This window comes from Nocardioides jensenii JCM 1364 = NBRC 14755, assembly GCF_001552535.1.
In the GTDB taxonomy this organism is placed as follows: Bacteria; Actinomycetota; Actinomycetes; order Propionibacteriales; family Nocardioidaceae; genus Nocardioides; species Nocardioides jensenii.
Window position 1 is genome coordinate 1 of sequence record NZ_BCRJ01000108.1, and the last position, 41,340, is coordinate 41,340.

At 68.7% G+C, this 41,340-nt stretch carries 41 protein-coding genes, 1 tRNA gene and 1 pseudogene; 9 read left to right on the plus strand and 34 right to left on the minus strand.

The window, feature by feature from the left end; translation table 11 throughout:
* The first annotated feature begins 138 nt into the window (after positions 1–138).
* Both NJ4_RS21040 and NJ4_RS21045 read left to right on the plus strand, forming a co-directional pair.
* Positions 139–693 carry an LLM class flavin-dependent oxidoreductase gene (locus NJ4_RS21040; protein ID WP_082748981.1) on the plus strand — a complete coding sequence of 185 codons (555 nt, stop codon included), beginning with the start codon at positions 139–141 and terminating at the stop codon, positions 691–693.
* A complete protein-coding gene (locus tag NJ4_RS21045) occupies positions 659–1,030 on the plus strand; it encodes a hypothetical protein (RefSeq protein ID WP_067440022.1) in 372 nt (123 codons plus the stop codon). Before NJ4_RS21040 ends, NJ4_RS21045 begins: the two co-directional genes overlap by 35 nt.
* A 19-nt stretch (positions 1,031–1,049) precedes the next feature.
* On the opposite strand, the gene NJ4_RS21050 is transcribed toward NJ4_RS21045, so the two are convergent.
* On the minus strand, positions 1,050–1,586 hold the full coding sequence (locus NJ4_RS21050) for a TetR/AcrR family transcriptional regulator (protein ID WP_067440025.1): 537 nt from the start codon (positions 1,584–1,586) through the stop codon (positions 1,050–1,052).
* Between the two features lie 255 nt (positions 1,587–1,841).
* On the opposite strand from NJ4_RS21050, the gene NJ4_RS21055 reads away from it, so the two are divergent.
* Genes NJ4_RS21055 through NJ4_RS21070 form a run of 4 tightly spaced genes read left to right on the plus strand, consistent with a single transcriptional unit; the run spans position 1,842 to position 4,549 of the window.
* Entirely contained in the window at positions 1,842–2,297 is a 456-nt protein-coding gene (locus NJ4_RS21055; protein WP_067440027.1) for a MaoC family dehydratase, read from the plus strand.
* Between the two features lie 43 nt (positions 2,298–2,340).
* A complete protein-coding gene (locus NJ4_RS21060; protein WP_067440031.1) occupies positions 2,341–2,877 on the plus strand; it encodes a MaoC family dehydratase in 537 nt (178 codons plus the stop codon).
* A 14-nt stretch (positions 2,878–2,891) separates the two neighbouring features.
* Positions 2,892–3,347 (plus strand): Zn-ribbon domain-containing OB-fold protein, encoded by a 456-nt coding sequence (locus NJ4_RS21065; RefSeq protein WP_067440034.1) that lies wholly within the window; start codon positions 2,892–2,894, stop codon positions 3,345–3,347.
* Positions 3,344–4,549 carry a lipid-transfer protein gene (locus NJ4_RS21070; protein ID WP_067440038.1) on the plus strand — a complete coding sequence of 402 codons (1,206 nt, stop codon included), beginning with the start codon at positions 3,344–3,346 and terminating at the stop codon, positions 4,547–4,549. Before NJ4_RS21065 ends, NJ4_RS21070 begins: the two co-directional genes overlap by 4 nt.
* An 86-nt stretch (positions 4,550–4,635) precedes the next feature.
* On the opposite strand, the gene NJ4_RS21075 is transcribed toward NJ4_RS21070, so the two are convergent.
* The 8 genes and pseudogenes from NJ4_RS21075 to NJ4_RS21110 all read right to left on the minus strand — a co-directional run bounded on the left by NJ4_RS21075 (position 4,636) and on the right by NJ4_RS21110 (position 15,148).
* Positions 4,636–6,333 carry a class I adenylate-forming enzyme family protein gene (locus NJ4_RS21075; RefSeq protein ID WP_067440124.1) on the minus strand — a complete coding sequence of 566 codons (1,698 nt, stop codon included), beginning with the start codon at positions 6,331–6,333 and terminating at the stop codon, positions 4,636–4,638.
* Between the two features lie 59 nt (positions 6,334–6,392).
* A complete protein-coding gene (locus NJ4_RS21080) occupies positions 6,393–7,592 on the minus strand; it encodes an ABC transporter substrate-binding protein (protein ID WP_067440041.1) in 1,200 nt (399 codons plus the stop codon).
* 47 nt (positions 7,593–7,639) lie between these two features.
* Entirely contained in the window at positions 7,640–9,262 is a 1,623-nt protein-coding gene (locus NJ4_RS21085) for a flavin-containing monooxygenase (RefSeq protein ID WP_067440044.1), read from the minus strand.
* 117 nt (positions 9,263–9,379) lie between these two features.
* Complete coding sequence (locus NJ4_RS21090; protein WP_067440046.1) at positions 9,380–10,111, minus strand: ABC transporter ATP-binding protein; 732 nt, start codon at positions 10,109–10,111, stop codon at positions 9,380–9,382.
* Positions 10,111–12,771 carry an ABC transporter permease subunit gene (locus NJ4_RS21095; RefSeq protein WP_082748985.1) on the minus strand — a complete coding sequence of 887 codons (2,661 nt, stop codon included), beginning with the start codon at positions 12,769–12,771 and terminating at the stop codon, positions 10,111–10,113. Before NJ4_RS21095 ends, NJ4_RS21090 begins: the two co-directional genes overlap by 1 nt.
* Before the next feature lie 306 nt (positions 12,772–13,077).
* Positions 13,078–13,335: pseudogene (locus NJ4_RS26785) on the minus strand (transposase); the annotation flags it as partial.
* Positions 13,336–13,971: 636 nt separating this feature from the next.
* A complete protein-coding gene (locus NJ4_RS21105; protein WP_067440055.1) occupies positions 13,972–14,880 on the minus strand; it encodes an alpha/beta hydrolase in 909 nt (302 codons plus the stop codon).
* Positions 14,881–14,914: 34 nt separating this feature from the next.
* Positions 14,915–15,148: a zinc-binding dehydrogenase gene (locus tag NJ4_RS21110; RefSeq protein ID WP_067440058.1), complete on the minus strand. Its 234-nt coding sequence runs from the start codon at positions 15,146–15,148 to the stop codon at positions 14,915–14,917.
* A gap of 119 nt (positions 15,149–15,267) precedes the next feature.
* Here NJ4_RS21110 and NJ4_RS26440 point away from each other — a divergent pair, with 119 nt between their 5' ends.
* The gene (locus NJ4_RS26440; protein ID WP_217996944.1) at positions 15,268–15,621 is read left to right on the plus strand and encodes a hypothetical protein; all 354 of its coding nucleotides are present in this window, start codon (positions 15,268–15,270) and stop codon (positions 15,619–15,621) included.
* 34 nt (positions 15,622–15,655) lie between these two features.
* Here NJ4_RS26440 and NJ4_RS21120 read toward each other — a convergent pair.
* Positions 15,656–15,729, minus strand: a tRNA-Pro gene (locus NJ4_RS21120).
* A gap of 222 nt (positions 15,730–15,951) precedes the next feature.
* Between NJ4_RS21120 and NJ4_RS21125 the strand changes: the two genes are divergently transcribed.
* Positions 15,952–16,824: a hypothetical protein gene (locus NJ4_RS21125; RefSeq protein WP_067440064.1), complete on the plus strand. Its 873-nt coding sequence runs from the start codon at positions 15,952–15,954 to the stop codon at positions 16,822–16,824.
* A gap of 13 nt (positions 16,825–16,837) precedes the next feature.
* On the opposite strand, the gene der is transcribed toward NJ4_RS21125, so the two are convergent.
* From der to NJ4_RS21240, 23 genes are all read right to left on the minus strand, one after another.
* Positions 16,838–18,211, minus strand: coding sequence for a ribosome biogenesis GTPase Der (gene der, locus NJ4_RS21130; RefSeq protein WP_067440067.1), 1,374 nt, complete (start codon positions 18,209–18,211; stop codon positions 16,838–16,840).
* A complete protein-coding gene (locus NJ4_RS21135; protein ID WP_067440070.1) occupies positions 18,211–18,960 on the minus strand; it encodes a lysophospholipid acyltransferase family protein in 750 nt (249 codons plus the stop codon). The genes der and NJ4_RS21135 overlap by 1 nt, the downstream gene beginning before the upstream one ends.
* Positions 18,960–19,628 carry a (d)CMP kinase gene (gene cmk, locus NJ4_RS21140; RefSeq protein ID WP_067440072.1) on the minus strand — a complete coding sequence of 223 codons (669 nt, stop codon included), beginning with the start codon at positions 19,626–19,628 and terminating at the stop codon, positions 18,960–18,962. The genes NJ4_RS21135 and cmk overlap by 1 nt, the downstream gene beginning before the upstream one ends.
* A 68-nt stretch (positions 19,629–19,696) precedes the next feature.
* The gene (locus tag NJ4_RS21145; protein WP_067440127.1) at positions 19,697–20,761 is read right to left on the minus strand and encodes a prephenate dehydrogenase; all 1,065 of its coding nucleotides are present in this window, start codon (positions 20,759–20,761) and stop codon (positions 19,697–19,699) included.
* On the minus strand, positions 20,754–21,155 hold the full coding sequence (gene aroH, locus NJ4_RS21150; protein ID WP_067440075.1) for a chorismate mutase: 402 nt from the start codon (positions 21,153–21,155) through the stop codon (positions 20,754–20,756). Before aroH ends, NJ4_RS21145 begins: the two co-directional genes overlap by 8 nt.
* A gap of 74 nt (positions 21,156–21,229) precedes the next feature.
* Positions 21,230–21,625 carry a VOC family protein gene (locus NJ4_RS21155; RefSeq protein ID WP_067440078.1) on the minus strand — a complete coding sequence of 132 codons (396 nt, stop codon included), beginning with the start codon at positions 21,623–21,625 and terminating at the stop codon, positions 21,230–21,232.
* 27 nt (positions 21,626–21,652) lie between these two features.
* Positions 21,653–22,474, minus strand: a complete 822-nt coding sequence (locus NJ4_RS21160; protein WP_245644654.1) for a helix-turn-helix domain-containing protein — start codon at positions 22,472–22,474, stop codon at positions 21,653–21,655.
* Between the two features lie 35 nt (positions 22,475–22,509).
* Positions 22,510–23,277: a pseudouridine synthase gene (locus NJ4_RS21165; protein ID WP_067440081.1), complete on the minus strand. Its 768-nt coding sequence runs from the start codon at positions 23,275–23,277 to the stop codon at positions 22,510–22,512.
* Positions 23,274–24,128, minus strand: coding sequence for an SMC-Scp complex subunit ScpB (scpB, locus tag NJ4_RS25315; protein WP_082748987.1), 855 nt, complete (start codon positions 24,126–24,128; stop codon positions 23,274–23,276). Before scpB ends, NJ4_RS21165 begins: the two co-directional genes overlap by 4 nt.
* Entirely contained in the window at positions 24,125–25,003 is an 879-nt protein-coding gene (locus tag NJ4_RS21175) for a segregation and condensation protein A (protein WP_082748988.1), read from the minus strand. The genes scpB and NJ4_RS21175 overlap by 4 nt, the downstream gene beginning before the upstream one ends.
* Positions 25,000–25,365, minus strand: coding sequence for a hypothetical protein (locus NJ4_RS21180; RefSeq protein ID WP_067440084.1), 366 nt, complete (start codon positions 25,363–25,365; stop codon positions 25,000–25,002). The genes NJ4_RS21175 and NJ4_RS21180 overlap by 4 nt, the downstream gene beginning before the upstream one ends.
* Positions 25,334–26,338: a ParA family protein gene (locus tag NJ4_RS21185; RefSeq protein WP_067440136.1), complete on the minus strand. Its 1,005-nt coding sequence runs from the start codon at positions 26,336–26,338 to the stop codon at positions 25,334–25,336. Before NJ4_RS21185 ends, NJ4_RS21180 begins: the two co-directional genes overlap by 32 nt.
* 284 nt (positions 26,339–26,622) lie before the next feature.
* A complete protein-coding gene (locus NJ4_RS21190) occupies positions 26,623–29,205 on the minus strand; it encodes a DEAD/DEAH box helicase (RefSeq protein WP_067440087.1) in 2,583 nt (860 codons plus the stop codon).
* 28 nt (positions 29,206–29,233) lie between these two features.
* A complete protein-coding gene (xerD, locus tag NJ4_RS21195; RefSeq protein WP_082748990.1) occupies positions 29,234–30,178 on the minus strand; it encodes a site-specific tyrosine recombinase XerD in 945 nt (314 codons plus the stop codon).
* On the minus strand, positions 30,175–30,756 hold the full coding sequence (locus NJ4_RS21200; RefSeq protein ID WP_067440092.1) for an NUDIX domain-containing protein: 582 nt from the start codon (positions 30,754–30,756) through the stop codon (positions 30,175–30,177). Before NJ4_RS21200 ends, xerD begins: the two co-directional genes overlap by 4 nt.
* 23 nt (positions 30,757–30,779) lie before the next feature.
* Positions 30,780–32,462: a CTP synthase gene (locus NJ4_RS21205; RefSeq protein ID WP_067440097.1), complete on the minus strand. Its 1,683-nt coding sequence runs from the start codon at positions 32,460–32,462 to the stop codon at positions 30,780–30,782.
* An 86-nt stretch (positions 32,463–32,548) separates the two neighbouring features.
* Positions 32,549–33,454 (minus strand): copper transporter, encoded by a 906-nt coding sequence (locus NJ4_RS21210; protein ID WP_067440099.1) that lies wholly within the window; start codon positions 33,452–33,454, stop codon positions 32,549–32,551.
* Positions 33,451–34,653, minus strand: coding sequence for a putative cytokinetic ring protein SteA (steA, locus tag NJ4_RS21215; RefSeq protein ID WP_067440102.1), 1,203 nt, complete (start codon positions 34,651–34,653; stop codon positions 33,451–33,453). The genes NJ4_RS21210 and steA overlap by 4 nt, the downstream gene beginning before the upstream one ends.
* Positions 34,654–34,765: 112 nt before the next feature.
* Positions 34,766–36,517, minus strand: a complete 1,752-nt coding sequence (gene recN / locus NJ4_RS21220) for a DNA repair protein RecN (protein WP_067440105.1) — start codon at positions 36,515–36,517, stop codon at positions 34,766–34,768.
* The gene (locus tag NJ4_RS21225; protein ID WP_217996946.1) at positions 36,514–37,458 is read right to left on the minus strand and encodes an NAD kinase; all 945 of its coding nucleotides are present in this window, start codon (positions 37,456–37,458) and stop codon (positions 36,514–36,516) included. The genes recN and NJ4_RS21225 overlap by 4 nt, the downstream gene beginning before the upstream one ends.
* Before the next feature lie 2 nt (positions 37,459–37,460).
* Positions 37,461–38,300, minus strand: a complete 840-nt coding sequence (locus NJ4_RS21230) for a TlyA family RNA methyltransferase (RefSeq protein WP_067440111.1) — start codon at positions 38,298–38,300, stop codon at positions 37,461–37,463.
* Between the two features lie 4 nt (positions 38,301–38,304).
* A complete protein-coding gene (locus NJ4_RS21235) occupies positions 38,305–38,745 on the minus strand; it encodes a hypothetical protein (protein WP_157551271.1) in 441 nt (146 codons plus the stop codon).
* A 4-nt stretch (positions 38,746–38,749) separates the two neighbouring features.
* Complete coding sequence (locus tag NJ4_RS21240; protein ID WP_245644655.1) at positions 38,750–39,769, minus strand: HAD-IIA family hydrolase; 1,020 nt, start codon at positions 39,767–39,769, stop codon at positions 38,750–38,752.
* A 65-nt stretch (positions 39,770–39,834) separates the two neighbouring features.
* Between NJ4_RS21240 and NJ4_RS21245 the strand changes: the two genes are divergently transcribed.
* Positions 39,835–40,920, plus strand: a complete 1,086-nt coding sequence (locus tag NJ4_RS21245) for a DUF1015 family protein (protein WP_067440117.1) — start codon at positions 39,835–39,837, stop codon at positions 40,918–40,920.
* On the opposite strand, the gene NJ4_RS21250 is transcribed toward NJ4_RS21245, so the two are convergent.
* Positions 40,895–41,212, minus strand: a complete 318-nt coding sequence (locus tag NJ4_RS21250; protein WP_245644656.1) for a single-stranded DNA-binding protein — start codon at positions 41,210–41,212, stop codon at positions 40,895–40,897. The genes NJ4_RS21245 and NJ4_RS21250 overlap by 26 nt on opposite strands.
* Positions 41,213–41,340: the final 128 nt, after the last annotated feature.

Sequence of the window (41,340 nt, forward strand, 5' to 3'; positions counted from 1 at the left end):
CAGTGCCTCGTCACTACCGAGGTGCTCGACGAGCTCGGTTTCGACGAGGCCTGGTACGGCGAGCACTTGACCGACCCCTGGGAACCCTGGCCGGCTCACGACATCGTTGTGGCGCAGGCCCTGTAACGCACGTCGCAGATCACGCTGTGCTCTGGCGGATACGTCATTCCCTACTACCACCCTGCCGCTCTCGCGTTCCGCGTCATGCAACTGGACCACATGGCACAGGGCCGATACATCTGCGGACTGGCCGCTGGGATCTCGCCCGTCGACCTCGGTCTCCTCAACCTCGACGCATCCTCAGGTGTTCATCGGGAGATGTTTGCCGAGGCAGTCGAGATCCTGATCAAGCTGTGGACCGAGCACGTCGGTCACGAGTGGGAGTACGACGGCCAGTGCTGGACCGTCAAGAACGGCGGACCCATGCCGCCGCTCGGCTCCCCGCACATTGAGCCGTACACGCGGCCCCACCCCAAGGTGGCGATCTCCGCTGTCTCGCCTGGCAGCAGCACAGCTCGCCTGGCAGGCAATCACGGCTTCCGACTCAACAGCATTCTGCTGGGGAACAGCCACCTGCACACGCACAGGGATGCCTACACCGACGTTGCAGAAGGCCGGCAACTCCACCGACAGGGACGACTGGAACATCGTTCGGGACGTGTTCGTCGCCGAGACCGATGCCGCAGCACGTGAGTGGGCCCTACGAAGCACAGCAGCCACGTTCTGGGGAAAGACCCTGAAACTCGCCGAGACGGCTGGCTGGACGAGCTACCTGAAGGCTGACCCGAATGACGATTCCGTCGTCGACCACGAATGGCTGGTGGGCAACCATTTCCTCGTCGGATCCCCGAGCACCGTCATCGAGAAGCTACATGCCATGCATGACACTGTCGGTGGCTTCGGAGGGATCCTCATGTCGAAGTACGACTCCCAACTTACCGAGGACGTCCGGGCTGAACGTCGCTCGCTCGAGCTGTTCCAGTCTGAGGTCATGCCAGGCTTCTCCGAGCTGGTCCCGGACGGCTCGTGACCGGCTGCCTCGGAGGTGGTTAGGGTGTGAGAGCCAGGCTCCAGAGTCGGGCCATCACAGCGGCCAGTTCTTCGTCCTGGTCGTAGAGCGAGCTCTCGGGGACCGCCACCGTCAGATACATGCAGCGCTCGAACATGGCGACCAGGGCAGCTGCAGTCCCCTCAGGGTTGGGCACCTCGATGCCGCTGCGGGAGAGCCGGTCGAGCAGGCCGCTGTTGAACCGCAGCAGCACCGGGTTCCACGCATCGTGGATCTCGGGACTGGTGTGCCAGCCCTCGGTGGTGGCGATGCACAGCGCGGCGCGTTCCCGCCAGGCTGCGATCGTCGCCCGGGCGCACTCGAGGATCACGTCCGGCTCGATCAGCCCGGAACTCTCGAAGAGCGGCGCCCACAACGCGTAGACCCCGGCGCCCATCTCGGCGACTTCCGAGGCGACCACGGAGTATTTCGTGTCGAAGTGCGCATAGAAGGTGGGCCTGGAGATCCTCGCGGCGGCGACGATGTCGTTGACCTGGAGCTCGTCGAGCCGTTTGTGAGCCAACTGCTGCTCGACCACCGCCTGGATGCGACGACGCGTTCCAGTGGACCGCCCCTGTCCACCCCGGGCTGGGAATCTAGCTGCAGTCTGTCGTTGGTCCACTCGTCGAATCATACTGATCGACTCTTCACCGGCCGCCGCGACGCCCCCAACTGAGTCGCCCCCATCAGCGAAGGTTCCGACACCCTCTGTCAACAGAGGTGTTGACAGAGCACAATCTCCGATGTCAACATCAGTATTGATTCCAACCAGAGTTCCTTGAAAGGACCAGACATGAGCGGTGCGACAACAACCCGACCGGTGCACCCCGAACTCGGGCTCATCACCGTGGACACCCCCGTCGGTCACGAACTCGAGGGCGTCCAGAAGGTCGCCACCATCCAATTGATGGGCTCGCGGGTCTGGGGACGCTTCAACCCCAACCACTGGGACCCGGAGTACGCCGCGAACGCCGGCCTTGCCGCCCCAATCCAGACCGGTGAGATGTCGAGCGCCTACCTAGCCGAGATGTGCGTGAACCACTTCGGCAAGTACTTCTTCATCAACTCCCGGATCGCCTGCAAGTACATCTCGGCGACCCTCGCCGGCGAGGTCATCTCGACTCACGGCGTGATCACGGAGAAGACCCCCACCGAGCGCGGGGTGCGCTTCACCGTCGACATCTGGGCCCAGAACCAGGACGGCGAGAAGAAGACCGCCGGCGAGGTCGAGGTCGATGTCGACCGCTGACTCCGCACCTCCCCACAAGACTGATCGAGAGGAACACCGAGAGATGACCACCACCCCTGTCCGGACAGACGCCCTGAAGCCGATGACACCCATCCAGGCCGAGCAGACCCGGGCCTTCGTCAACGGCCTCGCCGAATCCTCGACGCCCTACTGGGACATGGTCGAGGTCGGCGACGAGCTGAGCCGCGACCTGCACCTCAGCCCGGAGTTGGTGATCATGTACGCCGATGGCGTCGAGGAGTACAACCCTTGGTACGAGGGCTGGGCGATGAACATCTGGCACAAGGACGGCACGTCGCCCTTCGGCGGCGCCATCGTGCCGCCGATGCTGGTCTCGCACTTCGTGCTCTCGGTGCAGTTCGACCACACGAAGCCGTTCGCCGTGGGCTCGATCCACACCTTCCACGACTCCCGCATCCACGCGCCGATCCCGGTCGGTGCAACCGTGCGGATCTCAGCCGTCGCGATCGACAAGTACGTCAAGAGGGACCGCCGCTATGTGCGCCACGAGGTGACCGTGACCGACGTCGAGAACGGTACGACGTACTTAACCGAGACCCGCGACATCATGTCGCTCTGAGGACGGGTGCACTCGTGAACACCACCGAACAGGTCCACGTCGTCGACGGACTGATGTCGACGACGACCGATGGGCCACGCCTCCTCGGCAGCAACTGCACCGCCTGCAGCACCCACTACTTCCCGCAGGCGGCACTGTGTCGCAACCCCCGGTGCCCCGAGCCGGGACAGGCGACCGAGCCCGTCGAGCTCAGCCACAGGGGCCGCCTCCACAGCATCACCCTGCAGAGCTACCTGCCTCCCGCACCGTTCCGGATGGAGCCGTGGGAGAACCACGTCATCGGCCTGGTCGAACTGCCCGAGCAGGTCCGTCTCCTCGCACTCGTCGTCGGCGTCGCATACGACGACGCCGAGATGGACATGGAGGTCGAACTGACCACCACACCCCTCTACCTCGACGAGCAGCAGCGCGAGGTCATTACCTATGCATTCCGTCCAGCGACGGAGTCGACGACAGGAGCAAGCCAGTGAGGCCCGTCTTCGTCCTCGGGGTTGCCGCCCACACCTGGGGCAAGTTCCCGAACAAGCCCCAACTCCAGATGGCCACCGAGACCCTGGCGCGGGCGGCCGCGGATGCCGGCGTCAAGCTCGCCGACATCGAGCACCTCGTCGCGGCCAGCAGCCGGTTCGAGGGCGGCATGGGCTGGGGACTGCACGCCAACGAGATCCTCCAGGCCAGCTGCGAGAGCGGCGCCTCGGCCACCAACGTGGGCGGCGGTTGCGCCGCCGGCGGAATCGCGGTCCACTCCGCAGCGCAGTCCGTGGCCAGTGGCGAGAAGGAGGTCGTCGCCGCCATCGGAGCCGAGCGGATGCCCAAGGGCTTCATCCCCCGCCCCCCGGGCGCGGCCGACGACATTTCAGACTCCGACTACCTGCGCTGGGTCGGTATCGGCGCCTCGAACCCGGTCTACTGGGCACTCGAGGCCAGGCGCCGGATGCACGAGCACGGCACCGCCCGCGAGACCTATGCCAAGGCATCGGTGCTGATGCACGAGAACGGCACCAGGAACCCGCTGGCGCGCTACCGGGCCCCGTGCACGGTGGGCGCCGTACTCGCCTCCCCGAACGTGTGCGACCCCCTGCACCTGCTGGAGATCTGTGCCGTCTCGGACGGCGCTGCTGCGGTGATCCTCGGGTCCGAGGAGGCGGCCCGACGACTGGGCGTCCCGCTGGTCGAAGTGGCCGGCTCCGCCATTGCCACCGGCCAGTTCGGCGACCCGTCCATCCGGGTCCCCACGATTTCGCAGAACGTGGTGTCCGAAGACCTTCGGCCCCCCTCGACCAGCGAGGTTGCCGGAGCCGTCGAGGCCGCCCTCGCCCAGGCAGGCGTGGAGCGCAAGGACGTCGACCTGATCGAACTGGCCGACAACACCGCGTGGCACGTGCTCGCCTGGCCCGAGCAGTTCGGCTTCCTGGAGCCCGGCGAGGCCGACTGGATGCTTGAGCACGACGAGCTCGGGATCGGCGGCAAACTGCCGATCAACCCCAGTGGTGGGTTCCTCTCCTTCGGCGAGGCCACCACCGCACAGGGCGTGCTCCAGGTCTGCGAGCTCACCTGGCAGATGCGCGGTCAGGGCGCCGAACGACAGGTCCCCGACGCCCGGGTGGGCGTCAGCGCAGTCCTCGGACTCGGCGCGAACGGGGCATCGATCGTGCTCCGCGCGCGGGACTGAGCCTGGTCGGCCCTACGCCGACCGCTCAAACAACGAAGGAGGGGCTGGACAGATGATCTGTCCAGCCCCTCCTTCGTGCTCGTTGCTCAGACCTGGCGGCCGAGCTCCTCACTGGCCCGCTTTGCGAGGAGGAACTTCCGCGGACGACCGCTGGGGGTCACCGGGACCTCGTCGATGGCGATGATCCGGACGTGGCGCGGCACCTTGAACTTGGCCAGCCGCTCCGAGCACCAGGCGCGCAGCTCTTCGGCGTCGACCGTGTGGCCCCCGCGAAGGACGACCCAGGCAACGCCCACCTCGCCCATCCGGTCGTCCAGCAGCGGCACGATGTGGGCCTGCAGGACGGCTGGGTGGCCGACGAGGACGTCCTCGATCTCCTTGGGAACGACCTGCTCGCCGCCGCAACGGTAGAGGTCCTTGGCGCGACCGACCAGGCTGATGAAGCCCTCCTCGTCGATCGTGGCCAGGTCTCCGGAGTGGAACCAGCCGTGGCGGAAGGCAGCCTCGGTCTCGTCCGGCTTGCGGAAGTAACCCGGCGTGATGCCGAGGCCCCGCGCGACCAGTTCGCCGACCTCACCCTGGCCGACGTCCGCACCGGTCTCCTGGTCGACCAACCGGTACTGCACCAGCTGTCCACCGATCTCCGGGTCGGCGGCGGCACCTGCCGGACGCATCCGACCGTTGGTGTGGTGCAGCCGCTCGTCGGGCCCGCCCGGCTCGGTGAGCGTGGTGGTGGCCGTGGTCTCGCTCATCCCGTAGCCCGTGGTGAGCTCGATCTGGCCGAAGATCTCCCGGATCTTGTCCCATATCCACGGAGGTGAGTAGCCACCCGAGGAGATCATCGTGGTGAGGCTCGGCAGTTCCCGCGGCCGCGCCTCCAGCTCATCGATCAGCGACATCGTCATCGTGGGGATCAGCAGCACGTCATCAGCCTCGTGCTCGACGATCGCACGCAGCGTCTCCCCGGCGTCGAAGGTGAGCTGGGGGATGATGCAGCCGCCCGCGTAGACGACGGCAAGCATTCCCTCTACGTACCCGTAGACGTGGTACATCGGCAATGAGAAGGTCACCCGCTGACCATCGGCGAAGGCACGCGAGTAAGCACTTCCGTACGCCGTACGCGTGAGCATGTCGTGGGTGAGCAGGACGCCCTTCGGACTACCAGTCGTCCCCGATGTGTAGAGGATGTCGGACGGCTGCTCAGGGCCGGGCATCGTCTCCGGAAGCGCGGTGCCACGGCCCAGCTCGATCAAGTCCTCCAAGTAGTCCGCACCGTCACGACGGGCCTGCCCGGTGGCGAACACGAAGACTCTTCGCAAGTCTCCGAGGTGTCGACCGGCCCCGCCCTCCCAGCCGGGCTCCAGCTCGTCGAGGTAGTCTAGGTAGTCCAGCCCACGGAAGCTGTCCATGGTGACCAGGACCGACGTGCCGGACTGGCGCAGCACGTAGCCGAGCTCGTCACGACGGTTGAGGAAGTTGATCGGAACCGTCGTGGCACCAGCCCGGGCGATTGCGTACTTGACGGCCACGAACTCCGGGAAGTTGCCCATCACCAGCCCCACCCGGTCGCCGGGCCGGACGCCCGCGGCGACGAGGCCGCGGGCGATCTGGCGGGACCAGTCCTGGATGTCGGCATAGCTCCAGGTGCGGTCGTCAGTGACCACGAATGGCCGGTTGGGCATCCGCTCGACCACGTGGTCGAGCACCTGCTCCAGGCGACGTTCCTGCCAGGGTGCGAAGTGCTGCTCCAAGCCCGCGCGGCGATCGGCGACCGAGGCACGCATGTAGTCCTCCTTGGGTTCGGGCACCCGTTCGGGGTGTCTGTGATCGACGCTCAGGCCCGTCATTTCGTCTCCGGCAGCAGTTCGTACTCAGTCTGGACCTCGAGCTTCCCGCCCTTGACCTGGTACATCGCGGACTTGGTGGCACCGGCGTGCGTGGTGTCATCCCAGGTGACCGACGGAGTCAGGCCGAATGGCTGGTCGGTGCCCTCGATCGCCGCGGCGAAGGCTTCGCGGTCCAGTTCCTTGTCGCCCTCAGTCGAGACGCGCACGCCTTCGACGATGGCCGCTGCGAAGCTGGATGCGGACTGCGCAGCCTGAGAAGTGACGTAGTCGGAGCAAGCCGGCTCCATGACCTCGAGGTACTCGGAGACCCCGGGGTCACTGGTCTCGGTCAGCGGGGTGGCGAACTGGGAGACGTACGTGCCCTCGGCAAGGTCGCCGGCGAGTTCCATGTAGCTCGGGGTGAAGGCCGGGAACCACGACACCCAGATCGGGTCATAACCAATGCTGTCGGCTGCCTTCTGGAGCGCGGCGAGACCTGTGTCGAGGAGGAACGAGTAGACAACAGTGGCACCGGAGGACTTCAGCTTCTGCGCCTGGGCCGTGTAGTCGATGTTGGTGGAGGCGATGGCCTCGCTGGCCACGACCTGTCCCCCGTTGGCCTCGATGTATGCAGGGAACGCCTCGGCTGCCGGCTCGCCGGCCTCGGAGTTCAGGTAGGCAATGGCGGTCTTCTTGGCGCCGAGTTCGTCGATGATGAACCTGGCCCCACCAGCCGCCTCACGGCCGTAGTCGGGGTTGATGCCGAACATCAGGTCATATTCCGGCGGGGTGAACACCGCGCCGTCCGCAGTGGCGAAGATGGGAATGTTCTTGGGCTCGAGGGCCGGAAGGGCTGCCTTCATCGTGGCGGTGCCGTCGGTGAGCATGATGAAGATGCCGTCGCCGACGAACTCGCGGGCGATGTTGGCAGACCTGCTGGGGTCGTACTGGTGGTCGCGCGAGATCACCTCGAAGGTGTATCCGTTCACCCCGCCAGCCTTGTTGGCTGCCTCGAGGTAGGCCTCGACGGTGCACTTCATGCTCAGGCCGGAGGAGGCAGCCGGGCCACTCTGGATGGACGAGACGCCGACCGTCACCACCTTGTCGCCGGAGACGCCGTCGTCGGACTCACTGTCCAGGCCGCCACAGGCAGAGAGGGCAAGCAGAGTCGAGGCGGCGGCGGCCACCCCGACACCGAAACGGGTGCGTGCATTCATGATTCTTCCTCTTTCGGTTGCCCGACGCAACGCGTCGGAGGGGGTGATCAACTGGCTGCCGAGTCAGCATCCGGACGGGTCAGGGCGAAGCCCTGGTAGCCCGCGTCAGCGACCTGGTTGCAGATGCGGCGATAGCCGCGTATCCCTCCCGAGTAGGGCATGAAGACCCGTGGCTTGCCCGGAACTTCGGCTCCGAGGTACCACGACGCTGCCTTGGGGTAGAGGGTCTCCTCGGCACGCTGGTTGACGTGCTCGACCCATTCCTTCTCCGCGATGGCGGTCACCTCTATCTGGGTGACGTCGTCCTTGCGGGCCGCGACCAACAGTTCGACCAGCCAGTCCACGTGCTGCTCGATTCCGAGGAGCACGTTCGCCAGCACAGACGGGCTGCCCGGACCACAGATGATGAACAGGTTCGGGAATCCGTGGGTCCCCAGGCCCAGGTAGGTGACCGGCCCGACCGACCACTTCTCCCGGAGCGTGACTCCTCCGCGGCCGGTGATCGTGGGTCGGAGCAGGGACCCGGTCAGGGCGTCGAAGCCGGTGGCGAAGACGATGATGTCGAGTTCGTGCTCGATCCCGCCGGCGACGATCCCCGTGGCGGTGATCCGCTCGATCGGCGCCTCACTGATATCGACCAGGTGGACGTTGTCTCGGTTGAACGCCTCGTAGTAGCCACTGTCGACGGCCGGTCGCTTGGCGCCGAAGGGATAGCCGCGCGGGGTCAGCTTCTCGGCCAGGTCGGGATTGTCGACCTTCTCCCGGATCTTGTCCCGCAGGAAGGCAGCAGCGCGGTCGTTGGCGTCCTGATCGATGAGCAGGTCACGGTAGGCGAGCGCGAAGCCGAAGCCTGCCACGGCGTACTGCTCCTCCATCCGGGCACGGAACTCCTCGTCGGAGACCTCGAGCGCGGAGACCTTGCCAGGGTCGAACCCGAGACCACTGGGCGACATTCGCGCCGTCTCCCGACGACTCTCGTAGTCGGCCTTGATCCGGGCATCCTCCTCGTCACTGATCGGACGGTTGTTCGCCGGGACGGTGAAGGTGGGGGTCCGCTGGAACACCAACAGATCGTCGGCGGCCCGGGCGACGATCGGGATCAGTTGCACGCCTGAGGAGCCGGTGCCGATGATGCCGACGCTCTTGCCTGAGAAGTCGACCTCTTCATGCGGCCACTCGCCCGTGTGCAGGATGCGGCCCTCGAAGTCGTCGACACCCTCGACCTGGGGAGCCTTGGTGGTCGAGAGCTGGCCGGTCGCCATCACCACGTGCGTGCCGACCAGTTCCCGGCCCTGTTCGGTGACGACCGTCCATTCTGCTCGGTTGTCATCCCAGGTGAGCGACTCGACGCGGGTGTTGAACCGGAACAACGGTGCCAGCTCGAAGCGCTCCATGACGTGATCCACGTAGCGCAGGATCTCCGGCTGCGTCGCGTAGCGCTCACTCCAGCGCCACTGCTGCTCGAGCTCCTTGGAGAACCCGTAGGAGTAGTCGAAGCTCTCCACGTCGCACCGGGCCCCCGGGTAGCGGTTCCAGTACCAGACGCCGCCGGGGCCGGCGGCTGCTTCGAGGCCGACGACCTTGAACCCAGCTTCGTCGAACGAGTGGACCGCACGGATCCCACCCAGCCCGGCGCCTACCACGATCACGTCGTACTTGTCCTCAACCATCAGGCTTCCTCCTCGGCAGTTCTTGCACGGTATGTGACCTGCATCATGGTTGTCAACAGATGTGTTGACGCAGGATCAAAGGTACATCGGAACAGGCACCGGAGCATGGCCCCCGCCTCAGGCTTCCGCGCCCAGGTATGCCGCGACCACCCGTTCGTCGCTGGCCACCTCGGCAAACGTTCCCTGGGCGATCAGAGCGCCGGTGTCGAGCACGTAGACGTATTCACAGAGCGACTTCACAGTGGGCATGTCGTGCTCCACGAGCAGGACCGCGCAACCCAGCCGGTCCAGGCCCTCCACCAACGTGATCAGGAACTTCTCCGGCTGGCTCAGGCCGGCAACCGGCTCGTCCAGGAGCAGGAACTCGGGCTCGCGGACGAATGCCCGGCTGAGCTCGACGAGCTTGCGGATGCCGTAGGGCAGGCTGCCAGCCGGCAGGTCCGCATACTTCTCGATGCCGAAGCTGGCGAGGGCCTCTCGCGCCCGGGACCGCGCGCCGGAGACCCGCGCTCGGCCCCGGATGCGCACATCCAGGGCGGCGGTCACGTTGTCTATCACCGGCATCGCGTTGAACAGCTCGAGGTTCTGGAAGGTTCGCGAGATGCCGAGGCGGGCCCTGGACGGCGCAGAGGCCCCCGAGATGGACTCGCCGAAGAGTCGAACACTCCCCGTATCGGGCCGCAGGTCGCCGGCGACGCAGTTGATCAGGGTCGACTTCCCGGCCCCGTTGGGGCCGATCAGGCCGATCCGGGCACCCTTGGCGACGGCCAGTTCCACCGAGTCCAGCGCCTGGATCCCGCCGAAGTTGATCGACACGTCGCTGATCTCGAGGGCCAGTTCTTCCGTCATCACACGACCTCCAGGTAGGAACCACGTAGGAACGGATCGTCCTGCACCTCTTGGGCAGTCCCGGAGAGCACGATCCTCCCGCGACCCAGGACATAGGCCCGGTCAGCCAGGCGCAGGCTGGCCCGCGCGTTCTGCTCGACCAGCAGGATCGAGACGCCCGATCTGGCGATCTCGCCGAGGATCTCGAAGACCTGCTGCGAGATCAGCGGCGAGAGGCCCAACGAGGGCTCATCGAGCATCAGCAGCTTGGGACGGGCAACCAACGCCCGGGCGATCGCCAGCATCTGCTGTTCGCCGCCACTCAGCGTGCCTGCACGCTGACCGAGACGGCTCTCCAGGATCGGGAAGTGGCCGAAGACTCCCTGGAGCGCCTCCTCGTCGAGCGAACCGCTGCCGGCGAACGAGCCGGTCACCAGGTTCTCCCGGACCGAGAGGTCGGGAAAGATGCCTCGACCCTCGGGGATGTGTCCGATGCCGGAACGGGCTGCCACGGACGGGGAGTGCTTGGGCCAGGGCGGGAGCTCGCCGGACTCCCACACGATCCGACCGGACTCGAGGGGGATGATTCCCGACACGGCCCTCAACAAGGTGGACTTGCCAGCACCATTGGCGCCCAGCAGGGCAACCACCTCGCCGCGACCGACCATGAGGTCGATCTCCTTGAGCACCGGTTCGACGCCGTAGCCGGCCGTGATCCCGCGCACCTCCAGCACGGGGTCGACGACGTCCGGCGCCGCATGGGCGCGGGGTGCGCTCACGACCGGGTCCGGATCCGCCTCGGCGGCGGCCTCCTCGACCAGCTCCGGGTCGGCGTCGTCGACTGCCGCCTGGCTGGCGCCCGAGAGGAGCCCTGCCAGGCCGCGGGGTGCGACGTAGATGACGAGCAGTAGCACCACCCCGAACATCAGGTCCTGCGGAACACCTGTGCCGGAGGTGACGTCGGGGACCACGGTGATGAACAGTGCACCGAGCAGGCTTCCGAAGACCGAACCGAGACCCCCGAGCACGACGGCGAGCAGGGCGTAGATCGCCACGAAGACGCCATAGCTCTCGGCACCGACGTAGCCGACCAGTATGCCGCCCAGGGCGCCACCGAGGGCTGCGAGCGAGGAGCCGACTGCGAATGCCCCGAGTTTGACCCGAGCGGGGTTGAACCCCAGCGACCGGGCGCCAGCGTCGCTGTCACGCACTGCCATCCACGACCGGCCCAAGCGGGACCGGACCGCCAGCACCACGGCGATGGTGACAACGGTGGCCACGCCGAGGATCAACCAGTACATGGCCCACGTCGGCGCCAGCGCCTCGGGCCGGTTCAATGGCAGTCCGCTGGCGCCGCCGGTGTACTCCTTGAAGAAGAGGATCAGTTCCGGGATCGCGAAGGCGAAGATCAGGGTGAGCACCATCAGGTAGATGCCGTGCAGCCGGGTGGCAGGCAGGCCGAGCAGGACACCGCCCAGGGCGCCGGTCACGGCCGCCAGGGCCACGGAGAGCAACGGGTCGAGCCCCCTGTCGACGCCGATCGCCGCGGTGTACGCACCGATTGCCAGGAAGGCGCTGTGGCCCAGGGAGATCTGGCCCGCGTAGCCCGCCAAGACGTTCAGGCCGAGGATGCCGATGTACGTCGCGACCGCGGTGGCGAGCAGGAAGAGCCAGCGCTCGGTGACCAGGAACGGCACGACGGAGGCGACCCCGAGCAGCGCGATCCAGCCGACCAGCTGGGCCCGGGGACCGAGTTCGAGCCGGATGCGCGGCGCCCGACGGAGCACCCTGTCCTCACGGCGTGGCTTGATCGAGGGCTCGGGCACTTCACGCTCCTGCTTGCCGAAGATGCCGTTCGGGAAGAGCACCAGCACGACGGCGACCAGGAGGAACGTGTAGGTCGAGATCAGGCTCGAGTCGAGATAGCTGAGCAGCAGGTTGATCGCGACACCGAAGAACATGGCACCGATGACCACCCCGATGATGCTGGTGAAGCCTCCGAGCACCACGGCACCGAAGGCGGTGAGCAGGAAGGTGGTGAAGCTCCCCGGCGCCAGATAGGTCATCGGGGTGACCAGCAGCGCCGCGATGGCGCCGTACATGCCACCGAGCACCCAGGCCGAGAGCCGCACCCGCGCCACCCGCACGCCGAGCAGTTGGGCCGTGAGCGGACCCGAGCTGACGGCGCGCATCTGGATGCCGAGGCGGGTGCGCATGACCAGCAGGAAGAGTCCGACAGTCGCGGCAGCGCCCAACACGGCGATGAAGAGCTGGTTGGAGCTCAGTGCGACGTGTCCAGCTCCCCAGTGGCCGCCGGTGAAGAGCTGCGGCACACCGCGAGGCGCGAACCCGTACCGGAGGCCGAGCAGTCCCTCGATGACCAGCAACGCACCCAGGGTGGCGAGCCCGATGGTCAGGTGCGGTCGATCCTTGAGCGGACGGGCCACCGTGAACTCAAGGATGCCGCCGATCAAGCCGCCGACAACGAGGCCGAGCAGGAAGGTCACGGGGTAGGGAATGTCGGCCGCGAGCAGGTCGCTGACGGCGTAGGCACTGGCCGCACCGATGCCGCCCATGGCGAAGTTCAGGACCTTCGAGGTCCTGTACACCACCACAAAGCCGAATCCGGCGATGGCGTAGAGGACCCCGACGATGAGGCCACTGATCACTACTGCAGTCACGAATCCGCTCCGCTCCGATGAGTCAACGCAGCGTGAGCCCAGTCACGCCGTGTTGGCAGCCTAGGAGCACTTGCAGCGGTCGTCAACACTTTCGTTGACATGAATCAACATCGTTGTTGACGAAGTGCATTGGCGACGCTCCAGTCCCGACTCGCAGGGTGCCGAAGTCGGCGACCAGTCCGCCTCAGCGACCGAGCGCGAGCTCGACGAAGGCGGCAAGCTCTGCGTAGGCATGGGCATCGGAGATCTCAAGGCGCTCCAACTTCGTCGCCGCAGCGAAATCCGCGTTCACCTCAAGCAGCGGGCAGGCACATCGATCGCGACCGGGCCGACGTTGTCGGTCAGCACCGTCTTTGTCCGGACCCCGTTGTGGGAGTTCCCGCTCCCTCATGCTTGTCATATCCGAGGTGTTCGGTCATCTCCTCGCGCAAAGCGGTCACGATCACCGTCCTGGTCAGCGCCTTCAACATCCCAACCAGGCCGGTCATCGCGACCCCAAGGGCACGGGCCGAGCGGACCAGCTCCCGTGCGATCGCGAAGCTCCTCGGCCGAAGGCTCAGCCAGATCGGTCGGGTCGTCGGGCTCATCTGACCCCCTCGGCCCGGCCACAGCTGTAGCGGCCAGGGACGGCTCGTGCAGCACGATCCTCAGTGTTCATTGGGCTCACGCGCCAGTGTTTCGGTCATCAGTGACTCCTCCTCGCTAACCAGCCGGGTGGCGTATCGAGCCACTTACACCGTTCTCCTGACACCGTCCCTCGTCCGGGAACTACGCCGCGAACGCAGCCTGGCTCTCGCACGCAGTGATCGCGTTCAACGTCGACCGCACGGCCGGCGTCGTTGCCGGAGCAGCGAGGATCCGGTGAGCCACCCTGCGTAACCGGTCAGCAACACCCGGTCCGGATCCTTCGACCGGCCGTCGGCTGGTGCTGCATCTGCCCGAGAGCTGGCCATGGGCCACGGCCTAGCAGACGCTGTGGGCCACCGCGGCCAGCTCACCAGCCATCGCCACGACCTGAACATCGCCCCACGACGCCCGTTCGGGACCAAAATGCCCCCAGTGGAGGCCCGGATCCCGACCGGGCCGATCGACTGCGCCTACGCGCAGATCGCTAACACACACCCAGAAGATCAAGCTGCCAAAATCGGTATCGGTGGGATCAGGGCTGAGTCTTCGTGGGATCCACGATACGACACGGCCTCAGTGCAGCAGCACACCGAAGCGCCGGTTCATGTCGGCCACGTAGTCGGCGGCGGCCGATGAGAAGGTCCCCATGTCGAGGAAGCCGTGGACCATGCCGTCGCACTGCAGCGAGTCCACAGGTACGCCGGCCGCGGCCAAGGCGGCGGCGTAGGCCAGGCCCTCGTCGCGCAGCGGGTCGAACTCAGCGGTGACCACGACGGCCGGGGGCAGCCCCTCGCGTACGCCGTGCAGCGGCGAATGGCGCACGTCGTCGGGGCCGATCTCGCTCCCCGTTGCGTAGGTGGTGAAGAACCAGGCCATCGTCTTCATGTCCAGAAAGTAACCCTCGGCGTTCGAGGTCCGGGACTCGTAGGAGCCGAGCATGTCGACGACCGGATAGATCAGCAGCTGCGCGGCGATGCCGGGCACGCTCTGGGCGACGAGCGCGGACAGATTCCCGCCGGCACTGTCCCCGGCGACGCCGAGCACCGACGAGCCGCCGTACGAGTCGAGGGATGCGGCCACGGCCGTGGCGGCAGCGACCGCGTCGGAGGCCGCGGCCGGGAACGGGTGCTCCGGCGCGAGGCGGTAGTCCACCGACACCACGACCGACGCGGTGTCCACGCAGAGCCGGCGACAGGCATTGTCGTGGGTGTCGAGCGAGCCGATCACGAACCCGCCGCCGTGGAAGAAGAGCACCGTCGGGATCGGACACTCGACGTTCGGGCGGTAGACCCGCGCCCGCAGGCCCTCGATCTCCGTTGCCGAGACAGACGCGACCGGGACGGGTCCGTCTGGTCCGATCGACGAGGCGGCCAGGGCCGCGAAGCCCTTGCGCGCATCCTCGGCCGTGCCGGCGTGCATCGGCGGATAGCCGACCTGGTTGATGAAGTCGAGCAGCGAGGCGATTCCCGGGTCGAGGCTCATGCGGGGAGCCTACCTATCTGATCGAGTCACCAGCTCAAGGCCCGGGGACGATCTTCCCGCGCAGATGACCACCCTCGCTGCGCCGGTGTGCCTCGGCCCCCTCGGAGAGCGGGAAGCGCGAGTCGATGTCCACCGAGTAGGACGCCAGCACAGAGCTGGCAGAAACCGGAAGGGGCACCTGCCGGAAGCCCATAACGAAGTCGGACCCTTCCAAACGCACCGTCGCGCTGCCGCCGTTCGCGGTCGACGTGCTGATGAGACGTCGCATCGAGCAACAACCCTCATCACTACAACGCGGTATTCGCCACACGCAACGGCACCTGGCACCACGTCGGCAACATCGAGCGGCGGTGGCGCACCATCAGAGCAGACACCAACTTCGAGTGGGTGGCGCCGCACACCTTCCGCAAGACCGTCACAACCTTGATCGACCGCCTGGTCGACTCGGACACCGCGGCCTGCATCATCGGCCACTCCTCAGACGCGATCACCAAAGAGTTCTACATCGAGAACGACCCAAACACTCCGGAAGTGACGCACATCCTTCAGTCCTTCGCCTGCAAGGCCACGACGCCCACGTCGAACGACCGACGTCATCGCACCGTTTCGAGCCCTACGCGGCATCCGCTGGCCCGGATGTCGCCGCCCAACCGGTGCCAAAGTGGGTCACCAGCGCGAAGGTTTTTGGTTCACAAAGCGGGGCATAAGCCGGAATGGCTCAAAATATCAGTTTGCCCCTGACCTGCGTTTCCGCAGGTCAGGGGCTACTTTTCGGTCGGGCTGACAGGATTTGAACCTGCGACCCCTTGACCCCCAGTCAAGTGCGCTACCAAGCTGCGCTACAGCCCGATGCTCCCCAGACCATGTCCGGTGGAGCGAGTGGAACCCTACCGCAGCCGGGCGGGGAACACGGAATCAGGGTCCGCGCCTGAACAGGGCAGTTGCATTGACACTTTGAATCTGCAACTGCTAAGCCAATTCCTAGCCATTGGACTTTCGCTTGCAGCACGGGAGGGTCTCGAGCGCCAGGCCCAGTGGTGTCAACCATTCACCTCGGGAAGGACCCTCCTCATGCGCTCGATCAGACGCTCCACCCTGCGCCGACGTACGTCGTACGCCGTGGCCGCCGTCGCACTCGCGATGACCACGACGCTGTCCGGTGCACCCGCTGCCCAGGCTGACGACGGCGACCTCCATCCGGACCCGTTCGCGTACTGCCCGGTCGGTGTCGTCACGAACCCCGGCACCGGAGCGACCACGGCCACGTGCATCGCCTCCGTGGGACGCGGTGGCACCTTCAAGCTCGGCTCCACCGTCGTGACCCTGACCGAGGGCGTCAACGTCCAGGGCGGCCTGGGCATCACCCCGACCGGGTCCGCTTTCGTGCTCGCCAACGACGGCATGACCCTCTCCGGGCCCGACCAGGACGTCCCGGGCGGCGTGCTCGGTGTCGCTCAGCTCGAGGGTCTGCTGCCCGGGGTCACCGACATCAAGGCAATCGTGCACCTGGCCGGCACCCCCACGTTCAAGCTCGGCGCCAACCTCGAGATGGGGCTACCGGTCTACGTCGAGCTCAAGAACAACCTGCTCGGCAAGACCTGCACGATCGGTACGCCGGACGCGCCGTTCACGCTCCACCTGACCAGCGGCACCACGACTCCCCCGCAGGGCGTCGCGCCGATCACCGGCGCCAACGGCACCGTCACCGCTCCGGACCTGGGCGTGACCGTGCTCGAGCTCAAGGGTCAACGACTCGTCGACAACACCTTCGCGGTCCCGGGTGCCACCGGCTGCGGCCCACTCGGGCTGCTCAACGGGTTGGTCAACGCCAAGTCCGGGTTGCCGGCGGCGCCCGGAGTCAGTGAGGCTCAGCTTGACGGCAACGCGTTCATCGTCGGCGCCGCCCAGGTCGACCAGGTGACGGGCTACCTGCCCGGCATGTGAGGCGGTGAGACGATCAGCGCTTGCGCTTCTCGCGAGGTCGCACGGACAGCTCGATCGGCGTACCGACGAAGCCGAACTCCTCACGCAGGCGACGCTCGATGTAGCGCTCGTAGCCGGCGTCCAGCTTGCCGCTGGTGAAGAGGATGAACGTGGGCGGCGCGGTCTGCGCCTGCGTGCCGAAGAGGATCTTGGGCTGCTTGCCGCCGCGCACCGGGTGCGGGTGCTCGGCGACCAGGCGACCGAGGAACGTGTTGAGCTGGCCGGTGGTGACCCGGGTCTCCCAGCCCTCCAGCGCGCGCTCCAGGGCCGGCACGAGCCGGTCGATGTGCCAGCCGGTGCGCGCGGTGATGTTGATCCGCGGCGCCCACTGCACCTGCACCAGCTCACGGTCGATCTCGCGGTCGAGGTAGTAGCGACGCTCCTCATCGACGAGGTCCCACTTGTTGAACGCGATCACCAGGGCACGCCCGGTCTCGCGGACGGTCTGGATGATGCGGATGTCCTGCTCGGACAGGCTCTGCGACCCGTCGACCACCAGGACGGCGACCTCGGCCCGCTCGATCGCGGAGGCGGTGCGCAGGGACGCGTAGTACTCGTGGCCCGACGCTTCCTTGACCCGCTTGCGGATGCCGGCGGTGTCGATGAAGCGCCAGTCCTTGCCGCCCAGGCTGATCAGCTCGTCGACCGGGTCGACTGTGGTGCCGGCGACGTTGTCGACGACCACCCTGTCCTCGCCGGCGAGCTTGTTGAGCAGGGAGGACTTGCCGACGTTGGGCTTGCCGACCAGTGCGATGCGGCGCGGGCCGCCGACCTCGCCGTACGACTCCTCGGGAGTCTCGGGCAGGGCCTCGAGCACCGCGTCGAGCAGGTCGCCCGAACCGCGCCCGTGGATCGCCGAGACCGGGTAGGGCTCGCCCAGCCCGAGGTTCCAGAGGCCGAACGCCTCGGCCTCGGTGCGCTGGTCGTCCACCTTGTTGGCGGCCAGCACGACCGGCTTCTTCGACTTGCGCAGGATCTTCACCACGGCCTCGTCGGAGTCGGTGATGCCGACCGTCGCGTCGACCACGAAGAGCACGGCGTCGGCCAGCGAGACCGCGATCTCGGCCTGTCCCGCGATTCGCTCGGCCAGCCCCTTGGCGTCGGGATCCCAGCCGCCGGTGTCGACGACCGTGAACGCGCGACCGTTCCAGGAGGCGTCGTAGGAGACCCGGTCGCGGGTGACACCCGGACGGTCCTCGACGACGGCCTCACGACGGCCGATGATGCGGTTGACCAGGGTGGACTTGCCGACGTTGGGGCGCCCGACCACGGCGAGCACCGGCACCGGTCCCAGCATTTCAGGATCGGTCTCCGGGACGATGCCGCCCGGCGCGTCGTACTCGCTCATCATGCTCCTTGTTCGACCACACCGGTGTGCGGGTCGTCGTCGATGTTCTGCTGCCCCACGGGCAGGGGCCCGGGGAGTTGCCGGCCGGTGAGGGCCAGCGCTTCGTCAAGCCGGGCGATCATGTGCTCCCGCAACAACAACGCCGAGTGCCTCACTTGTTCCCGGGTGCGTGGCCACGGCGTCTGCTCGAACCGGTACGGCTGGCCGTACACGATGTCGACCGTGCTGCGCCGGGGCGGCAGGGCGTTGCTGCCGGCGCCGGGTTCGCGGGTGCCGATCATGCTCACCGGCACGATCGGCGCACCCGAGACCAGCCCGAGGTACGCCGCCCCGGCGTGGAAGCGGCGGAAGTCGCCGGGTCCGCGGGTGCCTTCGGGGAAGACGCCCGCGGCACGCCCGTCGCGCAGCACGGCCAGGCACGCCTTCATCGCCGACGGGTCGGCGGCGAAGCGGTTCAACGGGATCTGGCCCGCACCGCGGAGGAAGCCACCGAGCTTGCCCTCGAACATCTCGACCTTGGTCAGGGCGTGCACCGGCCGCGGGCCGAAGATGGCCAGCAGCGGACCGTCGACGACACCCACGTGGTTGCTCGCGACGATCACCGGCCCGGAGGCGGGCACCAGGTCCGCGTTGTGCACCCGCACGTGGAAGCGGCGACGGATCAGGAAGCGAGCGAGGGGCCGCAGGCCGTGCAGCATGAGGGTCCGGGGCAGCTCCACCCCGTCGGTGTCGGGAAGTGGGCGTGCCATCACTCCCCTTCCCGGGCGGTGCTCACCAGAGCGACCACCTGATTGATCACCTCTTCGAGCGTGTACGGCGTGGTGTCGATGTGGTGCGCACCGTCTGCCATCACCAGCGGCGCGGTCTTCCGGCCGGAGTCGATCTTGTCGCGGGCCAGCAACGACTGCTCGGTGGCCGCCACGTCGGAGCCACCCTCCTCAGCCGCACGACGCATCGCCCGGGCAGCGGGGTCCGCGGTGAGATAGAGCTTCACCTCGGCCTGGGGCCACACCACGGATCCGATGTCGCGGCCCTCGACGACGATGCCGCCGTCGCCGATCACCTCGCGCTGGAGCTCCAGCAGCCGGGCCCGCACCTCGGGGACCGCACTGACCGGGCTGACCGCGCCGGTGACGGCGTCACCGCGGATGCCCACGGCCACGTCGGTGCCGTCGACGGTGATGGTCGGTGCGAGCGGGTTCGTGCCCGACTCGATGCGCGGTGCGGAGGCGTGGTCGGCCACCGCCTGGGCATCGTGGACGTCGACACCGTTCTCGAGCATCCACCAGGTCATCGCCCGGAACATCGCCCCGGTGTCGAGGTAGCGCAGGTTCAACCGGGCCGCCGCGCCACGAGAGGTGCTCGACTTGCCCGACCCGGAGGGACCGTCGATCGCGACGACGACGTTGCTGCTCACGGGCTTCCTGCCTCCTGCTGGTCAAATACGGCCGGAGAGCAGCCTACCGTTCACAGGCGCCACGAGGGCTATCGGTGAACGTCCCAGCCGCGTTCGCCAAGGGCCCCCGCCAGGTGGTCCGAGCGCTCGACGGCAACGACGAGCTCGACCAGCCCGACAGGACGCCCCGGGTCGTGGTCGATGTGGATGTCCTCGATGTTCACGCCGATCTCGCCGGCGTCTGCGAACAGCCGCGCCAGCTCGCCCGGGTGGTCGGGCACGGCGACGTACAGGCTGGAGGTGGGTCGTGGTGGGCCGCCGTGCTTGCCCGGAATCGCCCGGGTGCCGGCCACACCTTCGGACAGCAGCTCGCCCAGGGCAACCCGCTCCCCTGACTCGATGGCATCACGGAAGGCACCCAGACGCCCCTGGACCTCCTCGATGAGGGCCAGGACAGCGGTCGAGTTGGCGCTGATGATCTGTTGCCACAGCCGCGGGTCACTGGCCGCGATCCGGGTGACGTCACGCACACCCTGGCCCGACATGGCCAGGTGGCCCTCGGGCGCGTGGGCCAGTCGCCCGGCGACCAGCGAGGCCATCAGGTGGGGCAGGTGGGAGGTGCGAGCGACCGCCGCGTCGTGCTCCTCCGGGGTGAGCACGAGCGGCACTCCCCCACAGGTCTCGACCAGCGCCCGGACCACGGCCACGGCGTTGTCGTCGGCCTGGTCGTGCACGGCGATCGCCCAGGGCCGACCCTGGAACAGGGTGGCCGTGGCGGCCAAGGGTCCGGAGCGCTCACTGCCCGCCATCGGGTGGCTGCCGACGTAGCGGCGTACGTCGTCGGGCGCCGCGGCCCGCACTTCGGCGAGGGGTTGGGACTTGATGCTGCCGACGTCAGTCACCACCGCGTCCGTGTCGGCCAGTGCCTGGGCCACGAGCTCACCCAGGTGGTCGGGCGGGACGGCCACGACGACCAGTTGGACCGGCTCACCCCGGTGCACGACACCGGCGCCCAGGCCGCTGGCGGTGCGCAGATGCTCCGATGCCGTGTCGGCCAGGAACACCTCGAGCCCCGCCGCACGACAGGCCAGCGCCACCGAGGTGCCCAGCAGCCCGGCGCCGATCACCAGGACCGGCCCGTGCAGCTCAGGCATCCGCACCGGACTGGTCGTCGGGCACCTCGCGCACCCGGGTCAGGTCGCGCCGCAGGTTGGCCGCGCCGTGCAGGTAGACGTGGGTGATGTCGGCACGCGGCAGGTCTGTCTCGATGTGGGCCATCATCCGCACCACCCGAGGCATGGAGTTGCCGATCTCGAGTTCGCGAGCGCAGATCAGCGGCACCGCACCGAAACCGAGGCGCCGTGCCGCGTAGGCGGGAAACTCGGACTTCAGGTCGTCGGTCGCGGTGAAGATCACCGAGATGAAGTCGTCGATCTCGAGCCCGTTGGACTCCATGACGTCCTGGACCATCTCGGCCACCCGCTCGAGCATGTGCTCGCGGACGTCCTCCTCGAGCTGCGTGGCTCCACGCACGGCTCGTACTGCCACGATGACGTCCTCTCTGGTCTGGGTCCTTGCCCGCACAGGCTAGGCCATGGTGGTCGAGACGACGCGCCGTGTCCTCAGTGCGGCTGGTAGTTCCCGAAGGACCACTGGTTGCCCTCGGGGTCGCCCACCGTGCCACCGCGGCCGCCGTAGTCCTGGTCGACCATGGGTCGTACGACGCTCGCGCCGGCGGCGACCGCCGCGTCGAACACGGCATCGGGATCGTCGGTGACGAGGTAGCAGGCCGCGGTGCCGGGTCCGGAGGAGCCCACGGCGTCGTCACGCACCGAGCCGAACATGATCCCGCCGCCATCGGCCAGCACCCACTCGGCGTGGACCACCGTCGTCGGGTCCTTCTCGTCGCGGTAGGTCGCGTGCTCGGTGAAGCCGATGGAGCCGAGCCACCTCATCATCGCCTCGGGGTCGCGCACGGTCAGGGTCTGCCAGTGCTTGATGTCTGCCGCTGTGGTCATCGCTGTCTCCTCGGTTCTTGTGGAGTCTCAGGTTCCCAACTGGTCCACCACGGCGTCTTGGACGAATGGGAACTCCTCACGGGCCCACGTCGTCGGCGTGCACCCGGCCAGTGCGTTCCACTCACGGGTGAGGTGCGACTGGTCTGCGTAGCCACACCCGGCAGCAAGATCAGCGAGGGACCCGTCGCCCGCGGCCAGCCTGTCGGCCCACCGCTGCCGGCTGGTCGCGAACCGTGCGATCCGCTGGAACGTCTTCGGCGTCACACCGCACTCGGCCCTGAACATGGTGGTCAGGTGTCGCCTCGAGCAGCCGGTCTCCTCGGCCACGTCGTGCACCGCGATCCCACGGGTCAGCCGGGCCAGCGCGTGCCCGACCTCGGCGCGGGGCGCAGGCGCTTCGGTGGCGACCAGTGCCTCGACCAGGCTGCGTTCGACCAGACGGACCCGGTCACGTGCGTCCGCCAGTCCGTTCACCTGCTCAGGGAGCCGGCGCAGGACGAGCGGCAGGTCGGAGCCGAGCTCGTCGAGCCCGGTCAGCGCACGCGCCACCTCGCCGAGGGGCACACCCAGCAGGGCCCGCGCACCCAGAGGGGTGAGCGCGAGCTGGACTCCCGCCTGGCGACGGCCGTGGTGGATGTGGGCCGGACGGTCGTGCAGGCCGGACACCGACGACCAGCCACTGGTCCGTGACCCGGGCTCCCCCGCCCATGACACCTCCAGGGGCTCGTCGACGGGCAGCACGAAGGTCAGCGTCGGTGACGGGAGCCCGCGATGGATGCCGGGTTCCGGCGTGGTCACGTCGTACGCCGCGAGCGAGGCGACGTAGGGCGCGAGCACGGAGGCAGGCATGTCCAGTACGGTACGCCGACCTGCTCGACGCCGCCTCAGAGCTTGGCCGCGTCGAGCAGCTCTCCGAGCTCGTCGTGGGTCAGTTCGCGCATCTTGCCGAGTTTGAGCGTGCCCAACAGGACCGGACCGATGGCGGTGCGGGTGAGGTTGCGCACGGGGTGACCGAGGTGGTCGAGCAGACGACGGACGATGCGGTTGCGGCCCTCGTGGATCACCAGTTCGACAATCGTGCGTCCCTTCGCTCCGCCCTGCCCCCGACCGTGGCTCATCACACGAGCACGGGAGACCTCGACCGGGCCGTCCTCGAGAGTGACTCCGGCGAGCAGCTTCGCGATCGTGTCCTTGGTCGCCTCGCCCTCGACCTCGGCCACATAGGTCTTCTGCAGCTCGTAGGACGGGTGTGCCACCCGTTGGGCGAAGTCGCCGTCGTTGGTGAGCAGGATCAGGCCCGAGGTGTCGGTGTCGAGCCGTCCGACGTGGAAGAGCCGCTCGGGGCGATCGGCCACGAAGTCGCTCAGGGTGGGACGGCCCTCGGGGTCGGACATCGTCGAGACGATGCCGCGAGGCTTGTTCAGCACCAGATAGACGTGGGGGCTGATCGGCGGGAGTCGCTTGCCGTCGACGTGGATCACCGCGGTGCGTGGGTCGATCTTGGTGCCCAGCCGGGTGACGATCTCGCCGTCGACCTCGACCAGGCCCGCGAGCATGACTTCCTCGCACTTGCGTCGCGAGGCCACGCCCGACTGGGCCAGATGCTTCTGCAGCCGGACCAGACCGTCGTCCTCGGTCTCGCCGGCGCTCATGTGGATTCCGTCTCGTCGAGCTCGGCCGCGGCATCGACGGGCGCATCGACGTCGTCTGCGGCGTCGGCGGGCACCTCGGCGTCGTCTGCGGCGTCGACGGGCACCTCGGCGTCGTCTGCGGCGTCGACGGGCACCTCGGCGGCCACGGGATCGGTGGGCACCTCGGCGGCCACGGCTGCGACCGCCTCGTCGCTGCCACCGGCAAGCGCGGCCAGGTCGTCCTCCATGTCGGCCATGTCCGGCAGGAACGGGGCGAGCTCGGGCAGGTCGGTGATGTCGGTGACCCCGATGCGTTCGAGGAAGTAGGTGGTGGTGCGGTAGAGGTTCGCGCCGGTCTCTCCGTCCTGACCGGCCTCCTCGACCAGCCCTCGGGTGAGCAGGGTGCGCATCACGCCGTCCACGTTGACGCCACGGATCGCCGAGACCCGGGCCCGGGACACCGGCTGCTTGTAGGCCACCACGGCGAGCGTCTCGAGCGCGGCCTGGGTCAGGCGCGCCTGCTGTCCTTCGAGCACGAATGCCTCGACCACGGCCGCGTGCTCGTCCCGGGTGTAGTAGCGCCAGCCTCCGGCGACGTTGCGCAGCTCGAACCCGCGACCCTGCTCGACGTACTCGCGGGCAAGGTCGTCGAGTGCGGCGGTCACGTCCCCGACCGGGTGGCCGACAGCGGAGGCCAGGGTGACCTGGTCGAGCGGCTGGTCGGCGACCATCAGGATCGCCTCGAGGGACGGGCGCAGCTCGGCGACAACGACATCGAGCGTCTCGACGTCCGCCTGGGCATCCTCGGCCCGGGCATCCTCGGCCGGGGCATCCTCGGCCTCGCTCACCGGGGTCCCGGTCTCGTCTGTCATGCGTCGTCCTCGTTCTGCTCGGGTGCGTCGGGCGCGGCGTCGTCGACCGGCGGTGCACCGTCGAACTCGTCGTTGATCTCGATCTCGTCGTCCTCGTTGCCGGTCCAGCGGATCGTCAGCTCACCCAACGGGGTCACCTGGTCGAAGGCGACCGCGCCCTCGCGGAAGAGCTCGAGCAGGGACAGGAACCGGGCCACGGTGGTCAGGGTGTCGGGCGAGTCACCGCACAAGGAGCGGAAGGTGATCGTGCCGGTACGCCGCAGTCGCTCGACGACCAGGGCGGCCTGCTCCTTGACCGACACCTTGGCGGCGTGGATGTGCTGCAGCGAGACCTCCAGCACCGGCTTGGGTGCCAGGGCCTTCGCCGCGAGCTGGGCGAACTGGTCGAGGCCGATGCCGATCAGCACCTCGGGCAACAGGGTCGCGAACCGCTCCTCGAGGCCGACGGAGCGCGGGAAACGGCGGGACTCCCCCGCGAGACGCTGCTCCAGCACGCCGGCCACCTGCTTGAACGCCTTGTACTGCATGAGCCGGGCGAAGAGCAGGTCACGAGCCTCCAGCAGGGCAAGGTCCTCCTCGTCCTCGACATCGCCCTGGGGCAGCAGCCGCGCGGCCTTCAGGTCGAGGAGCGTCGAGGCGACCAGCAGGAACGAGGTGGTCTGCTCTAGATCCCAGATCGGACCACCGGCCTTGACGTAGGCGATGAACTCGTCGGTGACCGCCGACAGCGCCACCTCGGTGATGTCGAGCTTGTGCTTGGCGATCAGGTTGAGAAGCAGGTCGAAGGGGCCTTCGAAGTTGGTCAGGTGGACCGCGAAGGCGGCGGTGACCCCGCCTTCCTCTGGTGCCACGGCCACGGCGTCCGCCTCGCTCACGACTCCCTCAAGCGGGTGACCAGCATCGAGTCGTCGCCGTTCTCCTCCAGGTCGGCCAGCGCGATCGCGATCGCCGACCGGACCAGGCGACCCCGGTCGACGGCCATCCCCTGAGTGCGTCGCAGCAGCAGGCGCGCATGCTCGATGTCGAGCAGCTCATCGGAGGTGACGTAGACCGTCATCTTCTCGTCGTGGCGGATCCGGCCACTCGGCTTGCGCACCGGCGGCGTGGCCGACTCCGGTGCGTCCGGCACGGCCGTGGGGCCGGTGCCGCGTGCGGTGTCCCGGGTGTCCTCGCTGGCGGCGGTCGTGGTGGGCCGGAACAGGTCGTCAGCCGCGGGCAGGCTCACCCGTCGAGACACGCGCCAGCACCTCCTTGGCCAACTGGCGGTAGGAGTCGGCGCCGGCCGACGACGAGGCGTACGTCGTGATCGGCTCACCGGCCACCGTCGAGTCGGAGAACTTGATCGTGCGGCGGATCACCGTGTGGAACACCGTGTCGCCCCAGGCGTGCACGAGTCGCTCCATCACCTCGCGGCTGTGCAGCGTGCGGCCGTCGAACATGGTGCCGAGCACACCGTCGATCTCGAGCTTGGGGTTGAGCCGCTCCTGGACCTTGTCGATCGTGGTCTTGAGCAGGGCCACACCTCGCAGCGCGAAGTACTCGCACTCCAGCGGAACGATCACCCCGTCGGAGGCGGTCAACGCGTTGACGGTCAACAGTCCGAGCGAGGGCTGGCAGTCGATCAGGATGACGTCGTACTTCTCGATGGCGGGCGCCAGCACACGCTGCAGGGTCTGCTCGCGGGCCACCTCGTGCACCAGCTGCACCTCGGCGGCCGAGAGGTCGATGTTGGAGGGCAGCAGGTCCATGCCGGGGACGCCGGTCGGCACGACGACCTCGTCGTAGGTGACGTCTCGCTCCATGAGCAGGTTGTAGATGGAGAGCTCCATCTCGTGCGGGTTCAGACCGAGCCCGACCGAGAGCGAGCCCTGCGGGTCGAAGTCGACCAGCAGCACCTTGCGGCCGAGCTCGGCCAGCGCGGCACCCAGGTTGATCGTGGTCGTGGTCTTGCCGACCCCACCCTTCTGGTTGCACATCGAGATCACCCGGGCGCCACCGTGGGCGGTCACCGGGCCCGGCTCGGGCAGGTGCGGCATCGGTCGGCCGGTCGGGCCCAGCTTCGCCGGCTCGTCGATCAGGGCATCGGCCGGTGCCCGGGTCTCCTCGGGCTCGGGTGCGGTCTGCCGGGGCTGGAACGGAATGGGGTCGCTCACGCGGTGGTCATCTCCGGGGGAAGTCGGTGCGACGGGAGGTCGGAGCAGGGGCGGCATCTGCGGCGCGCCGCTGCCCGCCTGACCGGGAAGGCCGGAGAAACTGCCGGAGAAATTTCCGTCGCCGCTCATGTACCGCTCCTCCAACTCCAGTGCAATGTCGACTCGGCGACTTGTGCCCGAGCCTGCGGCGACTCTAGAGCCCCTGCTCCGACCCGAACAAGGCGGGAGGCCAGATCCCCGTGTTCATGGGGAAATCTGTGCACAAGGTGTGCAGAACTGTGCGCTCAGTTGCACAGATCAAGTGTTGCCTGTGCAGAACCCTGTGGAGGAATCCGGGCAGGTCACAGCCGGCGCATCGCGGTCGACGTGACGATCGCCTGACCCAGGTCGTCGGACGCGTCCAGGTCGACGCTGGCCTCGATCACCCAGTCGTGGTGTCCCTCGGGGTCGTCGATGACCTGACGCGCCTCCCAGGTGCGACCCAGTTCCGGATCGGTGCCCGGCGTGATCTGCAGCAGGTCGGGACCGCGGGCGTCGCCGGCGGTGCCGATGGAGTCGTGCTCGTCGAAATAGGCCTCGAGCGCCTCGTCCCACTGGCTGCGCGACATCCCGATCTCACGCGGCGGGTCGAAGAGATCGGCCGTGGCGCGTTCGCCGCGCATCAGGCCGTCGAGGTCGTCACGGGCACACAGCTCGACCCGGCGGAACATCGCGTTGCGGATCATCACCCGGAAGGGCCGTTCCTGCATCGACAGCGGCCGTGGCGGGGGCGGAGGCTCGCCCGACGCTGCCGCCCCGATCCGGTCGGGGTCGGTGAGTGCCTCCCACTCGTCGAGCAGCGAGGAGTCCGTCTGGCGGATGGTCTCCCCCAGCCACTCGACCAGCTCCTCGAGCTCGGGGGTGCGGTGGGCGTCGGGGATGGTGTGCCGCAGGGTGCGGTAGGCGTCGGTGAGATACCGCAGCACCAGCCCCTCGGACCGGGCCAGCTGATAGCGGCCGACGAAGTCGGTGAAGCTCATCCCCTGCTCATACATCTCACGCACGATCGACTTCGGGGCCAGTCCGTCCTCGGGCAGCCAGGGGTGGCTCTGCCGATACATCTCGTACGTCGCCCCGAGCAGCTCGGCCAACGGTTGGGGCCAGGTCACCTCGTCGAGCAGGGCCATGCGTTCGTCGTACTCGATGCCGTCGGCCTTCATCTCGGCCACCGCCTCGCCTCGCGCCGCGTGCTGCTGGGCGAAGAGGATCTGTCTCGGCCCCTCGAGCACGGCCTCGACCACCGACACCTGGTTGAGCAGGTGATCGGAGTCCTCGGGGTCGAGCACGTCGAGCGCAGCCAGCGCGAAGTGGGCCAGTGGCTGGTTGAGCGCGAAGTCCTCCGGCAGGTCCGTGGTGAGCACGAACCGCCGGCCCAGGGTGTCGACCTCGGTCAGCCGGGTCAGCACTCCCGACTGCACCAGCGAACGCGCCAGACGCAGCGCCCGACGGATCAGCCGGGGCCGGTTGCGTGGGTCCTCGTGGTTGTCTCGGAGCAGGTCGCGCATGACCGCGAACGCGTCGGTCTCGCGGGCCACCACGTTGAGCAGCATCGAGTTGTCGACCCGCATCCGCGAGACCAGCGCCTCAGGGTTGCCCTCGACCAGTCGGCCGAAGGTCTCCTCGGTCCACACGACCGTGCCCTCGGGTGGCTTGCGCAGCTGCGCCTTGCTCTTCTTCTTGGCGTTCGCGGCATTCTTGGCGGCGGCCTTCGCCTTGGCCTTCTCGTTCTCGATCACGTGCTCGGGCGCCTGCACGACGACGTACCCGGCGGTGTCGAAGCCGGCCCGGCCCGCGCGACCGGCGATCTGCTGGAACTCGCGGATGCGCAGGGTGCGCTGGCGGGTGCCGTCGAACTTGGCGAGCCCGGTGAAGAGCACGGTGCGGATCGGCACGTTGATGCCCACGCCGAGGGTGTCGGTGCCGCAGATCACCTTGAGCAGGCCGTCCTGGGCGAGCTGCTCGACCAGGCGACGGTATTTCGGGAGCATGCCGGCGTGGTGCACCCCGATGCCGCTGCGGACCAGCTTCGAGAGCGTGCGCCCGAAGCCGGCGCCGAACTTGAACGCTCCGATTCGGTCGGCGATCGCGTCGCGCTCCTCGCGGGTGACGATCTTCGACCCGAACGACCCCGGCGAGAGCAGCTGGTTGGCGTGCTCGACGGCGTCCTTCTGGGTGAAGTGCACGACGTACGCCGGCACCTGCTTGGTGGTGACGAGCTCCTCGACGGTCTCGGCGAGCGGCGTCATCGCCCAGGTGAAGGTCAGGGGTACCGGTCGTTCGGCGTCGTCGACGATCACGGTCGGTCGCGTCGTGCGGCGGGTGAGATCCTCGACGAAAGGGCTGACGTCGCCGAGTGTGGCCGACATCAGCAGGAACTGCGCGTGCGGCAGGGTCAGCAGCGGCACCTGCCAGGCCCAGCCCCGGTCGGGCTCGGAGTAGAAGTGGAACTCGTCCATCACGACGAGTCCGACGTCAGCGTCAGCCCCTTCGCGCAGGGCGATGTTGGCCAGCACCTCGGCGGTGCAGGCGATGATCGGGGCATCGGCGTTCACCGATGCGTCGCCGGTGAGCATCCCGACGTTGTCGGCGCCGAAGATCTCGCACAGTGCGAAGAACTTCTCGCTGACCAGTGCCTTGATCGGTGCGGTGTAGAAGCTGACCTGGTCGCGGTTGAGTGCGGCGAAGTGGGCGCCCAGCGCGACCATGGACTTCCCGGACCCGGTGGGGGTGGCCAGGATGACGTTGTTGCCCGAGAGCAGCTCGATGACCGCCTCGTCCTGGTGCGGGTAGAGCGGCAGGCCACGCTCCTGCGCCCAGCCGGTGAAGGCGTCGTAGAGCGTGTCGGCGTCGTTGGCACCGGTCCACGTGCCGAGGTGGGTGGTCATCTGTTGGTTCCGATCGGTGCGCTGCCCATCAGCTTCGGGCGCGTGGGTGGGCGGTCGCGAAGACCTCGCGGAGGTTGTCGACGGTGACCAGGGTGTAGACCTGCGTGGTCGTCACCGACGCGTGACCGAGCAGCTCCTGCACGACGCGTACGTCGGCCCCACCGTCGAGGAGGTGGGTGGCGAACGAGTGACGCAGGGTGTGGGGCGAGACGTCGCGGGTCACGCCGGCCTTCTCGGCGGTGCGCACCAGGACGGCCCAGGCACTCTGCCGTGACAGCCGCCCCCCGCGGGCGTTGAGGAACAGGGCCGGCCCGCCGGCACCGTTGCCGACCAGCTCGCGCCGCCCGCCCTCGACGTACGCCGTGACCGCCTCGCGAGCGAAGGAGCCGACCGGGACGACGCGTTCCTTGCTGCCCTTGCCCCGCAGCCGAACGGTGCCGTCGACCAGGTCGATGTCGTCGACGTCGAGGCCGACCGCCTCGGAGATGCGGGCACCGGTGCCGTAGAGCACCTCCAGCAAGGCGCGGTCCCGCGCGGCCAGCGAGGTGCCCTCGGAGCCGGCGGCGTCGAGGATCGCCTCGACGTCGGAGAGCGGCAGGGCCTTGGGCAGCCGCTTGGCAGGGGTCGGTGGCTTGACCGCGGCGGCCGGGTCGAGCTCGGCCAGCCCGTCACGCACGGCGAACTTGTGGAAGCCGCGGACAGCGACGACGGTGCGCGCGGCCGACGTGGAGCCCAGCGGCTGGTGCTCGGCGTCGCCTTCGCGCAGCCGGACCAGGAACCCGGCCACGACGGCCTCGGTCACCTCGTCGAGCTCGGCGACGTCCTGCGCCGTGAGGTACTCCTGGTAGCGCCGCAGGTCGCGCCGGTAGGAGGTCAAGGTGTTCTTGGCCAGCCCACGCTCGACGGCGAGGTGGTCGAGATAGGTGCGGACGGCGCGGGTGATGCCACCGGTGGTCGGGGTGTCGGCGGTCAGTGCGATCGCCTCGCGTCGTGGGCGAAGACCGCCAGCGCCACCGGACCGTCGGCCACCCGTCCGTCGAGGATTGCGGCCCGCAGCTCGTCGAGGGGCACCCAGAGGGTCTCCATGTCGGCCTCCTCGGCCTCGAGCTCGAAGTCACCGCGGTCGCAGGGAGTCAGTCCCCGGGCCAGGTAGATGTGGTGCCGCTCGGCGGAGATGCCCGGTGAGGCCCACACGGAGAGCAGGTGGGTCCACTCGGCGGCCTCGAACTCCACCTCTTCCCGGAGCTCGCGCACGGCCACGTCGAGCGGGTCCTCACCCGGGTGGTCGCAGATGCCCGCCGGCAGCTCGACGAAACGTCGTTGTGCAGGGTGGCGGTACTGGCGCAGGCAGAGCACCCGGTCGTCGTCGTCGATGGCCAGCACCATCGCGGCACCGGGGTGCTCCAGCACCAGGCGACGGAAGGACGGGCCGTCGGGATCGCCGGGGTGCGCCACCTGGTCGGTGCGGAACGCGACCACCCAGTCGTCGCGGTGCAGGTCGGTCGAGGACGCCACCGGCCACGACTCGGCGGTGTCTCCAGTCAACGTCATGCTCGAAGGCTATCCCCCCGGGATCAGTCCTCGTCCTTGCGGCGCAGTTCCTCGTCGATCGGGAACCGCAGTTCCTTCTGACGCTCGATCGCGGCCCCGACCAGCCCGGCGAAGAGCGGGTGCGGCTTGGTGGGTCGCGACTTCAGCTCCGGGTGCGCCTGGGTGGAGACGTAGTAGGGGTGCACGTCCTTGGGCAGCTCGACGAACTCGACCAGGTTGTTGTCGGGTGAGGTGCCCGAGAACACCAGGCCGGCGGCCTCCAACTGGTCGCGATAGGCATTGTTCACCTCGTAACGGTGGCGGTGTCGCTCGTCGATCTCGGCCTCACCGTAGGCCTCACGGACGACACTGCCCTCCTTGAGGTGCGCCGGGTAGGTGCCCAGCCGCATGGTGCCGCCGAGGTCGCCGGCCCCTTCGACGAAGGACTTCTGCTCCTCCATCGTGGCGATCACCGGCTCAGGGGCCTCGGGGTCGAACTCGGTCGAGGCGGCCTTCTCGAGGCCGGCCACCGAGCGGGCGTACTCGATCACCATGCACTGCAGGCCCAGACAGAGCCCGAGGGTCGGGATGCCGTGGGTGCGGGCGTAGGTCAGGGCGCCCAGCTTGCCCTCGATCCCGCGGATGCCGAACCCGCCGGGCACGCAGATCGCGTCGACGTCGGCGAGGTGCTTGGCCGCGCCGGCGGGGGTGGCGCACTCGTCGGAGGCGATCCACTGGATCTTGACCTTCGCCTCGTGGGCGAAGCCACCGGCACGGAGGGCCTCACCGACGGAGAGGTAGGCGTCGGGCAGGTCGATGTACTTGCCGACCAGCCCGACGGTGACCTCTTCCGCGGGGTGGTGCACCCGGCGCAGCAGGTCGTCCCACACGGTCCACTCGACGTCACGGAACGGCAGGTTCAGCCGGCGTACGACGTACGCGTCGAGACCCTCGGAGTGGATCACCTTGGGGATGTCGTAGATGGACGGGGCGTCGGCGCAGTTGATGACTGCTTCCTTCTCCACGTCGCACATCAGGGAGATCTTGTCCTTGATCGACTGCGGCACCTCGCGGTCCGAGCGCAGCACGATCGCGTCGGGCTGGATGCCGATCGAGCGCAGCGCGGCCACGGAGTGCTGGGTCGGCTTGGTCTTCAGCTCGCCCGAGGGCCCGAGGTAGGGCACGAGCGAGACGTGCAGGAAGAAGCAGTTGTCGCGTCCGATGTCGTGGCGCACCTGACGGGCCGACTCGAGGAACGGGAGCGACTCGATGTCGCCGACCGTGCCGCCGATCTCGGTGATCACGACGTCGACGTCGTCACCCCCCATCGCGCGGATCCGGTCCTTGATCTCGTTCGTGATGTGCGGGATCACCTGGACGGTGTCGCCCAGGTAGTCACCGCGGCGCTCCTTGGCGATGACCGCCGAGTAGACCTGCCCGGTGGTCACGTTGGCGATCTGGTTCAGCTCGGTGTCGAGGAACCGCTCGTAGTGCCCGATGTCGAGGTCGGTCTCGGCGCCGTCGTCGGTGACGAAGACCTCCCCGTGCTGGAACGGGTTCATCGTGCCCGGGTCCACGTTGAGGTAGGGGTCGAGCTTCTGCATCGTGACGCGGAGTCCTCGTGACTTGAGCAGGTTGCCCAGGCTCGAGGCCGTGAGGCCCTTGCCGAGAGAGGAGGCGACGCCTCCGGTCACGAAGACGTGCTTGGTGTGCGCCGATGAGGCCAAGGAAACTCCCGCTGTCAGACTGGGTATGGAGAACTGGTGTCTGCTACGGGGTTCTAGGCTACCAACGGAAACGCCGGTTGGAGCAATCAGCCTCGCGGAACGGCCCCGTCATTTCCGTGGACGCCGTAGTGGCCGGGCCCACCGTCGCCCTCGGCGGCCAGTGCGAGCACGGTGGCCAGCTGGCCGGCGCGGGTCTGCACGGAGTCGACGGAGGAGGCCACCTCGGTGACCGCGGAGTCGTCGCGCAGGGCGCTCAGGGTGGTGGAGTCGGTCTCGCCCGCGACGACCACGCCGTTCGTGCCGTTGGTCAGTCCGGTGACCAGAGCGCCGAGCAGCTTGTCGAGGCCATCGCCGGTGAGCTCGTCGCCGAGCACGACCAGCACCAGGCTGCCGCGCTTGTCACCCCCGGTCGTGGTGGAGAGCAGGGAGGCGCTGTCCAGGCTGGAGAGGATGTTGCGGGCACCCTTGTCGACCGCGACCCCGGCGGGGGTGGTCGAGCCGACGGCACGGGCGATCAACTGGCCCATCCGGAGGTACGTCGCCGCGCCGTCCTGCACGCCCGAGTCCTCGGTGGTCTCTGCGAGCTGGGCGCCGAGGGTGTCGACCAGGGAACCTTCGTCGGCGTTGAGCAGGGTCTTGCCCAGGGCGTAGGAGCCGGAGACGGTGCCGCCGGCCCGGGTCACCTGGCCGGAGAGCGCCTCGACCAGCTTGGCGTCGGCCCCGGGCAGGGTCACGACGGCAACGGAGCGACCGTTCAGCGACCTGGCCACGCGGGAGGTGGCCAGGGTGGCGCCGAAGTTGTCCTGGAACCCGGCAACCAGCCGTGCCTCCTCGAGGTCTTCGGTGAGCCGTTCGTTGTCCTTCCTGACCTCGCTGGCGGAGTCGGAGCCCCGCCCGATCTCGGAGAGGGGCCCGCCGCCGAGCGCGACGCCGACGGCGAGCGCCAGCATCACGGCAACGAGGGAGACGACGTGGTAGCGGAACGAGATCACGGGAACAGTCCTTTGACGCGGTCGTACAGGTCGGTGAGGTGGGGGTGGAGGTCGTCGATCCATTGCTGACCGACGGGCGTCACCGCAAGGGCGGCCGCCACGGCCACCAGGCCGATCAGCAGGACCAGCCACAGGTGCCAGGTGCGGACGCGGCCGGCGTACAGGGCAGGCACGGCGCGCGCGTCGACCAGGGTGGCGCCGACCCGGAGCCGGGTCAGGAACGTGGAGGCCAGGCCGCCGCGCTGCCGGTCGAGGAAGTCGTCGAGACTGGCGTGCGCTCCGACGGCCACGATCAGTGAGGCATCGGAGAGGGCGGCCAGCATGAGCCCGGCATCCTCCGCGGTGGCACCGGTCTCGAAACGGAGCGGGCGGACGCCGAGCCGCTCCAGCGACTCCATGGGGGTGCGCCCGGCGCCACGGTCGACGAGGACGACGACGTCCTCGGCACCGCGCAGCGCCTTCGGCGAGATGTGGGTCCCTTCGGCGTCGGCACTGCTCGGTGCGCTCATCACGACCACGTCTGGCTTCAGCCCGACGGCCAGCAGTGCGTCGGCGCCGGCATCGACACCGACCAGCACGGGGCGCTGCTCGCGCAGGTAGCGGTTCAGTCCCTTGAGCTCCGCCTCGTGGTCCGGCCCGGGCACGACGACCACGACGGGTCGGCCCGACATCCGGGTGCCGAGACGCGGGGCGCCCTTGCCGTGCAGCAGCAGCTCCTGTTCGCGGCGGAGGAACTCGGAGCTGTTGTGGGTGAAGCTCTCCAACTGGCTGCTCATGCCGCTGCGGGCCTGGTCGAGCTCGGAGGCGAGTCGATCGGCGTCGAGCACCCGGCCCGTGGCCACCGACTCGTCTCCGGTGAACAGCGACCCTTCGTGAACGCGCAGGCTCCGGCCGTCCTTGACCGCACCCAAGGTGTCGGGGCCGACCGAGTCGATCAGCGCGATGCCGGCATCGACGAGGACCTTCGGACCCTGGTTGGGATAGCGACCCGAGATGAACGGCGAGGCGTTCACCACGGCCGCGACCTCGGCATCGACGAGACGCTGGGCCGTGGCCCGGTCCATGTCGAGGTGGTCGAGGACTGCGATGTCGCCAGGTTCGAGTCGGCTGATCAGGGTGCGGGTACGGCGGTCGACACGGGCGGTGCCGACGATGCCGGGCGGGGCGGCTTCACGGGGCTGGCGAGTAGGCATCTTCATGACCGATTCATGGTGGCACGCCACTCCGCCTGATTCGGGAGGCCACGCGGAGGGTGACTGGAAGCACCCCGGGCAGGTGACTGACCCGTCCTGCGACGCCTCGGCAGCCAGGTCAGGCGCGCGAGGCGCGGGCCGTCTCGAGCAGCTCCTGGGCGTGCGCCAGGGCGGTGTCGGACTCCTCCATGCCGGCCAGCATGCGGGAGAGCTCACGGACCCGGTCGGCCTCGGTGAGCACGGTCAGGCCCGAGGTGGTGACGGTGCCGTCGCTCGACTTGGCCACGACGACATGCCTGTCGGCGTACGCCGCGACCTGGGGCAGGTGAGTCACCACCAGCACCTGGGAGGTGCGGGCCAGGGTGGCCAGACGTCGGCCCACCTCGACCGCGGCCTTGCCACCGACGCCGGCGTCGACCTCGTCGAAGACGAACGTCGGAACCGGGCTGGTCTCGGCCAGCGCCACCTCGAGGGCGAGCATCACGCGCGAGAGCTCTCCACCCGAGGCTCCCTTGTGCAGGGCCCTGGCGTCGGCGCCCTTGTTGGCCGCGAGCAGGATCTCGACGTCATCGACCCCGGTGGCGGTGTAGCGCAGCCAGCGCTTGCCGACCTTCAAGGGAGCGCCGGCTCGTTCCTCGGACTCCGGCGCCTCCGCCGCCTGCTGGCGCACGTCGACCAGCACGCTCGCGTGCGGCATGGCCAACAGGGTGAGCTCGTCGGAGACCACGCGCGAGAGTCGACCGGCGGCATCGGTGCGTGCCTTCGACAGCGCCTCGGCGACCGTCCCCAGCTCGCCGCGGAGACGGGCACGCTCCCCACGCAGCTCGGCGATGCGGTCGTCGGTGCCGTCGAGGTCGAGCAGTTTGCGCGCTGCCTCCTCCGACCACGCCAGCACCTCAGCGACGGTGTCGCCGTACTTGCGGGTCAGCGCGGTCAGGCCGGCGCGACGCTCGGAGACCGTGGCCAGCCGGGCGGGGTCGATGTCGAGCCCACTCGCATAGGACGCGACGTCGGCGGCGACGTCGGAGAGCAGGTAGCCGACCTCCGCCAGTCGGTCGGCCAGCTCCGCGGCTGCCTTGTCGTGGTCGCGGACGCCGTCGAGAAGTCGACGCGCGGCGCCGGTCGCCCCGAGCGCGTCGGGGCCCCCCTGCTCGGCCGAGAGTGCTTCGCGCGCCTGCTCGGCGGCGGTACGCAGTGTGTCGGCAAACCCGAGGCGCTCTTCTTCGGCGGCGAGCGACTCGTCTTCGCCGGGTTGCGGTTCGACGGCGGCGATCTCGTCGAGCCCGAAACGCAACAGATCGGCCTCGCGGGCCCGCTCCCGGGCACTGGCGACCACCTCGGTGAGCTCGGACTCGACCGCGCCGAGCCGGGCATGCAGGTCGGCGTACTGGGCGGCCAGCTTGCGCACCTTCGCGCCGCCGAACAGATCGAGAGCGTGGCGCTGTGCGGCCGGCTTGAGCAGTCGGTGCTGGTCGGACTGACCGTGCACGGCCACGAGCCCGTCGGTGACCTCGGCCAGCTGCGAGGCGGGCACCGAAGCGCCTCCCACGAAGGCGCGGGACCGGCCCTCGCCCGCGATGTTGCGGGCCAGCACGACGCGGTCGTCCTCGACCTCACCGCCGAGTACGTCGACTGCGGTCACGAAGGACGGCAGCGAGGTGGCGACGACGACCCCCTCGACCCGCGCCGAGCGGGCACCCGAGCGCACTGCCCCAGGGTCAGCCCGACCGCCGAGGAGCAGGCCGAGTGCGGTGACCACCATGGTCTTTCCGGCACCGGTCTCACCGGTGATGACGGTCAGGCCGGGGCCGAGCTCGAGGGTCGAGGAGTCGATGACGCCGAGCGACTTGATCCTGATCTCCTCGATCATCCCTCGGCACCACCGTTGCGGCGACGTCGTTCGGAGGCACCGCGCCAGCCCTCGACGGAGAGCCCGAACTTGGCCACCAGCCGGTCGGTGAAGGGTGCCTGGTGCAGCCGGACCAGGTGCACCGGGGACGCGCCCCTGCGCACTTCGATGCGAGCCCCGGGCGGCAGGTCGACCGTGCGCCGACCGTCGCACCAGAGAACGCCTGCGCCCTCGGTGCGGGCCAGCACCTCGACGGCAAGCACCGAGGTGGGGGCGACGACCATCGGCCGCGCGAAGAGTGCGTGGGCGCTGATCGGCACCATCAGGAGAGCCTCGACCCCGGGCCACACCACGGGGCCTCCGGCACTGAAGTTGTAGGCCGTGGAGCCGGTCGGGGTCGCGCAGACGACACCGTCACAACCCCATCGCGACAGAGGGCGGCCGTCGATCTCGACGACGACCTCGAGCATCCGCTCGCGGGCAGCCTTCTCGACGCTGGCCTCGTTGAGGGCGAACGTGCTGGCGACGAGCTCCTTGTCCCGGTAGACCGACACGTCGATGGTGAGGCGTTCCTCGGCGGTGTAGTTGCGCTGGATGATCGCCTGGATCGTGGAGTCGACGTCGTCGTACTCGGCCTCGGCGAGGAAGCCGACATGGCCCAGGTTGACGCCGAGCAGGGGTGTCGACTGCCCGTGGGTGATCTCGGCGGCGCGCAGGATGGTTCCGTCGCCACCGATGACGACCGCGAGCTCGCAATCGAGGGCCGCGGCGGAATCCTCGTGGACGACCTCGATCTCGGGCTCGAAGGACGACGCCACGATGGCGAGGTCGTTGGCCTCGGCGTCGAGCAGTCGGACGATGATGCCGTGGTCGGTCAACGCCTTGCAGAAGGCGCGGGCCACCTCCCGGGCGTCGTCTCGTCCGGTGTGCGCCAGCAGCAGGACGCGGCGGGGCTCAGGCACAGTCACGGGTCAACCTTCTCACCCGGGACCCCCAGGCCACCGGAGCGCTCCACCTCGGCGGTGATCTCCTCGGCACCGATGGTCGCCACCCCCGCGCGCAGCCACAGGAAGAACTCGACATTTCCGGACGGGCCCGGCAACGGGCTCGTGGTGACCGCCCGCGCACCCCACCCTCGGCGGCCTGCGGCCGCAGCGACGCCTTCGACTGCTTCGGCACGCAGGGCCAGGTCGCGTACGACGCCGCCCTTGCCGACCCGGTTCTTGCCGACCTCGAACTGGGGCTTGACCATCAGCGCGAGGTCTCCGTCGGCACGGGTGACCGCGACCAGCGCGTCGAGGACGAGCTCGAGGGAGATGAAGGAGAGGTCGCCAACCACCAGGTCGACGGGGTCGCCGATGATGTCGAGGGAGAGGTCACGGATGTTGGTGCGGTCGTGCACCCGGACCCGTTCGTCCTGTTGGAGACGCCAGACGAGCTGGCCGTAGCCCACGTCGACGGCCAGCACCTCCGCGGCGTTGTTGCGCAGAAGGACATCGGTGAACCCACCGGTCGAAGCGCCCGCGTCGAGGCAGCGTCGGCCGGAGACGGTGAGCCCGAGCGGGGTGAAGGCCGCCAGCGCCCCGGCCAGCTTGTGACCGCCCCTGGATGCGTAGTCGGGACGGTCCGGGTCCTCGATCACGACAATCGCCACGTCGGTGGTCACCCCGGTCGCTGGCTTCGCGGCGAAGGCACCGTTGACCTTGACCCTCCGTGCTGCGATCAGCTCGCTGGCGTGCTCGCGCGAGCGGGCCAGCTGGCGTCGTACGAGCTCGGCGTCGAGCCGCAGTCGTCGTGGTGGCACGGCGTCAGGGCCGCGGCAGGCGCGGGCCGTCGAGGGCTCCGCGCAGCTGCTCGTGGGCCTGTTCGAAGACGGCGACGTGCTCGTCCACGGGCAGGTCGCCGAGACCGTCCAAGCTGGCCAGCACGCGGTCGACGGCTTGGTTGCCCGTCTGCTCGAGCGAGGGCGTTCTCGGCTGGTCGAGGGCGCCTGTCGACGACTGGTCCTGACTCTCGCCCGCGACGTCCTCATCCACCGCACGCCGATCCGCCCGGGAGACATCGGAACTGTCGGCGCTCTCGTCGACGGCGGTGTTGCCGGCGGCGGTGTTGCCGGCGGTCTCGTCGAGGGAGGCGTCCTTCGGCGTGCCGGCCGAGCCTCGGTCGTCGTCCTGCTCGACCTGGAGGGGCTCCACCAGTCTGTCGGGACGGCCCGGGGGCGGGCCCGGTGTGGGGAACTGAACGCTCATGACGTCACCGTACCTGTCGTCCTTCGGCCTCGGGAGCCGTGACACCCTCCACGTCGAGCGGATGGCCCTGCTCGTCCCGGTGCCGCCAGGCGGCGGTCACCGCGACCCGCCACCAGTCGTCGACGGCTCCGTGGCCCTCGACCGACAGACGGCCCTCCGCGGCGCGCGCCCGCCACTGGTTCAGCACCACCCACCCACCCTCGGACTCGGGCGCCGGGTGTGGGACGAACAGGCCACCGAGGTCGGACGAGAGGTACGTCGGCCGCAGCTCCGGTCCCGCGTCGGCGAGGTCGGCCAGCCCCGTGACACCGGTGAGCACCAGGAGGGAGTCCAGACCGGCACCGTTGGCACCCTCGATGTCGGTGTCGAGCCGGTCCCCCACCATCAAGGGACGCTCGCCACCGACCCGCCGCACGGTCTCGTCGAGCAGTGGACGTCGTGGCTTGCCGGCGACGATCGGCTCCACCCCCGAGAAGTCGGCAAGCATCTTCACCTGCACTCCGTGTCCTGGGCCGAGCCCGTATTCGGTGGGCACGGTGCCATCGGTGTTGGAGGCCACCCAGGGCACGCCGTTGCGGATCAGTACGGCGCCCTGCATCAGACGTCGCCACGGCAGTTCCGGGTCGTAGCCGGTGACCACGGCGACCGGGTTGTCATTGAGCCCCCGGACCGGGCGCAGTCCCTCCTCCACCAGGGACTCCTCGAGGCCGGCGCTGCCGAGCAGGAACACCGGCGCTCCGGGCTCGAGCATTCCGGCCAGCAGGTGCGCCGCCGCCTGTGCCGACGTGACCACGTCGCCCGGTGACGCGTCGATGCCCAGCTCGGTGAGGTGCTCGGCCACGCGGGCCGGCGGCCGGGAGGCGTTGTTGGTCACGAACGCCAGGTGCATGCCGGTCTCGCGGGCGCGGCGCAGGTGCTCGGGAGCACCGGGCACGGCGGATGCCCCGATGTAGACCACACCGTCCAGGTCCAGCATCGCCAGGTCGAAGCGGTCACTCAGCGGTTGAGCCGATTTCTTGAGCACGCGTGGTCCTCCTGGTTGATCGCCCGGCAGGCAGGGATTGGGAACCGCGCCCTACGATGAGTCGAATGGACACTCCGCAGGCGCCACGCCCCAGGTTCGACCTGCGTCCCTTCCGTGCCCTCCGGCTGGCCAACAGCTATGTGGGTGACCCGGCCTCGCACCGGATCTTTGCCAGACCCTACCGATCGGTCCCGGGTCGGCTTCGCGAGTGGCGGCGCCGCCGACACCTGACCGTCGACCCGGATCCCGCGATGTACGTGCACGAGTACACCTCCGCAGGCGTCACCATCCGGGGCCTGGTCGCCCTGGTGGACCTCCCGACCAGCGCTTCCCGGATCTTCGCCCACGAGGGCGTGCAGGAGGTGCAGGTCCAGCAGTTGGCCGACCGGATGCACGAGATGACCCTCAACCCGGCCCCCATCCTCCTGATGCATCGTGGCTCTCCCTCGGTGCGCGCCGTGCTCGACGAGACGACCTTGGGTGAACCGCAACTGGTCTACACCGACCCGAGTGACCAGCTCCAGCGCATCTGGCGGATCACCGAACCTGCCACGGTGGACCTGCTCCGGTCCGAGCTCGCCGAGACCCACGCGGTGATCGCCGACGGCCATCACCGCTACGCCGCCGCGCAGAGACTTCAGCGCAACGAGCCCGGCACCGGTTGGGACCAGACGCTGGTCATGCTCATCGACCAGGCCGACACCCCCCTCCAGCTGTGCGCGATCCACCGCACGATTCCCCGACTGTCACTGGCGACGATCGCGGAGATCGCGGCGGTCGACGGTGACCAGTTCCACACTCACCGGTCCAGCCATCAGGCCCTGGCCAAGCTCGAGCACGCACTGGTGCTGCACGACGGACAGGACTGGGCGACGCTGGCCCCGGGAACGGTGCCCCCCATGCTGATCACCTGGCTGCACGAGACCCTGATCCCTCACTGGGACGTCGATGTCACCAGGCTGGTCTTCCACCACTCAGCGAGTGAGGCGATCGCTCGGGCCGGCCAGGGGGTCAGCGTGTTGCTGCCGGCACCGACCTTCGACCAGGTGGACCACTCGGCTCTGTCGGGTCATCTGCTCCCCCAGAAGGCCACCTCCTTCCAACCGAAGCCACATCTCGGCGTCCTCATGCGGGATCTGAACGACGAATGAGGCGGCCGGAGGTCGCCTCCACCTCCAAGCGGGAGACGGGCGTGCCGGCCACCCGGAAGAAGCGACGACGGAGCACACCCTCCACCTCGACGATGTCGCCGACGGTCCACGTGCGCACCGACCGTCGCAGTCGTCCCGACCAGACCGAGCAGTCGATCCAGTCCACCCCGGGGCGCGCTCCCTCGGGCCGCGGCACCACCACGCGCAGGCTCCACACGGCGTCACCGCTGGGCAGCACCTTCTCCTCCGGCGGCTTCGAGAGCCGCCCTTCCAACACGACCTGACTGGTCATGGCCATCACCTCCGTGACCAGACTCGGTCAGAGCTCCGACACCGCCAGCCCACGAAGCGACATCCTGTGGACAACCCGGACGCCCATGAGCCTGTTCATGAAAACGGGCTCCGGCGACTGGATGTCCG

Bases quoted from the DNA above. Each gene is read 5' to 3' on its own strand.
- NJ4_RS21090 (WP_067440046.1), bottom strand. From the start codon at position 10,111: ATGACGGAAGAACTGGCCCTCGAGATCAGCGACGTGTCGATCAACTTC.
- der (WP_067440067.1), bottom strand. From the start codon at position 18,211: ATGAGCGAGTACGACGCGCCGGGCGGCATCGTCCCGGAGACCGATCCT.
- NJ4_RS21165 (WP_067440081.1), bottom strand. From the start codon at position 23,277: ATGAGCGCCGGCGAGACCGAGGACGACGGTCTGGTCCGGCTGCAGAAG.
- steA (WP_067440102.1), bottom strand. From the start codon at position 34,653: ATGAAGATGCCTACTCGCCAGCCCCGTGAAGCCGCCCCGCCCGGCATC.
- NJ4_RS21055 (WP_067440027.1), top strand. From the start codon at position 1,842: ATGAGCGGTGCGACAACAACCCGACCGGTGCACCCCGAACTCGGGCTC.
- NJ4_RS21190 (WP_067440087.1), bottom strand. From the start codon at position 29,205: ATGACCACCCACCTCGGCACGTGGACCGGTGCCAACGACGCCGACACG.
- NJ4_RS21235 (WP_157551271.1), bottom strand. From the start codon at position 38,745: ATGAGCGTTCAGTTCCCCACACCGGGCCCGCCCCCGGGCCGTCCCGAC.
- NJ4_RS21145 (WP_067440127.1), bottom strand. From the start codon at position 20,761: ATGCCTGAGCTGCACGGGCCGGTCCTGGTGATCGGCGCCGGGCTGCTG.
- NJ4_RS21125 (WP_067440064.1), top strand. From the start codon at position 15,952: ATGCGCTCGATCAGACGCTCCACCCTGCGCCGACGTACGTCGTACGCC.
- NJ4_RS21060 (WP_067440031.1), top strand. From the start codon at position 2,341: ATGACCACCACCCCTGTCCGGACAGACGCCCTGAAGCCGATGACACCC.
- NJ4_RS21110 (WP_067440058.1), bottom strand. From the start codon at position 15,148: ATGCGACGTCTCATCAGCACGTCGACCGCGAACGGCGGCAGCGCGACG.
- NJ4_RS21075 (WP_067440124.1), bottom strand. From the start codon at position 6,333: ATGCGTGCCTCGGTCGCCGATCGCCGCGCGGGCTTGGAGCAGCACTTC.
- NJ4_RS21185 (WP_067440136.1), bottom strand. From the start codon at position 26,338: ATGCCGCCCCTGCTCCGACCTCCCGTCGCACCGACTTCCCCCGGAGAT.
- NJ4_RS21085 (WP_067440044.1), bottom strand. From the start codon at position 9,262: ATGGTTGAGGACAAGTACGACGTGATCGTGGTAGGCGCCGGGCTGGGT.
- NJ4_RS21250 (WP_245644656.1), bottom strand. From the start codon at position 41,212: ATGACCAGTCAGGTCGTGTTGGAAGGGCGGCTCTCGAAGCCGCCGGAG.
- NJ4_RS21200 (WP_067440092.1), bottom strand. From the start codon at position 30,756: ATGACGTTGACTGGAGACACCGCCGAGTCGTGGCCGGTGGCGTCCTCG.
- NJ4_RS21080 (WP_067440041.1), bottom strand. From the start codon at position 7,592: ATGAATGCACGCACCCGTTTCGGTGTCGGGGTGGCCGCCGCCGCCTCG.
- NJ4_RS21155 (WP_067440078.1), bottom strand. From the start codon at position 21,625: ATGACCACAGCGGCAGACATCAAGCACTGGCAGACCCTGACCGTGCGC.
- NJ4_RS21105 (WP_067440055.1), bottom strand. From the start codon at position 14,880: ATGAGCCTCGACCCGGGAATCGCCTCGCTGCTCGACTTCATCAACCAG.
- recN (WP_067440105.1), bottom strand. From the start codon at position 36,517: ATGATCGAGGAGATCAGGATCAAGTCGCTCGGCGTCATCGACTCCTCG.
- scpB (WP_082748987.1), bottom strand. From the start codon at position 24,128: ATGACAGACGAGACCGGGACCCCGGTGAGCGAGGCCGAGGATGCCCCG.
- NJ4_RS21135 (WP_067440070.1), bottom strand. From the start codon at position 18,960: ATGGCACGCCCACTTCCCGACACCGACGGGGTGGAGCTGCCCCGGACC.
- NJ4_RS21160 (WP_245644654.1), bottom strand. From the start codon at position 22,474: ATGCCTGCCTCCGTGCTCGCGCCCTACGTCGCCTCGCTCGCGGCGTAC.
- NJ4_RS21245 (WP_067440117.1), top strand. From the start codon at position 39,835: ATGGACACTCCGCAGGCGCCACGCCCCAGGTTCGACCTGCGTCCCTTC.